The organism is Paenibacillus sp. ALE2 (genome assembly GCF_054113385.1).
This window is the reverse complement of the sequence record NZ_CM134213.1, coordinates 3,156,198-3,213,868: the sequence shown is the minus strand read 5'-3', so window position 1 is coordinate 3,213,868 and position 57,671 is coordinate 3,156,198. Positions and strand designations below refer to the sequence as shown.

General features: G+C 46.6%; 45 protein-coding genes and 1 pseudogene (2 of these 46 cut by a window edge). 15 read left to right on the top strand and 31 right to left on the bottom strand.

Annotated elements, in window-relative coordinates:
• From ACXHJ1_RS14025 to ACXHJ1_RS14000, 6 genes are all read right to left on the bottom strand, one after another.
• Positions 1 to 549, bottom strand: partial view of a response regulator gene (locus ACXHJ1_RS14025; protein ID WP_017426798.1) — the 5' portion only. 252 nt of this gene lie to the left of the window's left edge; 549 of the gene's 801 nt are visible here — the first part of the coding sequence; it begins with the start codon at positions 547 to 549; its stop codon lies off the left edge, out of view.
• 2 nt (positions 550 to 551) lie between these two features.
• A complete protein-coding gene (locus tag ACXHJ1_RS14020) occupies positions 552 to 2,312 on the bottom strand; it encodes a cache domain-containing sensor histidine kinase (RefSeq protein ID WP_167438608.1) in 1,761 nt (586 codons plus the stop codon).
• 274 nt (positions 2,313 to 2,586) lie between these two features.
• Complete coding sequence (locus tag ACXHJ1_RS14015) at positions 2,587 to 3,030, bottom strand: HEAT repeat domain-containing protein (RefSeq protein ID WP_016821892.1); 444 nt, start codon at positions 3,028 to 3,030, stop codon at positions 2,587 to 2,589.
• A 153-nt stretch (positions 3,031 to 3,183) separates the two neighbouring features.
• On the bottom strand, positions 3,184 to 3,525 hold the full coding sequence (locus tag ACXHJ1_RS14010; protein WP_016821893.1) for a cupin domain-containing protein: 342 nt from the start codon (positions 3,523 to 3,525) through the stop codon (positions 3,184 to 3,186).
• 74 nt (positions 3,526 to 3,599) lie between these two features.
• Positions 3,600 to 4,838, bottom strand: a complete 1,239-nt coding sequence (locus ACXHJ1_RS14005) for a PTS ascorbate transporter subunit IIC (RefSeq protein WP_457904792.1) — start codon at positions 4,836 to 4,838, stop codon at positions 3,600 to 3,602.
• 336 nt (positions 4,839 to 5,174) lie between these two features.
• On the bottom strand, positions 5,175 to 6,191 hold the full coding sequence (locus ACXHJ1_RS14000) for a substrate-binding domain-containing protein (RefSeq protein ID WP_016821895.1): 1,017 nt from the start codon (positions 6,189 to 6,191) through the stop codon (positions 5,175 to 5,177).
• 337 nt (positions 6,192 to 6,528) lie between these two features.
• Between ACXHJ1_RS14000 and ACXHJ1_RS13995 the strand changes: the two genes are divergently transcribed.
• Positions 6,529 to 7,722, top strand: coding sequence for a glycoside hydrolase family 5 protein (locus tag ACXHJ1_RS13995; protein ID WP_045244271.1), 1,194 nt, complete (start codon positions 6,529 to 6,531; stop codon positions 7,720 to 7,722).
• A 391-nt stretch (positions 7,723 to 8,113) separates the two neighbouring features.
• Here the strand turns inward: ACXHJ1_RS13995 and ACXHJ1_RS13990 are convergent, their stop codons facing one another.
• Positions 8,114 to 9,337, bottom strand: a complete 1,224-nt coding sequence (locus tag ACXHJ1_RS13990) for an aldehyde dehydrogenase family protein (protein WP_457904791.1) — start codon at positions 9,335 to 9,337, stop codon at positions 8,114 to 8,116.
• A gap of 193 nt (positions 9,338 to 9,530) precedes the next feature.
• Here ACXHJ1_RS13990 and ACXHJ1_RS13985 point away from each other — a divergent pair, with 193 nt between their 5' ends.
• Positions 9,531 to 10,193 (top strand): TetR/AcrR family transcriptional regulator, encoded by a 663-nt coding sequence (locus ACXHJ1_RS13985; RefSeq protein ID WP_290404889.1) that lies wholly within the window; start codon positions 9,531 to 9,533, stop codon positions 10,191 to 10,193.
• Positions 10,194 to 10,346: 153 nt separating this feature from the next.
• Here ACXHJ1_RS13985 and ACXHJ1_RS13980 read toward each other — a convergent pair whose 3' ends face one another.
• Together ACXHJ1_RS13980 and ACXHJ1_RS13975 are read right to left on the bottom strand one after the other, a co-directional pair.
• The gene (locus ACXHJ1_RS13980; protein ID WP_457904790.1) at positions 10,347 to 10,928 is read right to left on the bottom strand and encodes an NAD(P)H-dependent oxidoreductase; all 582 of its coding nucleotides are present in this window, start codon (positions 10,926 to 10,928) and stop codon (positions 10,347 to 10,349) included.
• A 74-nt stretch (positions 10,929 to 11,002) separates the two neighbouring features.
• Complete coding sequence (locus ACXHJ1_RS13975; RefSeq protein WP_457904789.1) at positions 11,003 to 11,587, bottom strand: TetR/AcrR family transcriptional regulator; 585 nt, start codon at positions 11,585 to 11,587, stop codon at positions 11,003 to 11,005.
• A gap of 305 nt (positions 11,588 to 11,892) precedes the next feature.
• On the opposite strand from ACXHJ1_RS13975, the pseudogene ACXHJ1_RS13970 reads away from it, so the two are divergent.
• Positions 11,893 to 12,503: pseudogene (locus ACXHJ1_RS13970) on the top strand (oxidoreductase).
• 39 nt (positions 12,504 to 12,542) lie between these two features.
• Here ACXHJ1_RS13970 and ACXHJ1_RS13965 read toward each other — a convergent pair.
• Entirely contained in the window at positions 12,543 to 13,130 is a 588-nt protein-coding gene (locus ACXHJ1_RS13965) for a DUF4183 domain-containing protein (protein WP_457904788.1), read from the bottom strand.
• Between the two features lie 444 nt (positions 13,131 to 13,574).
• Between ACXHJ1_RS13965 and ACXHJ1_RS13960 the strand changes: the two genes are divergently transcribed.
• Positions 13,575 to 13,988 carry a DUF4183 domain-containing protein gene (locus ACXHJ1_RS13960; protein WP_167438601.1) on the top strand — a complete coding sequence of 138 codons (414 nt, stop codon included), beginning with the start codon at positions 13,575 to 13,577 and terminating at the stop codon, positions 13,986 to 13,988.
• A 123-nt stretch (positions 13,989 to 14,111) separates the two neighbouring features.
• On the opposite strand, the gene ACXHJ1_RS13955 is transcribed toward ACXHJ1_RS13960, so the two are convergent.
• On the bottom strand, positions 14,112 to 14,849 hold the full coding sequence (locus tag ACXHJ1_RS13955) for a cyclase family protein (RefSeq protein WP_017426786.1): 738 nt from the start codon (positions 14,847 to 14,849) through the stop codon (positions 14,112 to 14,114).
• 399 nt (positions 14,850 to 15,248) lie between these two features.
• Between ACXHJ1_RS13955 and ACXHJ1_RS13950 the strand changes: the two genes are divergently transcribed.
• Positions 15,249 to 16,532, top strand: a complete 1,284-nt coding sequence (locus ACXHJ1_RS13950; RefSeq protein ID WP_457904787.1) for a pectate lyase family protein — start codon at positions 15,249 to 15,251, stop codon at positions 16,530 to 16,532.
• 146 nt (positions 16,533 to 16,678) lie between these two features.
• Here the strand turns inward: ACXHJ1_RS13950 and ACXHJ1_RS13945 are convergent, their stop codons facing one another.
• From ACXHJ1_RS13945 to ACXHJ1_RS13925, 5 genes are all read right to left on the bottom strand, one after another.
• The gene (locus tag ACXHJ1_RS13945; protein WP_016821906.1) at positions 16,679 to 17,746 is read right to left on the bottom strand and encodes an ABC transporter ATP-binding protein; all 1,068 of its coding nucleotides are present in this window, start codon (positions 17,744 to 17,746) and stop codon (positions 16,679 to 16,681) included.
• Between the two features lie 213 nt (positions 17,747 to 17,959).
• Positions 17,960 to 19,339, bottom strand: a complete 1,380-nt coding sequence (locus ACXHJ1_RS13940; protein WP_457904786.1) for a sensor histidine kinase — start codon at positions 19,337 to 19,339, stop codon at positions 17,960 to 17,962.
• A gap of 2 nt (positions 19,340 to 19,341) precedes the next feature.
• On the bottom strand, positions 19,342 to 20,052 hold the full coding sequence (locus ACXHJ1_RS13935; RefSeq protein WP_457904785.1) for a response regulator transcription factor: 711 nt from the start codon (positions 20,050 to 20,052) through the stop codon (positions 19,342 to 19,344).
• A gap of 181 nt (positions 20,053 to 20,233) precedes the next feature.
• Entirely contained in the window at positions 20,234 to 20,731 is a 498-nt protein-coding gene (locus tag ACXHJ1_RS13930) for a hypothetical protein (RefSeq protein WP_434659335.1), read from the bottom strand.
• 157 nt (positions 20,732 to 20,888) lie between these two features.
• Positions 20,889 to 27,671 carry a WIAG-tail domain gene (locus ACXHJ1_RS13925; protein WP_457904784.1) on the bottom strand — a complete coding sequence of 2,261 codons (6,783 nt, stop codon included), beginning with the start codon at positions 27,669 to 27,671 and terminating at the stop codon, positions 20,889 to 20,891.
• Between the two features lie 189 nt (positions 27,672 to 27,860).
• On the opposite strand from ACXHJ1_RS13925, the gene fabV reads away from it, so the two are divergent.
• Both fabV and ACXHJ1_RS13915 read left to right on the top strand, forming a co-directional pair.
• Complete coding sequence (fabV, locus tag ACXHJ1_RS13920; protein WP_107734621.1) at positions 27,861 to 29,048, top strand: enoyl-ACP reductase FabV; 1,188 nt, start codon at positions 27,861 to 27,863, stop codon at positions 29,046 to 29,048.
• Between the two features lie 298 nt (positions 29,049 to 29,346).
• The gene (locus ACXHJ1_RS13915; protein WP_017426780.1) at positions 29,347 to 29,499 is read left to right on the top strand and encodes a DUF1540 domain-containing protein; all 153 of its coding nucleotides are present in this window, start codon (positions 29,347 to 29,349) and stop codon (positions 29,497 to 29,499) included.
• Between the two features lie 73 nt (positions 29,500 to 29,572).
• Here the strand turns inward: ACXHJ1_RS13915 and ACXHJ1_RS13910 are convergent, their stop codons facing one another.
• Both ACXHJ1_RS13910 and ACXHJ1_RS13905 read right to left on the bottom strand, forming a co-directional pair.
• Positions 29,573 to 29,875, bottom strand: coding sequence for a hypothetical protein (locus ACXHJ1_RS13910; RefSeq protein WP_016818701.1), 303 nt, complete (start codon positions 29,873 to 29,875; stop codon positions 29,573 to 29,575).
• Positions 29,876 to 29,968: 93 nt separating this feature from the next.
• The gene (locus ACXHJ1_RS13905; RefSeq protein ID WP_016818700.1) at positions 29,969 to 30,340 is read right to left on the bottom strand and encodes a DUF4190 domain-containing protein; all 372 of its coding nucleotides are present in this window, start codon (positions 30,338 to 30,340) and stop codon (positions 29,969 to 29,971) included.
• Positions 30,341 to 30,561: 221 nt separating this feature from the next.
• Between ACXHJ1_RS13905 and ACXHJ1_RS13900 the strand changes: the two genes are divergently transcribed.
• Positions 30,562 to 31,149, top strand: coding sequence for a hypothetical protein (locus ACXHJ1_RS13900; protein WP_016818699.1), 588 nt, complete (start codon positions 30,562 to 30,564; stop codon positions 31,147 to 31,149).
• 8 nt (positions 31,150 to 31,157) lie between these two features.
• On the opposite strand, the gene lpdD is transcribed toward ACXHJ1_RS13900, so the two are convergent.
• The 5 genes from lpdD to ACXHJ1_RS13875 all read right to left on the bottom strand — a co-directional run bounded on the left by lpdD (position 31,158) and on the right by ACXHJ1_RS13875 (position 42,024).
• Positions 31,158 to 31,508, bottom strand: coding sequence for a prenylated flavin chaperone LpdD (gene lpdD / locus ACXHJ1_RS13895; RefSeq protein WP_025365561.1), 351 nt, complete (start codon positions 31,506 to 31,508; stop codon positions 31,158 to 31,160).
• 185 nt (positions 31,509 to 31,693) lie between these two features.
• Entirely contained in the window at positions 31,694 to 37,207 is a 5,514-nt protein-coding gene (locus tag ACXHJ1_RS13890) for a S8 family serine peptidase (protein ID WP_457904783.1), read from the bottom strand.
• 539 nt (positions 37,208 to 37,746) lie between these two features.
• Complete coding sequence (locus ACXHJ1_RS13885) at positions 37,747 to 39,354, bottom strand: S8 family serine peptidase (protein WP_457906182.1); 1,608 nt, start codon at positions 39,352 to 39,354, stop codon at positions 37,747 to 37,749.
• 532 nt (positions 39,355 to 39,886) lie between these two features.
• A complete protein-coding gene (locus tag ACXHJ1_RS13880) occupies positions 39,887 to 41,665 on the bottom strand; it encodes a SulP family inorganic anion transporter (protein WP_019688262.1) in 1,779 nt (592 codons plus the stop codon).
• Positions 41,666 to 41,694: 29 nt separating this feature from the next.
• Positions 41,695 to 42,024: an ArsR/SmtB family transcription factor gene (locus tag ACXHJ1_RS13875; RefSeq protein ID WP_457904782.1), complete on the bottom strand. Its 330-nt coding sequence runs from the start codon at positions 42,022 to 42,024 to the stop codon at positions 41,695 to 41,697.
• A gap of 554 nt (positions 42,025 to 42,578) precedes the next feature.
• On the opposite strand from ACXHJ1_RS13875, the gene ACXHJ1_RS13870 reads away from it, so the two are divergent.
• From ACXHJ1_RS13870 to ACXHJ1_RS13860, 3 genes are all read left to right on the top strand, one after another.
• On the top strand, positions 42,579 to 44,036 hold the full coding sequence (locus ACXHJ1_RS13870; RefSeq protein WP_457904781.1) for an RtcB family protein: 1,458 nt from the start codon (positions 42,579 to 42,581) through the stop codon (positions 44,034 to 44,036).
• The gene (locus ACXHJ1_RS13865) at positions 44,036 to 45,319 is read left to right on the top strand and encodes an AAA family ATPase (RefSeq protein WP_117289365.1); all 1,284 of its coding nucleotides are present in this window, start codon (positions 44,036 to 44,038) and stop codon (positions 45,317 to 45,319) included. Before ACXHJ1_RS13870 ends, ACXHJ1_RS13865 begins: the two co-directional genes overlap by 1 nt.
• Before the next feature lie 258 nt (positions 45,320 to 45,577).
• Positions 45,578 to 46,738, top strand: a complete 1,161-nt coding sequence (locus tag ACXHJ1_RS13860) for an MFS transporter (protein WP_457904780.1) — start codon at positions 45,578 to 45,580, stop codon at positions 46,736 to 46,738.
• 83 nt (positions 46,739 to 46,821) lie between these two features.
• On the opposite strand, the gene ACXHJ1_RS13855 is transcribed toward ACXHJ1_RS13860, so the two are convergent.
• The 3 genes from ACXHJ1_RS13855 to ACXHJ1_RS13845 are packed head-to-tail and all read right to left on the bottom strand — an operon-like array spanning position 46,822 to position 49,126.
• Entirely contained in the window at positions 46,822 to 47,574 is a 753-nt protein-coding gene (locus ACXHJ1_RS13855; RefSeq protein WP_025365567.1) for an amino acid ABC transporter ATP-binding protein, read from the bottom strand.
• A gap of 14 nt (positions 47,575 to 47,588) precedes the next feature.
• Positions 47,589 to 48,257 carry an amino acid ABC transporter permease gene (locus tag ACXHJ1_RS13850; RefSeq protein WP_016818689.1) on the bottom strand — a complete coding sequence of 223 codons (669 nt, stop codon included), beginning with the start codon at positions 48,255 to 48,257 and terminating at the stop codon, positions 47,589 to 47,591.
• 17 nt (positions 48,258 to 48,274) lie between these two features.
• On the bottom strand, positions 48,275 to 49,126 hold the full coding sequence (locus ACXHJ1_RS13845) for an amino acid ABC transporter substrate-binding protein (protein WP_019688267.1): 852 nt from the start codon (positions 49,124 to 49,126) through the stop codon (positions 48,275 to 48,277).
• A gap of 279 nt (positions 49,127 to 49,405) precedes the next feature.
• Between ACXHJ1_RS13845 and ACXHJ1_RS13840 the strand changes: the two genes are divergently transcribed.
• Positions 49,406 to 50,698: an MFS transporter gene (locus ACXHJ1_RS13840; RefSeq protein ID WP_025365568.1), complete on the top strand. Its 1,293-nt coding sequence runs from the start codon at positions 49,406 to 49,408 to the stop codon at positions 50,696 to 50,698.
• A 126-nt stretch (positions 50,699 to 50,824) separates the two neighbouring features.
• Here ACXHJ1_RS13840 and ACXHJ1_RS13835 read toward each other — a convergent pair whose 3' ends face one another.
• Complete coding sequence (locus ACXHJ1_RS13835) at positions 50,825 to 51,082, bottom strand: GlsB/YeaQ/YmgE family stress response membrane protein (protein WP_013372531.1); 258 nt, start codon at positions 51,080 to 51,082, stop codon at positions 50,825 to 50,827.
• 297 nt (positions 51,083 to 51,379) lie between these two features.
• Between ACXHJ1_RS13835 and ACXHJ1_RS13830 the strand changes: the two genes are divergently transcribed.
• Positions 51,380 to 51,643, top strand: coding sequence for a YkgJ family cysteine cluster protein (locus ACXHJ1_RS13830; protein WP_174822001.1), 264 nt, complete (start codon positions 51,380 to 51,382; stop codon positions 51,641 to 51,643).
• Between the two features lie 35 nt (positions 51,644 to 51,678).
• The gene (locus ACXHJ1_RS13825) at positions 51,679 to 52,635 is read left to right on the top strand and encodes an acetylxylan esterase (RefSeq protein ID WP_457904779.1); all 957 of its coding nucleotides are present in this window, start codon (positions 51,679 to 51,681) and stop codon (positions 52,633 to 52,635) included.
• Positions 52,636 to 52,776: 141 nt separating this feature from the next.
• On the opposite strand, the gene ACXHJ1_RS13820 is transcribed toward ACXHJ1_RS13825, so the two are convergent.
• Positions 52,777 to 53,100 (bottom strand): DUF3817 domain-containing protein, encoded by a 324-nt coding sequence (locus tag ACXHJ1_RS13820; RefSeq protein WP_019688270.1) that lies wholly within the window; start codon positions 53,098 to 53,100, stop codon positions 52,777 to 52,779.
• 153 nt (positions 53,101 to 53,253) lie between these two features.
• Between ACXHJ1_RS13820 and ACXHJ1_RS13815 the strand changes: the two genes are divergently transcribed.
• The gene (locus ACXHJ1_RS13815; protein ID WP_457904778.1) at positions 53,254 to 54,258 is read left to right on the top strand and encodes an LLM class flavin-dependent oxidoreductase; all 1,005 of its coding nucleotides are present in this window, start codon (positions 53,254 to 53,256) and stop codon (positions 54,256 to 54,258) included.
• A 278-nt stretch (positions 54,259 to 54,536) separates the two neighbouring features.
• Here ACXHJ1_RS13815 and ACXHJ1_RS13810 read toward each other — a convergent pair whose 3' ends face one another.
• From ACXHJ1_RS13810 to dhaK, 3 genes are all read right to left on the bottom strand, one after another.
• Positions 54,537 to 56,144 carry a cellulase family glycosylhydrolase gene (locus ACXHJ1_RS13810; protein WP_457904777.1) on the bottom strand — a complete coding sequence of 536 codons (1,608 nt, stop codon included), beginning with the start codon at positions 56,142 to 56,144 and terminating at the stop codon, positions 54,537 to 54,539.
• A 441-nt stretch (positions 56,145 to 56,585) separates the two neighbouring features.
• Entirely contained in the window at positions 56,586 to 56,837 is a 252-nt protein-coding gene (locus tag ACXHJ1_RS13805) for a hypothetical protein (protein WP_013372537.1), read from the bottom strand.
• A gap of 164 nt (positions 56,838 to 57,001) precedes the next feature.
• Positions 57,002 to 57,671: the 3' end of a dihydroxyacetone kinase subunit DhaK gene (dhaK, locus tag ACXHJ1_RS13800; RefSeq protein WP_457904776.1), read on the bottom strand. It continues 1,091 nt past the right edge of the window; 670 of the gene's 1,761 nt are visible here — the last part of the coding sequence; its start codon lies beyond the right edge, outside the window; its stop codon occupies positions 57,002 to 57,004.

Sequence of the window (57,671 nt, the reverse complement as noted above, 5' to 3'; positions counted from 1 at the left end):
ATGTGAATGCGCCGCAGTCTGTGCCATCGTAATGGGCTCGTGTAGATGCTCCGCCATATAGGCGAAGGCTTGCCGTACCGGATCGCTAAGCGTAGCCGTTTGGAGGTCAAGCTCCAGCAGAACAGGGTCAGCCAGCTTGTCTAGCTTCTTGTATCGCTGCCGTTCCTCTTCCAGCTGAAGTGCTTCATTTACCGCATTCAGTAGCTCCTGCTTATCAATCGGCTTGAGCAAGTAATTAACGGCTCCGAGACGAAGCGCCTGCTGGACATAATCAAATTCCGCATATCCCGAGATCACAATAATCGCCGGACGATATGACTCCCGTTCCAGAGAGCGAATTAAATCCAGCCCGCTGAATTCCGGCAAACGAACATCTGTAATGAGCAGATGAACCCTCTCCGCTTGCAGCATATGTAATGCCTCCAGGCCATTCCCCGATGTCATAATTCGGTATTTCCCGGAGGCCCACTGCTCCAGTGTCTGATGTATCCCCTGACGTGTTCTTTGTTCATCGTCCACAATAACAATGGTCTTGGATGAAAAACTCATTCCTACCGCCCCCCGTATTCATCAGGAATTTCAAAAGCGACCACAGTTCCTTCCTGCACAGCACTGTGGATCAGCACGCCGTCCGTTCGATAAGATGCGCTATCATAATAGAGAGCAAGCCTGCGCTGCACATTAACCAGTCCCATACCAGTTCCCTTGCTCTGACAAGCAGATCCCTCCATCAACGCTGTACGCACAGCTGCAAGTTCCTCCTGTGTCATTCCAGGTCCGTTATCTACAACCTCGATCTTAGTCCAGCCCAACCTCGCCGAAGGAGTGATTCGAATTTCAACACGGCCATTGCCGATGCGATTTTCGACACCATGTAAGATTGCATTTTCTAAAATGGGCTGGATCAGCAGCTTAGGAAGCGGAATTCTTGCTGCCTCTGGTGGCATATGAATTTGCCAGCTCAGGCGTTCGCCCAGGCGCATCTCCATCAGTTCCAGATAACGACGGACTTGTGCTATTTCTTCTCCAAGTGTCACCCAAGAGTCATGGTGAGCCGGTTCGATCACATAACGAAACAGCCGCGACATGGACACCATCAGCCCGGCAAGTTCTTCCTCTCCCTTCTCCTGTAGCGACCAGTTAAAAGCATCCAGCGTGTTAAAAAGAAAATGCGGGTTGATCTGCGCTTGCAGTGCTTTAAGCTCGGTCTGGCTTTGTAAAGCCTCCTTCTCGCAAATGACATGGATCAATTCATTGATATCGACAATCATCGTGTTGTACTCTGCATTTAATTCCCGTAGTTCAACCGCTGCTGCCGGTTCTGGATTCAGGGCCAATGCCCCTTCCCGTGAACGACGCATGGCCTGAATCAAGTGACCTATCGGTCTGGTAATCAATGTTGACAACATAAAAGACATGAACAGGAACAATACGGCACCAAGAGACGCCGAAATAATAAGTGTCGTCCGTAAAACCGTAATTCCGTCTGTGACGACGCTAACTGGAATGAGGATCAGCAGCGACCAGCCGGTCCGTTCCGATTGCTGAACTGCCTTCACATACTCGCGCTCTCCAATATGAACCGTCTGTGTCTTGCTGTGCAATACATCTAATAAATTAGTCTGATTCATAGGCTCACCCGATAGCAACTCGCCTCCACGATCTACAAGCAGCATGGTCTCATTTGCTTCTTCATTGGTCGCTGACGTACCATTTAGCCCAAAATAACTTCGGTCCATGCGGGTAATCAGATATCCTCCGCGTGAAAACCAGCGATCTACCAGGCTCACCTGCCGAATCGCCAGCAGCGACTGGGGATTTTCAGGATCTATGCCGATCCAGACCAGCCTGCCTTTCATCTCATTTGCTTCCCGAATGTCCGCCTGTCCGATACGGTCCTCCAGACTGCCTTCTCTAATTGGAAACAACATCTTCCCTTCGGCAGTATACAGCTCCAGCGAGCCAACGCTCGGCATATAGGCCTGATAGCTATGCATCACTTGCAGTAGCGATTGACGCTGTCCGAAAGTCACCTTGCCCCCATTGCGCTCCTCCAGCAAAATATGCTGAACAGATGGATGATTCGCCACTTGTTCCGTCAGGCTGTCCATCTGGCCGATTAATGCATCCAGTCTGCCACTTGCTTGTACTGCGGTCTGACCAATATGCCGCTCGGCGCTGTCTTTTAACAGGTCAGAGACATTGAGGTAAATGAACGCCCCCGCCACACTCATCATAATGAGCATCACCAATATAAAGCCGATAAAAATCTGATTACGCAATGTGTTTAATGGTTGGAACCTTGAACGCATAAGCCTTCTCCCCCTGAATCATTGCAGAAAAGTTGATAATGATAACGCTTTCTATTTTCTATTCTAGCGCATCGTTCCCCTTTGTTGGCATCTTTTTAGCAGAGATTAATGAAAACGACCAGCACTCTTTGGAATCATTACGTTTGAAAATAACACGTAATAACGATATATATTAAAAAAGCCTTAACAAAGATAACACCTTATCCTTGTTAAGACTTCGTTTGCATTACCAATAATAATCCTCAGCATTACATTCAATGACAGGGTTCAGACATTATCTTGTGGATAACGAAGCCCATTTTTGCTCCAGCCACTGATCAAATTCAGCACCCTTGTCGCCTTCATATGCGTCATAAATATCAACTCTCATCTTGTGCAGCTTCTCGCGAAAATCGTTATAGGTATGGTCGGCTGGCAGGCTTTTTTTAATCCGCACCAGAATCTTCGTCAGCCCCTTAACAAGCTCACCCTCTTTGCGCACAGGCGGCTGTACGTTTTCTCCCCATTCCTGAAGCTTGTGGTAAGCGGCTTCCTGAACAGCATATACCATATCATTATTCATTCGGTGCGTCAGCAAGTCAATTGTCTGCTGGTTCTTCCATGCACCCAGATCATTCACCGCAGCTAGACGCGCTTTCCAATCGGAGGTTCGGTTTGCAGCCACCTTAAGCTGCTCATATACTTCTGCAAATTCCTGCTGAGTTTCGTTGTTTTCCAAAATAATCTCATCCTTTTCTAAAAATCACTACACTGCTGTTTATCACGATTGCCGTTTGTTAAATATAACATACTTGCAGGTCTTCTTCTAAAAAAGATCAGAATGAAATGTAGTGGATTCCAATTTAATAAGAGCCGTGCTTAGTAAGGAGATTTATAAGAAGTCCGCACGTGCTGGTGTAAATGCATCTAGCAGAATTCCGTCATCCTCCAGCGGGATGCAGCCATGAAGAGTGTCAGATGGAAAATGAATGCTGTCTCCTTCTTTAACAATCTGCACATCCTTGGTTTCGCCATGATCGATCATGAACTTAAAGCTTCCCTTCAATACATAAGTGACCTGTTCATGGACATGCTTATGCAACAGGATCTCCCCAGTTTGAGCTTTAGCAAACATCACTTTGACATACATCAACTGGTCACTGTGGGCCAACACTTTCCGGGTCGTATTACTGTCTACTGTGTCCATTTGAATATCTTGATCGTAATAAAACATGAATCATTCCTCCTCATTTAGAACCCAATCTATTTAAGATGAGTTATTTTTAAAGATTCATAAATCGGTTTAGTTTAAAACCAGCGGAAAATAAGCCAAAGTAATCCGGAAAGGGTAGTAAAGTCGGGATCGGCGAATGTCACTCCTTCCGCACCCAAAAAAGAAAAGAGCGGTAAGGTGAGAGCCGGCAGCAGACAGAGCAAGAAGCCATTAAGACAACTGGAAATGACTGCTCCTCTAAAACCACCGCTAGAATTGCCAAATATCGCAGCTGCACCGCCAGCGAGAAAACAGGCCATGATCCCCGGTACAATAACAGGCAGTCCGATAAGCGGGAAAAGAAAGACGCAGGCAACACCTGTGAAAAAGCTGACCAAGAAGCCTACCAACGCGGAATTGGGTGATTTGTCGAACAGTACCAGAACATCTACCCCAGGGATTGCTCCAGGTGCAAACACTTGGGAGAAGCCTTTGAAAGCGGGTACAATTTCAGTCGTGAACAGCTTAACACCTGCTTTTGCGATATACAAGCCGGCAGCAAAAGTAGCTGATTGTTCGAGGATAAAGACGAGGTATTCTTTGCCATCAGATAATTTTCTGACATAATCAGAACCAGCAACCAGTCCAGATACCAACAAAAGCACCAGCATCGTCAAGGTCGTTGCCACATTGGGATCACGCAAAAAACTGATGCGGTCATTTATTTTTACATTTTCGGTGTCATGTTCACGATTGCCTAAAACTTTTCCTAGATAGGTACCGAGAATGTAAGAAGTCATGGAAGCATGAGCAATTGTATATTCATCCGATTTAATAATATTTTTGCTGGCATTCCGGAGCAGGTAAGGAAACACCGCCATGTAGCTCCCAATGACCAAAGAACCAACGATGATTGTAGTCAGCGAACTGAGACCCAGACCTTTCATAACGGCTGTAGCGGCAAAGCTCATGAACAGAATCAAGTGAAGAGACAAATAAATGTACTTGAACTTGGTCAGACGCGCAAGCACGATGTTAAGAATCATCGAAAAGAGTAAAATGAGTGCAGCATCCGCCCCGATCTGATCAATGGTCAGTGCCATGATAGCTTCATTACTTGGTACGACACCTTTAAGGTTGAACGCAAAAGAAAATATTTGGCTGAAGTTTGTGAGCACGCCTCCTAAAATTCCGCCGCCGACCTTGATCATGGTGAAGCCCATGAAAGAAAGGGTGGTTCCCGTTATGATCTCGGATACTTTCTTCCTCTGGAATACGAGACCGAGTAATGTCACAATCGCAATAATGATGGATGGCTCTCTGATAATGCTCATAAACATTTCCATAGTGATCTCCGACCTTCTTTTATATATTTTTCATTCTTACTAAATCGATTTAGTAATGCTTGAAAAAAATTTCCCTTCCGGGAATGTAAAAAGAAGTAGAACTGCCTTTTGTGAATTTTAGTACAAGTTAAATCATAAATTTCCGTTTAGGGTTCACTCCTCCCTTCTTTTAAGTTGCAGTCATCACTACACTCAGCAACATACATACATACATGAAAGGGTATTCATGACTCGAATCATAAGATCATTATAGCTCTTTATTTTCTTTTTACAATAGAATCCATAAAAACGTTTTCAAAAAGAAAAAATACTTATTCCAACTATTCAGTTTAACTTTTGGACAGATTCTCTGTGGTTAATGACCGGATTCAAACGGATGATTTCTGAGGGCTGCTCCTGCTCTTTTTGATCGATTTTATCGAGCAGTAGCCTCGCACTTCTTTTCCCCATTTCAAAACTCGGCTGGGAAACGGTAGTGATCGGCGGATTATAAAAAGATGCAAAGGATACATCATCTATCCCAATCAAGGAAAAATCGTTAGGTATGGTCAGATGATTATTTTTGGCATAGATCAGCACCTGCTCCAAAATCATGTCATTCGTAGCAAGGATTGCGGTAGGCGGGTTCTCCATATGAAATAGTTGTCTAATAAGATCAGGCATTTCATCCAGCCTGCCGCTTTTGATATAGTTTTCATGCACGGATATATCATGTTTGCCGAGTGTATTCCTATAGCCGGATAGCCGCTCACTTCGTGTAGTAATCGCTTTTTTGCCTAGAGGAAACGTGATGATGCCAATGTTTTTGTGACCATGCTCAATCAGCGCTTCAATCGCAAGCTCGCTAGCTTTTTCATTATTCAACAGCACCGTGTCTACGCTGATTTCATCGATTTTTCGGTCCACAAACACGAACGGATAGCCGCTTTTGACAAGGGAAACATATAATTTTTTGTTCTCTTCTGTAGGAAAAATAATAAGTCCATCCACTTGCCGAGCAATCATCGACTGGACGTACTTTTTCTCTTTGAGGGAATCATCATCGGTATTGCAGACAATGACCTGGACATTTTCCAGTTGGCATTCATCTTCAATCGCGCGCACAATCTCTGTTGTAAATCTCGACAAAATAGTTGAAGAAATAACCCCCACAATAAAAGTCTTCTTTTGCTTGAGACTGCGCGCCACCTCATTGGGAATATAACTGAGCTCCTCAATCGCTTGCTCAATCTTCTTCTTGGTGCTTTCACTCATATAGTTGTATCTTTTATTCAGAAACTGCGAAACTGTGCTCTTCGACACCCCTGCACGTTCTGCGACTTCTTTCATCGTTGTTACCATGATTCCCCCCCTTTCTATATTTGCGTATTAGGCATGTGCTCATTTTCACTATATCTGTACTCTGCAACCTGTATGTAATGTGAATTTCCTTTATTATATACCTTCTTTTACAGGAGGAAAATATAATAAATATGAGTTGAAACGTGCCTTCACCCCATACCCCTACCCCATAAATGCTGGACTCCTAACCTAAATATACCTTGTTGCAAATCTAATAATTTCGAACAAAATCTTAAAAATATACGAATTTTATGAACTTGTTTGATGGAAGATTTGAACATAAAATGAAAATGTAATCAGTTACAATACCATTTATATAAAGGAGGAAGCAAGAATCATGAAGAAAAAAGGGTTCAAAAAAACATTTTTCGTCATTGCCTCCCTCGTCATGGGCCTTACACTGTATGGGTACACTCCACCTTCGGCAGATGCAGCCAGCGTGAAAGGATATTATCACACCCAAGGAAACAAGATTGTAGATGAATCCGGGAAAGAGGCCACATTTAACGGTCTGAACTGGTTCGGCCTGGAAACCCCTAATTACACCTTGCATGGACTGTGGAGCCGCTCAATGGACGACATGCTGGATCAGGTGAAAAAGGAAGGCTATAATCTCATCCGTCTGCCTTACAGCAATCAGTTATTTGATTCCAGCTCCCGTGCTGACAGTATTGATTACTACAAAAATCCTGATCTGGTCGGATTGACTCCGATTCAAATTATGGACAAGCTGATCGAAAAAGCTGGACAACGCGGTATTCAGATTATCCTTGACCGTCACCGCCCAGGCTCAGGTGGACAATCCGAGCTATGGTATACCTCTCAGTATCCTGAGTCCCGCTGGATCAGCGACTGGAAGATGTTAGCTGAACGTTATAAAAACAATCCTACCGTCATCGGTGCAGATTTACACAACGAGCCACACGGTCAGGCAAGCTGGGGAACAGGCGATGTCTCCACAGACTGGCGTCTCGCGGCGCAGCGTGCAGGGAATGCCATTCTGTCCGTGAATCCAAATTGGCTGATTCTCGTAGAAGGTGTGGACCATAATGTACAAGGCAACAACAGCCAATATTGGTGGGGCGGCAACCTGACAGGTGTGGCTAATTATCCTGTCGTACTGGACGTGCCGAACCGTGTCGTATATTCACCACATGATTATGGTCCTGGTGTGTCTTCGCAGCCATGGTTCAACGACTCGACCTTCCCGTCCAACCTGCCAGCAATTTGGGATCAAACCTGGGGCTACATCAGTAAGCAAAACATAGCTCCAGTGCTGGTTGGTGAATTCGGCGGTCGCAATGTCGATTCGTCTTCCCCTGAGGGTAAATGGCAAAATGCACTCGTAGACTATATTGGTGCCAACAACCTGTACTTTACGTATTGGTCCCTGAATCCGAATAGCGGCGACACAGGCGGTCTGCTGCTGGATGACTGGGTTACCTGGAATCGTCCAAAGCAGGATATGCTGAGCCGGATTATGAAGCCTGTCGTTTTCGTAGTGGAGCAAGCTAAAGCAGCAGCCGAATAGTCACAGGACTTCAATCCGATTATTAAAAAAGCTAATTTCCCTCCTTCAGTCCAGTTTGTGCTGGAACTACGAAAAGGTGGAGAAACGGATGAAAACAGGGCAACGCTATCGAATAGAAACCCAGCACAATTTGTTTTTTTATCCCTATGCATTATTGGGGTCCTGCTGGTCTAGTGATCGGATTTGTTTTAATCGTTGCATCTATATTGTATAACGTGGATTGGAAAACACGAGCGATTCCAAACACTGCAATGCGAGCCAGTCACTCCCATTGCGGTGTTTTTTCTTTTTGAAGGTCAATCTAACCTTTTCGTTGCACTCGCCATTCGAGGATCAGCGAAGCGAGCTGATGCCGAGTTGTTAAGGGAAGAGGATCTAGCACTGTGTTTGATTATTTAGCCGAGTCATAGCCTGTTATGGTTTTCGTCTCCAAACATTCCTCCAGCCCATGTAATCCGTATTCTCTGCCGAGACCCGATTGCTTGAATCCCCCAAACGGTGCCTTCATTTCAAAACCTGCCCCGTTAATGAGTACAACACCAGCAGCAATTTGGGTTGCCACTTCATTGGCTTTCTCAATGTCCGAGGAACTCACGTAGGCACCGAGACCATAATCTGTATTGTTAGCCATTTCGATGGCTTCCTCTTCCGTCTCGTAAGTTAAAATGGATAAGACGGGACCGAAGATTTCTTCCTTGGCGATCGTCATGTCTTCTGTCACCTGAGCGAAAACCGTTGGTTTAACAAAATATCCTTGTTCCATCCCCTCTGGATGCCCCAGACCTCCGATGACCAGTTCAGCACCCTCATCAATACCAGACTGAATATATCGCTGAACTTGATTGTATTGCTTCTCTGTTATGATTGGGCCAAGTTCTGTGCCTTCTTCCCAGGGATTACTGACTTTGATGCGTTTCACAGTTTCTTTAGCTATCTGTTTCACTTCTTCCAGCCGTTGCTTGGGAACCAAAAGGCGGGTCCCTGCAACGCAAGCTTGCCCATTATTGTTATAACACTGTCTTACAGCGGTCGGAATTGCCGTGGAAAAATCAGCGTCATCTAAGATGATATTCGGCGATTTGCCGCCTAGTTCCAGCGTGACCCGCTTCATCGAATCTACAGCACCTCTCCGAATTTCTTTCCCTGTTCGAGTGGAACCAGTGAAGGTGATCATTGCAATATCCGGATTGCGGGTCAGTTCGAATCCAACCGTTTGGCCAAGACCATGAACTACATTAATAACACCAGTTGGAATATCAGCCTCATGGAAACATTCAGTGATCAGATGTGCCTGAATCGCGCTAAGTTCACTTGGCTTGATTACCACTGGACAGCCGGCAGCTATGGCAGAAGCAAGCTTTGCAGTAATCTGAGAGTAAGTTGCATTCCAGGGAGTAATAATTCCAATAACTCCAATTGGCTCTGCTACTACTTTCGCTTTCCCGATATACTTAACGAAATTGAATTCCTCAAGTGCTTCTTTCGTGTCCAAAAAATTCGTAGCCGCCAGTTTAACTCGGCCAATGGCAGCGGTCTTCGGAGCACCATATTCATTGATGTTAGCCTCCATCAGTACTTCTAATTTTCTCATAACTGCGTCATGTAGTCTTTGCATTAATTGTTCTCATTTAAATAACTCCTTTTGAATTCATTTAGGAGATGTCCCCTTCGTGCTCTTGCTAAAAAGAATGATAGCACACAACAAAAACAAAGTAAACAAAATACATATAAATTGTATATATTGTATAAATCGTTTATACCCTATTGGAAACGTGTATAATAGAAGGAACAGATAAGGGGGAGCGTAAATGTCAATGGAGAATCAGCAAGATAAAGCAAAAAACAAGCTGCTGAAAAAACTGATTCCGTCCCTCATGAAGGACGGGTTTCAACAAATGAGGATGGACGATATTGCTAAATTCATGGATGTTAGCAGAGCAACGATGTACAAGAATTTTTCTTCAAAAGAAGAAGTCATCGAAGGCGTCGTTCGCATTTTTGTTGACTATATAGAACAGCTAGAGGATCGTACCAATGAGGATGACGATCGATCATTCGGGGTTTGGTTTCAGCAATTGTTTGAACAATCGGTATCGTTAGTTGGCAAAATATCTGATGTGTTTCTGAAGGATTTACAAATGGTATTTCCAGAATTGTACGAAGTTTTGAAGACTACATTGGATAAAAGGGAACTGCAGACCCTTAAATTTTATCAAGATGGGAAGGAAAAAGGGGTTTTTAATCCGATTAATGAGAAGTTCATTTTACTTCAAGACGATATTTTGCTCCGGGAAATCATGAATGTGAAGTATTTGCTTTATAACCAAATAACCATTCAACAAGTCCTCAATGATTATTATTATTTAAAAAAAATTCAATTGTTCAAACCGGAAAAGATGTCCTTAGTGGACGACTCACGAATTCACCCCGTCATTGAACATTTTGTCGAGAAATTCAATCGTGCTTTATAAGTCAAGGGGCTGTCCCTAACTACTATGGCTTAACGGCCGCCACCATGAATGAAAATGAACTGGGCCTGTGAATCTGTATGTTCCATACTGGAACTGTAGGTCACAGGCCGTTGCTTTGGGTTAGGTCAAACACGCTGGTCCCAAACCGGCAACCTAGCTCATGCTTCGACCTAGTTGCTCGACCTTGCTCAGCCATTCGTTACGCTGTTGATCTGTCCTCTTATTCATAAGATCAATGGTCGTAGAACGCACTGGCTTGACACCGCATAAATGTAGTGTGGAATCCTTCATCATCCGATGCCCAGGCTGTCCCTGGAAAAATCGATAGTACCAGTACGGACCGTCCATCGTTGTAATGAGGCGGGCTGTTCTTCCTTTTAGAAGCTTGTCAGGCAGGGGTTTTCCTTTTTGATACTTAAACGCAAACCCCGGCATAAAGGTACGGTCAATGAATCCTTTCATTAATGCAGGCAAGCTGCCCCACCAGATTGGAAAGACAAAAACGAGATGTTCTGCCCATTTAATCGACTCCTGTGCTTGGATCAAATCAGGTTCCAATGGCAATTTATTACGATATCCACCTAATAGATTTGGATTAAAGTCCAACGCGGATAGCTGCAACAAACGAACCTCTGCTCCTGCAGCCTTCCCTCCTTTTACATAGGATTGAGCCAGCGCTTCACCATAACTGCCAGCGACCGGATTCCCTTGAATCACCAATATTTTTTTAGACATATAAGCCACTTCCTACCTTCATATTATGACTTTAGTTAGAAAACACTAACTTTATATTTAAAAAGAAAAGGTCTTTACTGACCTTTACTTAATAAAGCAGTTAAACGTCGTTTGACCTCTGCTGCCAATGGAGCCAGTTGCTGTGGAAGTTCCCCTTCCAGGCTGGACACGGACAAGCGTGTAATGGCTCCAATGATGAGCACACCGGATAGCTGAACATCCTGCTTCGGCAGTTCACCTTGTTGAATCCCCTGTTCGATGAATTCAGTCAACGCCTCCAGCGGCTGACGCACATTCTGGCTCTGGCTTGCTTCAACATACAGCTCATGATGCTGTGATAGTAGAAGCAATCCATACTGGTCCTCATCATGCATATTCAGCACTTCATCCACCAGTTGATGGAAACGGCTGACGAAGCTCCCACTCTGCTTGCGATAGAAGTCAATTAAGGTGGTGTAGCTATTACAATATTGCCCGAATACCTCCAAGGCCATTGCATCTTTACTCTTAAAATGCTTATAAATCGCGGCATCCGTCACACCGGCAGCCTCTCCAATTTCTTTGACTGAAATGCCGTCAATCCCTTTGGTTGCAAATAAGCACATCGCTGCCTGCAGAATATCTTTCTTTTTGCTGTCTACATGTGTTTTCTTGTTCATAAAATTATAGTAAGTTAATACTAACTAAAATGCAAGTCATGTTTATGCATGCTCATCCTGTCTATGTGCTTAATTTAAAATCCATCGTAATAAACCTAAAATACCATGTTTTTATAAGTGAATGTTCATGAATACGTTAAATGATACGTGTATTGCCTCATTTTATTCCTATAAAATACATATGTAACCGAAATAAGGTGGGCGTTAGAACCGTTAATAAAAAGGAGTGAACCCAATAGAGCTTACTGTTTCAACCACTTCAAATACGTGATGTAGAGCTAAATAATCGGATTATGATGTCTCCCATGGGTACCGTCTCAGCGGCAGAAGACGGAAAAGCAACCGGTTGGCATACGCTGCATTACGGCGCTTGGGCGCTAGGACAAGTGGGGCTAATCATGCTTGAAGTGCATGCAGTCACCCAGCAGGGAAAAGATTCGGGCAGCCCTGGCATATGGAACGACGAGCACATTTCCCCGCTGCAAAAGTGGTGCAAGCCATTCATGACCAAGGCTCTAAAGTCGGTCTGCAGCTTTGGCATGTCGGACGCAAGGGCTCGTTGCCTCAAGAAACAGCTGTATCCGCCTCTGGTTTGCCTCACCGCGAACGGGCGACCTCCGCACTATCTTTAGAAGAAATCCATAATCTTGTGCTTGCCTTCAGAGATGCCGCTGTACGGGTCTCGCAAGCTGGAATAGATGTCATTGAATTTCGTCAGACTGCTGGTATAGCTACCGCAGCCGTAGGCTTGATTACTCACGGTATTCAAGCCAAGGAAATTTTGCGTAATGGCCGGGCGGATCTGGTTGCGGTAGGCCGGGCACTGCTGCGTAATCCATTCTGGCCCAGACAGGCAGCCGAACAACTCGGTGTTCGTATTGAAGGACCTGCACCCTATAACCATTTTTGGTTTTAAAATAATGCCCATCACTTGAAGTATTTATCGCGAGCGATGTCATGCACTGTATCGCACACTAAATTGAACAATTTCCACAATAATAGGTGTGCCGGAGGAAATTGTCTCCCCTTCGCCGAGGTGAATCGTCAGCGATGAAGGTGTCAAACTGAACAACTTTCTTTCTTGTAACATCCCGTTAATATACAGATTAGCATAACTATTGCTTCCGACATGAAACCTCTGAGAAGCTCCCTGCACACCATCTACAGAAAATTGATCCGCCATAATCGTGACTGAAGATTCAATCGGATCAGGAGTAAAATAAAAATACCGCTCAGCCGTAGGGACAATTTCAATATTGGAGATGTCAGGTGCCGGACCGGTTGGACCCGTTATACCTTGGGCTCCAGTAGGACCGGTTACGCCCTGTGCTCCGGTTGGACCGGGTGCACCTGTTGCGCCTGTACTACCTTGAGCTCCAGCTGGACCGGGCACTCCCGGTGCTCCCTGTGTTCCTGCAGGACCCTGTATTCCTGGTATTCCCGCAGTTCCCGGCACTCCTGGTACTCCTGACGCTCCTGTCACCCCGGCTTCACCTGACAGACCTACTGAACCTGGCAGACCTTGCTTTCCTGTCTGCTCCATTCTCCTCCTCCGTTTGGCAGGAGTATTTCTGAAGCGCCGTCGTATAATAATTAGCTTTGGACGCTTTTGGGCATGCAGCCCCGTTTTTGTTTTACCTTTGAATGGATACCTGAGCTTACACTTCTTTCGTTTGTTGATCTTACAATGTACCGCTCTCTTTCCTTGCCTTCTTAGTGATGCATCGCGTCTCCTCATACCAGCCGTATACACCTCCTCCTCTCATGCTTATGTATTGTATGCACATCTCTCATTAGGGTCTTAGGCATTTGTAATATGCAGATTCCAAGTATTCGCTTTCATTTTTTGTGCAGTAAAATAGGGCCTTCTCCATTTACCCTATTATTATAGAAAGGTTCATATGCCGTTTCCGAATAGGTTGAAAAATCATTTATTGATTAAGAGCTACTTAGTGGCTCATACCAGTATAGAAAGGAGATGAGAACTATGCCAATCATAAAACCTGTGTACACAGCAGTAGCTACTGCTCCCGTAGCAACGGGTGGCGCCATAAGCACGACTGTAACCCCAGCCGTGACTCGTTTTTTTGCAACCATTACAGCCGGGATGATCGGAGCAACAACAACAACTATTCCTGCTGCTAGCTTCGTAGATGACGCCGATACTCCAGTTGTTGCTTTGCCAACATTAACGGCTACTGATTCTGCTAATTATTATATTAATGGAGTTATTCAGCAGAGCTCCTTATTCACCCTAACCACGGCAAGTCTGGTCATTGCCTCCGTAGATATTACACCAGGTGTCCCCGCTGTCATAGAAATATCTGATTTTAGCGGCACAACCTCTACCATCACCACTCAGCCTACCATCTCGGCCCCTACCGTAACGATTATCACATAAGGCGTTTCAATGATTTTAAACCAAGCCGGACTGAATGGTCATTCACGCTGTACACTACCCCGTATACGCTAGAAAAAGACCGATTCAGATGTCGATATCTGAATCGGTCTTTTAAGCTCAAGATTAAGGCAAAATAGCAAAGGAGCGCACCGGAAAACCGGGTGAATCCTGAATGCTCGGAACGATATTATAAATGATTGCGCCCGTCGGAGGCAGCTTGTCCAAATTTGTCAGCACCTCAACTTGATATCGATCCTGTTCCAATATGTAATATTCCCCTACCAGTTTGCCCGCTTTTCGATAAGCTACAGAGGAGTCCGTATCCAGTGTTTCATGCCCGATAGCAGCAACATTCCGTTCTTCTACCAAAAAGCGCAGCGCATCCAGCGACCAGCCTGGGCAGTGTGCATCTCCGGCATTGTCCTTGTTCGAGAAGGCATCTGGATTAGGCCAGCGCTTGCTCCAATCACTGCGAAAGGCGGCAAAGGACTGTTCGGCAATGCGTCCGTGCTCTTTTTCAAAATCCAGAATATCAGCGACCGTAAGCTCATAGTCGGAATTGGCTGCAACGGCTGCTGAACGGTCAATGACAACCAGCGGTAAAACCAGTTCCTTCAACGAAAGCTCATGTAAATAACGTTTCCCCTTCACAAAATGAACGGGAGCGTCAATATGAGTTCCATACTGCCCTGGAAAGCAGTATTGTTTTACAAAAAAGCCATCGTCGTGGGTAAACAGGGTATCCACCTGAACGTTATCGAAAACCGGAAAATGGGGAATTTCAGGATAAAAGGCATGGGACAAGTCCACCCACTCTTTTTGCTTCAACAACTTCAATACATTTGCTAAATCCTCTGCCATGATGCCGATTCCTCCTCAGCTTTATTACAAGCATTGTACCTGAGGATACTACAAAAATCCATAATTCTCCTGTCATTTTTCATCACATTTTGACTTGGAATCGTTAACATTATCAGAAAAACTATTTTATCTTTATTCACTGAAATAACTCCATATAATCATATATACAATTCCCATTTCCTATGATTGTTAACGTTTTCATTTATATATATGCATTTTGATTGGAAAAAGAAGGTCTCTATTGAATTATTTAAAAATTCGACAAAAATTTTAGTATGTAACTTTTATTATATTAACAAATACTGGTACACAAAGTATGATAGAACATGTAGAAACTACAGGAGCACCCGGGACTCCCTCGTTCGTCTACTCCATTTATCCAATATACGGAGGTATTTTATGAAAAAGAGATGTTCACTCGGAATCGCAGCCGTGTTATTGTTCGCTACTCTGGCTCCTATGGGTGCACCTGCTCATGCAGCAAGCGATATTGGCAAGGAGACACTTGGCAGCAAAAACGGTTGGGCCGCCTTTTCTACAGGTACGACAGGTGGAGCTACTGCTACTTCCTCCAATACTTTCACCGTAACGAACCGCAAACAACTTGTCGATGCGTTAGGCAAAAGCAGCAACACTACACCTAAAATTATTTATGTCAAAGGTACAATCAATGCCAATGTCGATGACAATAATAAAGCGCTAGGATTGAACGATTACAAAGACCCTAAGTATGATTTCAATGCGTATCTCAAGGCGTATGATCCGTCTACATGGGGTAAAAAGGTTCCTTCTGGTACATTGGAAGACGCACGTAAGGCATCACAGAAGAATCAAGCTAGTCGTATCGTTATTGAAATCCCATCCAATACAACGATTGTCGGTCTGGGCAACAATGCTATCATTAATGGTGCAAACTTCCAACTGAAAAAGGGTACAGACAACGTCATTATCCGTAATATTGAGTTTCAGGATGCCTACGATTATTTCCCGCAGTGGGACCCAACTGACGGCAGTACAGGCAACTGGAATTCAGAATATGACAGCATTACCATTAACGGAGCTACGCATGTATGGGTGGATCACAATACGTTCAATGACGGGGCTCACCCCGATAGTGGAAACGGCACCTTCTACGGTCAAGAATACCAACATCATGATGGACTGCTCGATGTGATTAACCAAGGTGATCTGGTTACCGTTTCATACAATCACTTTTACGATCATGACAAAACATCCATTATCGGCAACAGCGACAGCAAAACAGCAGATGAAGGGGCTTTACGTGTAACCCTGCATCACAATTATTATGAGAATACAGTACAACGCACACCACGCGTACGTTATGGACAAGTCCATCTCTATAACAATTACTATACAGGTGATGTAAAACGCTCTGAATACCCTACACTGTATATATGGGGCGCAGGCAAATCCTCCAAAATCTTTGCTGAAAACAATGTCATTGACGTTGCGGGACTGTCCGTAGCCAAAATTGTGACTGTTTTTGGTGGGACTGCCTTGTCAGATACTGGCACACTTCTGAATGGACAGGCCGTAAACGCAGGCTCCAGCGCGGGTCTTAGCTCCTCTGTAGGCTGGAAGCCATCCTTGAACGATAAAATTTCCCCATCCGCCAGCGTGAAGGCAGAGGTCACTTCCCAAGCCGGTTCCGGCAAGCTGTAAGCGCTACCGTATAATACAAATCACCACAGACTCATGCAACCTGTGGTGTTACACCAAAAAGGCTGTTTCCTCCGTAATATTATTCCATACGGAGGAAACAGCCTTTTTTTATTTATCATCTGTTTATTTATAAATTATATATTGCTTTAACTGCCGTATTGTTCAACTAAAACCGGCTTTTCAAATGCGTTATCCAGCTTGCGAAGTTTAGCCTTCACCGCTTCTGGTGGCTCAACTGCAGGTGCATCTGGATGAAGCAACCATGATTTCACAAAGTGTGTGTCAGACAATTGATAGAGCGGAGGCTCTTTCTCAAAGTCAATTTTCATGGCATAAGAACTGCGGGCTGCAAACGCATCCCCTACAGGTGGGTGAAGCAGATCCGGTGGTGTTCCCGGGATCGCAGCCAGCTTCTGACCATGGCTGTCCAAACTAGGCATAGAAGCAAGGAGTCCCCATGTATATGGATGTTTTGGATTATAGAAAATTTCATTAACCGTACCTGTTTCCACGATTTGCCCTGCATACATAACAGCAACGCGATCCGCCATCTTCGCCACAACACCGAGGTCATGAGTAATAAAGATGATAGAAGTATCAATCTTTTTCTGAAGATCCTTCATCAGTTCCAAAATTTGAGCTTGAATCGTTACGTCCAGCGCAGTCGTCGGCTCATCGGCAATCAGAAGTTTCGGATTAGCAGCCAATGCCATCGCAATGACGACACGTTGACGCATACCGCCACTAAATTCATGCGGATATTGGTTAAAACGCTGTTCAGGATGCGGAATACCTACCAGATTAAGTAATTCAATCCCCCGCTTGCGAGCAGCGTCCTTGGATATCTTTTCATGCTTGAAAAGCACTTCCGTGATCTGCTTACCGACTTTCATCGTCGGGTTAAGTGAAGTCATTGGGTCCTGAGAAATCAGGCCAATTTCCTTACCACGAATTTTTTGCATCTGCTTTTCCGTTTTATTAATCAGCTCTTGTCCGTCAAACATAATTTGACCCTTTTGATAAATGCCTGGAGGGGTCGGGATCAGCTTCATAACAGCTTGTGAGGTTACGCTTTTGCCTGAGCCGGATTCACCGACAATCGCCAGCGTCTCTCCTTTATTGACATGAAAGTTTACGCCACGAATGGCCTGCACTAGTCCCTGACGGGTCTTGAAAGATATCGTTAAGTCCTTCACTTCCAAAAGGCGGTTCATCTCATCACTCTTTCATTTATTATTCATCACTATTATTGACCACTATCTAAAAAAACGACGTTCATGAGTCAAGGTATATACGAATAATTTTACTCATTTTAGTACCTGCCAGTCAAGCAATATCTAAAATATCACCAAAAACCTTTCATGATATGTCATGTTAGTGGTATATATAAGCGAAAAAATGATCATTTTTAACCATTTTTGCCTCATTTATAACATGTGTTGAATGTAACTGAAGCGTGCACCACCTAATGGCGATCGTGTACAAAGTAGTTCTCCATTCAGTCGGGAGGCTATTTGACGGCAGATGGCCAATCCTAGTCCCGTGACGCCATTTGATCCTGTATAGAATCTTCCAAACACCTCGGCTGCTTCAGACTCGGTTAGTCCTCTCCCATCATCATCTACATGCATAACCCACACAACCTCTGCCGTTGCCCCTGTCTCCAAATGAATGACAACCTCCGTAGAGGTGTGTCGAACTGCATTTTGCAGCAAATTCAATATCATGCGAAATAATTGCTCAGCCGGAACGGCCACATGCAGACCCTCTCCCTCCACTCGAAGCGAGATAGAGCGTTCACTGGCCATCGGCATCAATAGATGAACAGCGTCCTCCGCCATACTTCTCAGATCAATCAGAGAGACAGGCCATTCCTCATTCAACGCCTCCAGCCTCGATAGCTGAAGCAACTTTTCCACCATATCAATTAATCGCTGGGATTGCACTTTAATGATGCTCAGTCCCTCGTCCTGGGATACTACTTGATCCTGAATGGCATATACATAACCTTGAATGGACATTAACGGTGTCCTTAGCTCGTGTGATACATTTTGCAGAAATTCAATTTGGCTGTGGTGGTGCTGCTGAATGCGGGCGGACATGGAATGAAAGGTGCCTATTAGTTCGCCAATTTCGCTTTTGTCCGCCTGCGGAAACTCACTATCCTGTGGCTGATTCGGCTCATAGTTGCCTACCGCCTCTTTCAATCGTTTGAGTGGACGCACCAGACGTGAAACAATCATCAGACCAATAACGAGAATCACCAGAAAACTCGCTACGATCGATAGTAACGTAGTCCTCATTAACGGTACATAGAGGGCTCTCAAAGAAGATAAGGGTGAGTATACAAAGATGCGGAAAGGTTGTCCGGGCAGTTCTTCATTCGTAAACAACACCTTTTTACCTTGAAGCACCGCAACGCCTTCATGTGTAGTTACCAGATCGTGGGCAGACGGATGAACCGATGCAAAAAATCCTTGACGGGTCAAAAGCAAATGCTCGATCTTTTTGCCTTCCATCCCAGAGACGCTGGAGTCGATGATGCGGTTATCCGTGCTTAAAATAAAGTAATCGGCAGATAAAAGCACACCCTTGATAACATAGTTAAATTCGGCATTATCCAGTCGATCGAAGCCTCCGTCACTCATAATATGGACGGCTTTGCGTGCCTGCTCATGAAGCTTGGATTTGGCCTGATTCACCAGAATGTCATCGATGAGCCTAATAAATAAGACCACCGTAATACAGACAGTAATCAGCATGGCAATGGACAGGGACAGCAGAATTTTGGCTCTCATCGTACGCATGGCTACATCTCCTGAACCGTTGCTTTATATCCAAATCCCCATACCGTGTTAATGACAAGCGTAGAGTGGTATTCTGCCAACTTTTTGCGAATACGTTTGACCAGATCATCTACGACTCTCACATCGCCTATAAAGTCATAGCTCCACACCTGCTGAATCAAATGTTCTCTGCCAAAAGGCCGTTCCAGATGATTCGCAAGAAACAGCAACAGGTCGAATTCACGTGAGGTCAAATTTAACGTTTGTCCGTCTACTGTAACTTTACGAAAGTCAGCAAAAATGCACAGATTGCCTGCATGGCAAAGATTTGTGCTCTCTGCTGCTTGCTTGTCACCGGATGCAGACGTGCCCGCCTTGCTCAGTCTCAGCATTGCTTTGACCCTTCCCACCAGCTCTCTTGGATTAAAGGGCTTGGTCAAAAAATCACTGCATCCCAATTCCAGCCCGTGGATACGGTCACTTTCCTCTCCGCGCGCGGAGATCATAATGATCGGCATTTCTGTAAACTCACGAAGCTGAGTCAATAGAGAAAGCCCGTCAATGCCCGGCATCATAATATCAAGCACGAGGCAATCTGGACGGTTTGTTCGGATATGCTCTACCAATGTTTTCCCACTGGAAAAGGAAGTTACCTCGTAGGACTCTTTTTTCAAATATTCAGATATTAATTGCAAAATGAACACATCGTCATCTACTACTACTATTTTTGTCATGGCCTTAACCCCTTGCCGTTGTTCTGGATGCTAGCATCCTTTCTTTAAGCTTAACAGAAGCCCAGCAGAATAGACAAAAGACGGGTATACCGTTCCCGGTCCCGTCTTTTCTTATCATGAATCGCTGCTGTATATGCCAGGTGAACTGAAAGCTAACTACACTTCTACCTTATTTTCTACCTTATTTCTTAGTTGTTACTACTTTAGCTGCTGCCTTTGGAGCTGTTTTTGCTGGGACTGCTTTTTTTACTGGAACTTTATGGGTTACTTTTTTAGCTACGACATGTTGTGCACGAGTTTTATGTGCTGCTACCTTGTGTTGAACAGCGTTATGTTTTTTCACATGATGTTTAACTGTGCGGTGTTTTGCTTTCACTGCTTTTGCTTTGTGGCTTGCCACTTTTTTCGCAACGGCTTTTTTGGCAGGAGCTTTTTTTGCTTTGGTTGTTGCTTTATGAGCTGTTGCAGCTTTTTTAACAGGTGCTTTCACCACAGGTGTTTTCGTTGCAGGCGCTTTTGACGGTGCTTTGCTAGCAGAAGTCGTAACCGCAGGAGTTTTGATGGCTGGTGCAGTGGTGGCTGGAGTTGTGGTTGCTGTAGCGGCGAATGCGCTGCTTGCTCCTCCCAGTACGCTTACTACGGTCAATACGGCTGCTGCATTTTTAGTCCATTTTTTCATGATTGAATCACCTCTCCTTTAAAGTATCTTTAGCTTATCAGGAGAATTCGGGATAATTGTGGAGCAAATATGTGAAAAGTATATGAAAAAGCGTGCAGCTCTGTATCTGGAAAATACATGAGTCTGCACGCTATAAGTGTTGCAACCATCATCTCCACTAACCGATGGCAATCCAGGAAATAATACCGTAGTTATGCGCGGTTTCACTCCACTTGGTTACAACGATCACCGCTCCATTAGTCGTTTGGGATTTCAGTGTTGCATGAAAGAGAGGATGGTTCGTCATCGCTACCAACGTGTAGTCCGGGTTCACAAATGGCTCCCCAAATACAATGGTTACTTCCGTCTCTCCTTCGCTTCCTTTTAAAAGAAACGGCGCTCTGCCAAACTGCTGTAATGCAGGCTGGTTCGCACAAGTACGAACCGGGGTGATGCTCAAATGCTCCGGTGTCACTGCATTCAGTTCCAGCTCACGTGAGCCAACGGAACCTTCTGCCAGATGATGACCTTCGATGCTCTGCTCTGCCACATGATGACTTTGTACCGCAGCAGCCTGTAGATGCTCTGGACCTACAGCTTCTGGGCTTAACACTTCACTGTTGACGACCTGATCCTGCAGATGGCCGCGGGATATACTGTTTGCCTGAAGTTTGTCGCCACTGATCCCTTCCTCCGGTAAAATCCCCGAGAGATGAATATCTGTGGATAATTGATCCAGTGTCACCGAGCCGGGCTTTATGTGGTGCGAATCAATGACTTCCTTTGCAATATGCTGACCTTCAATTGCCTCCTCAGCCACATGGCGGGACTCCACCGTTCCATCTGCGAGTTTGCCGGACGTCACTGCTCCATCCTGTATAGCTTGCTCTGACACCGCCTGCCAGCCGATATGCTGTGACTGAATAGCTCCTGCTTGCAAATGCTCAGATTGAACAGAATCCGGTGAAATGTGACGGGACTGCACAGCCCCCTCTGCCAGTGCTGACTCTTGAATCGCCCCATCGGACAAATGCTGGGAGTGCACGGCATGCTCTGTCAAATGTACGGAGCTTACGCTAGCTTCCGCCAGATTCGAAGCACGCACCGCGCGAAGCGCAAGCTTCTCAGCGTTCACGCTGCCTGCCTGGAGCGCGTGAACAGATACGCTCCCTGGCGCAATATGCTGGATCGTCACTGCCGAAGGCTGCAAGTGGGCTGAGGTGATAGATTCCGGCGCCAGATGGCTCGACTGGATAGTCTCTTCTGCCAAATGATGGGCTTGCACGGCTTCGTCCGTAATGTGCCATGGCTGTACGGAATGTGGAGATATTTTGGCAGCTGTCACAACCTCATCTGCCAGTTTGTCGGACGTAACGGACTCATCCTGTAAGGCATCGGTCGATATCGACTGGGACGCCAGATGCTCGCCCTGAATGGTTCCAGTGTGCAGATGGTGCGACTGGATCGATTCCGGGGCAATATGCACGGACTTCACTGCATCTTTTGCCAGCACTGTATCCTGGACTGCGCCAGTTGCCAAATGCAGGGTGTGTACCGACTGTGCAGACAAATGCGAAGGACCCACGCTGCCTTCCGCAAGATTCGCCCCTTGTACCGAGTGGACCGCCAACTTCTCCGAGGTGACGCTTTCCGCTTGTAGTGCACGACTAGACACACTATCCGAGGCCAGATGGCTCGCAAGCACAGTCGAAGACTGCAAGTGGGCTGAGGTGACGGACTCTGGAGCCAGATGGCTCGACTGAACGATTTCTTCTGCCAAATGATTGGCTTGCACGGCTTCATCCGTAATGTGCCATGGCTGTACGGAATGTGGAGATATTTTGGCAGCTGTCACGACCTCATCTGCCAATTTATCAGACGTAACGGACTCATCCTGTAAGGCATCAGTCGATATCGACTGAGATGCCAGATGCTCTCCCCGAATGGTTCCAGTGTGCAGATGGTGCGGCTGGATCGATTCCGGGGCAATATGCACGGATTTCACTGCCCCCTCGGCTAGCGCTGTATCCTGCACTGCGCCGACTGCCAAATGCTGGGTGTGCACCGACTGTGCAGACAGATGTGACGAGCCGACGCTACCTTCCGCAAGATTCGTTCCTTGCACCGAATGGGCTGCCAGCTTCTCTGAGGTGACGCTTTCCGCTTGTAGCGCACGACTAGACACGCTATCCGCAGCCAGATGGCTCGCAAGTACCGCGGAAGACTGCAAGTGGGCTGAGGTAACAGATTCCGGTGACAGATGGCTCGACTGGATGGTCTCTTGTGCCAAATGATTGGCTTGCACGGCTTCGTCCGCAATGTGCCACGGCTGTACCGATTGAGCCGACAGCTTGGCGGCAGTCACACCCTCATCCGCCAATTTATCAGACGTAACGGACTCATCCTGTAAGGCATCGGTCGATATCGACTGGGATGCCAGATGCTCGCTCTGAATGGTTCCAGTTTGCAGATGATGCGGCTGGATCGATTCCGGGACAATGTGTACCGACTTCACTGCCCCCTCGGCTAGCGCTGTATCCTGGACTGCGCCGACTGCCAAATGCTGAGTGTGTACCGACTGTGCGGACAAATGCGAAGGACCGACGCTATCTTCCGCAAGATTCGTCCCTTGCACCGAGCGCGCTGCCAGCTTTTCCGAAGTGACGCTTTCCGCTTGTAGCGCAAGACCAGATACACTTTCTGGTGCCAAATGGCTCGCAAGTATCACCGAAGACTGTAAGTGGGCTGAGGTGACAGATTCCGGCGCCAGATGGCTCGACTGAACGGCCTCTTCTGCCAAATGATTAGCTTGCACCGCTTCATCTGTAATGTGCCACGGCTGTACGGAGTGAGCCGACAGCTTGGCGGCAGTCACACCCTCATCCGCCAATTTATCAGACGTAACGGACTCATCCTGTAAAACATCAGTCGATATCGACTGGGATGCCAGATGCTCGCCCTGAATGCTTCCAGTGTGCAAATGGTGCGACTGGATCGATTCTGGAGCGATATGCACAGATTTTACTGCTCCCTCTGCCAACGCTCTATCCTGTACCGCTCCGGCTACCAGATGCCGGCTGTGTACGGACTGTGCCGACAAATGTGACGGGCCGATGCTGCCTTCCGCAAGATTCGTCCCTTGTACCGAGCGTGCTGCCAGCTTTTCTGAGGTGACGCTTTCCGCCTGTAGTGCACGACCGGATACACTATCTGGCGCCAAATGGCTCGTAAGCACTGAGGAAGCCTGCAAATGGCGAGAGGTAACGGATTCCGAGGCCAGATGGCTTGACTGGATGGCTTCTGTCGCCAAATGATTTCCTTGCACCGCTTCATCTGTAATGTGCCACGGCTGTACCGAGTTGACCGACAACTTGGCGGCAGTCACACCCTCATCCGCCAATTTATCAGACGTAACGGACGCATCCTGCAAAGCATCGGTCGATATGGCCTGGGATGCGATATGCTCGCCCTGAATGCTTCCAGTGTGCAGGTGATGCGGCTGGATGGACCCCGCGGTAATGTGTACCGACTTCACTGCTCCCTTTGCCAGCGTTGTATCCTGTACTGCACCTGTTGCCAGGTGCCGGGCGTGTACCGACTGTGCAGACAAATGTGACGGGCCGACGCTGTCTTCCGCAAGATTCGTTCCTTGCACTGAGTGGGCTGCCAACTTATCCGAGGTGACGCTTTCCGCTTGTAGCGCACGGCCGGACACACTATCCGGGGCCAGATGGCTCGTGAGCACTGACGAAGACTGCAAGTGGGCTGAGGTTACACTTTCCGGCGCTAGATGGTTCGACTGGATGGACTCTTCTGCCAAATGATTTCCTTGCACCGCTTCGTCTGTAATGTGCCACGACTGTACCGAGTGGGCCGACAGCTTGGCGGCAGTCACACCCTCATCCGCTAATTTATCAGACGTTACAGACGCATCCTGCAAAGCATCGGTCGATATGGCCTGGGGTGCGATATGCTCGCCCTGAATGGCTTCAGTGTGCAGATGGTGCGGCTGGATCGATTCCGGGGCAATGTGCACGGACTTCACCGCTCCCTCTGCCAGCACTCTATCCTGTACCGCTCCAGCTGCCAAATGCCGCGTGTGTACGGACTGCACAGATAGATGTGAAGGGCCGATACTGCCTTCTGCAAGGTTCATTCCTTGTACCGAGCGGGCTGCAAGCTTTTCTGAGGTAACACTTTCTGCTTGAAGCGCACGACCGGACACACTATCCGGGGCCAAATGTCTCGTAAGCACCGAGGAGGCCTGTAGGTGCACCGAAGTGACCGCTCCAGATGCCAGGTGGGTCGAGTCCACAACTGCCACAGCCAAGTGGTTGCTTTGTACAGCTTCATCCATAATATGCCCGGACTGCACTGCATGGGCTGACAGCTTAGTGGAGGTTACACTTTCCTCTGACAGTTTGGCAGAGGTAACCGCTTCATCCTGTATGGCCGGAGTCGCTATAGCTTGCAATGCAATATGTTCTCCCTGAATGATCCCGCTTTGCAAGTGCTCGGATTGGATGGATTCTGCTGCAAGATGCTCAGACTTCACAGCATTCTGGGCTAATATCGTGTCCTCTACTGCTCCTGCGGCCAAATGTCTGGTGTGTACGGCCTGTGCAGCCAAATGTCCGGGTCCCACGCTGTTTTCCGCCAGGTTGGAAGCCTGCACAGCACGAGCCGCTAACTTCTCGGAAGTGACGCTTTCCGACTGAAGGGCATGGCCGGACACACTATCCGGGGCGAGATGTTTGGTTTGGATCGAAGCAGACTGCAAATGGTTGGAGGTGACGGATTCCGGAGCAAGATGATTCGCCTCCACTGCCTCAACAGCCAGATGGTTGCTTAGCACTGCTTTATCTGTAATATGCCATGGCTGCACAGAACGAGCAGACAGCTTGGAGGAAGTGACACTGCCCTCAGCTAACTTAGGCGCAGTAATTGCCAAATCATTAATTTTATCCGTAGCCACACTTTCCGGCGATAGTTTCAACGAAGTAACGGCATGATCCTGCAAATGGTGGGAGTATACCGCACCGCTGGCCAAATGCGCGGTTTGAACAGCGCCTTCGCCTAGTATGTCTGCGGTAACGGACTGTTCCTGCAACGCCGCGGTTCCGACACTATCTTCCCCAAGATGCTTGCTCTGTACAGAGCTCTGGGCCAGATGAGTTGAGTCCACCGCTTGAGCCTGTAACGCCTTTCCGCCCACACTATTGTCGGCAAGGTGGTTTTCACGGATGACTCCCGTTGCAATGTGTACGTGGGTAACGGCTTGAGACGCAATTTTATTTCCGGTTACCGCCCCTGTGCTAATTTTAGTTTCTATAACCGCCTCGTCAGCGATTTTGTCAGACTTAATAGCGCTCGAAGCAATGTGATTTTCCTTGATAGCCTGATTCGCCACATGGTGATCCAGAACTGCACCCTTCCCTATTTTCTCGCTTGTCACAGCCCCGAAATGCAAATGTTGCTCCGTAACCGCCTCTGATGCGATATGATCCTTCCGAATAATTTCGGATTGAAGATGCACGGAAGAAACTGCCTCTGGAGAAATTTGGGGTCCTTGTATGGCTGCTGTTGCAATATGTCTGGTAAGTACCGCCTCATCGGCAATTTTGTGTGGGAGAATGCTCTGATCCGATATTTTGGATGAAGTGACGGATTGATCGACAATTTGCAATGAGCCTACAGACTGATCTGCCAGTTTATTGGACTGAATACTCCGATCCGCGATATGCCTTGCTGTCACTTGGCCCGTTCCAAGCTGCTCTTCCCCGATGGAGCCGGGACTGAGATGCTTTCTTTCAATCGCTCCTGCCTGAATGTGCGTACTGGTGACTGCCTCAGACTCCAGATGACGTCCGCTGACAACGCCTTCCTCCAATTGTTCTCGGCCTACAATACCGTTGGACAGCTGCTTGCGATTAATCGAACCCGGAGCTAGATGCCGGGCAAGAACGGCATGCTCGGTCAGGTGTGCGCTCTCAATGCTGCCTGCCTGGATTTTAGCTCCATCCACAGCCCCATCCCGCAGTTTGGAGGTGGTCACAGACTGATCACCCAGCTTGGAGCTATCAACAGCTTCATTCGCCAAATTGTTCGATTGAATCGTACCGCTGCGAATTTTATCTGAGGTGACCGACTGATCTTGAAGCATATCTGAAGACACGATCCATTGCTTGAAGTGACGACTCTCAATCGAGCCATTGGCAATATGATCGCCGCTAATAATTTTATCCGCCAGCTTTTCTGGAGTGATGCTGCCATCCCGAAGTTTTTCACCACTAATAGAGCGATCCTGCAATTTACTGCCTGCCACTGATGCGTCCGACAGATGCTCGACCGTAATGGAGTCGGGAGCAATCTTCGAAGCAGTCACAGCACCGTCAGCTATTTTAATGGTATGAACAGCATAATCTGCTAAAGATTCCGTTTGAATACTCTCTTGTTTCAGCTTGCTGGAATCTATGGAAGCGGGAGCGATCTTCTCACCCGTCACAGCGAGATCACTCAAATCGTCTGTATAGATGAAAGCATTGTTTACATGTGGAGCCTTCTTATTGTTCAAAATTTCTTCCACATCAATTGGATCTGGTTCTGGTTCTGGCTCTGGTTCAGGTTCCGGTTCCGGCTCCGGTTCTGGATCTAGTTCTAGCTCTGGTTCTAGCTCTGGCAGTGGAGGTTCTTCCATCAAAGCTGGAGTCTCCTCTACATCTGCAACCTCAATCTCTTTCTCTTGCAGAGCCTCGACTTCAGGCTCGACAACTGTCTGTAGCTCCGACTCCTCTGTAGTTGGGGGAGGCGGAGAAGCAACTTGATGAAGTCTTGCTTCTGTCTCCCTCTCCGCAGGCAGTGGCTTTGAGCGTTGTATCATACTTAACTCATTCATATCCGGGTCAATTACACGATAGAGCGGCTTTTTGTTTCTGTTGGTTTTGCGGCTCTTGTTCTTCAAGCAGCTCTCTCCCTTCTCATGTTTATCGTTACAGCATCATATGCAGACTCTTAGGCACTTGCCACCCTGTACAGGGATTCACTTTTGGGTAAAAAGGATACTTACTGAAATCCACGTTTGAAAAAAAATTGTTAAAAGTTAAAATAGTAAGGGTGAAGATTGCTACAAGAAGAGAGGAATTACAATAACATGATTATCAAACCAAGAACACGTGGCTTTATCTGCACCACTGCTCATCCGGTGGGCTGTGCCCAACATGTTCAGGAGCAAATTGACTATGTACTAGCCCGTCCTGCTATCCACGGACCTCGTAATGTGCTTGTGATCGGGGCATCTGCCGGATATGGGTTGGCTTCTCGAATTACGGCCGCTTTCGGTGCGCGTGCCAATACAATTGGTGTATATCGTCCTAGCAATGCTACGGCTACACGCACAGCATCAGCAGGCTGGTACAATTCTGCTGCATTTGAAAAAGCCGCTCAGGAAGCTGGGCTTAAATCTTTAAGCGTGACAGGAGACGCCTTCTCGGATGAAGTCAAAGCCAAAACGGTGGAAGCCATTCGTGAAGAACTGGGACAAGTCGATCTGGTGGTTTACAGTGTTGCTTCAGGTCGCCGTACCCATCCCCGCACAGGCGAAACGTCTAATTCCGTGCTCAAACCTATTGGTGAGCCCTATACGAATAAGACCGTTAACTTTCACACCGGTGAAGTCAGCAGCGTGACGCTCGAACCGGCTACAGAAGAAGAAGTACAGGGGACTGTAGAGGTTATGGGTGGTGAGGATTGGAAATTGTGGATTGACGCTTTGCGTGCAGGCGGTGTACTCGCTGATAACGCCACTACCTTCTCTTTTTCGTATATCGGTTCAGATATTACCCAAGCCATCTACAGAGAAGGCAGTATCGGAAGCGCAAAAGATCATCTGGAGGCGACAGCACGCCAACTGAACGACCAGCTGAAAACGACAGGTGGACGCGCCTTCGTCGCAGTCACCAAAGGACTCGTTACCCAATCCAGCTCGGCCATCCCTGTCGTTCCTCTGTATATTTCCGCTTTGTATAAGGTGATGAAGGAGAAAGGGCTGCATGAGGGGTGCATAGAACAGAGCTACCGCCTATTTGCCGAGCGTCTGTACGCCCCAGAAACTGCTGTAGATGAAGAGGGTCGTATTCGCATTGATGATTGGGAATTGCGCGAGGATGTGCAGGCAGAAGTTGCGAACATATGGGAGGAACTGACGACCCAAAATATCTATGAATTATCCGATCTTGAAGGATATCGTCGCGAATTTTTCCAGCTGTTCGGCTTTGAATTCGAAGGTGTAGACTATGATACTGATATTGATCCCATCGTAAATATTCCTAACGTGCGCTAAGTCTTTTAGTGCCGCCATTCGTTTAGAAAAACATAAAAAAAGCTGTCTCTGGCAGAAGAACATTTCGTTCTGCATAGGGACAGCTTTTGTTTTTTAATTAAAAGGAACACTTGTGTCTGTTTTAATCTACAACATGGCGCAAACATTGCAATTTTAAAATTGTTTTGATATTGTACAAGTAGGCATAGCAAAATCCCTCTTCTTACCAAGAGGGTACACACAGCTGGACAAGTCCTACCTTGACTGACTGTGATTGTATTTGCTCAGCCCATCACATTCCTATAAGGAGGTGAACAATATGGCAAAAGACGTTCTGTGCGAAGTCAACTCATGCACGTACTGGGCTCAGGATAATAAATGCAGCGCAAGCTCCATTTATATCGTAAGCAACAAGCCTGCGAACACTCACACGTCCGAAGAAACAGACTGCAAAACCTTTGAAGCAAAGTAGACCTTAGTTTTCAAGCCAAACCATAGCTTTATCATGAAGGAGCCCCTGCCAGGGTTCCTTCTTTCTTATGATTCTAACAAGAATGATAATTATTATCAAGTTCTTTTTGAGCTATATTATAGAAAATACTACCCGCTCCTATACATTCACTTCCTTGAAGTTTTTCGACTTCGCTTAAGACAAAAAAAGAAGCGTCACCCTGAACGAGTCGCTTCTTGTGCTTGACCTTTTGTAATTGTTCCTGCTTGGTCGGCTTCATTCGCGTGTGCTGTGAAATCTCGCCATAATGATCATTCGTTTTGCGGCTCTGTGCCGCGCAATAGATCCCGGCGCGTTTCGCCTTGCTTAACGCTTTTTGTGTTTGAGTACGTGCCATACAGCTTCACTCTCCTTGATTGGACTCCCTCTATCATAGCATCCAATAGGCAAATCGTGAATGGTTGGTCTGACTCAAGCATTCTTTAATTCATTAAATGTCTGAAAAAATATCCGAGTCGCCACTGGAAGCCGCCACAACAAAAACAATAACCAAGAAAATGATAATCAATGCATAAATTAGTGTGCCGATAATACTACATACCAGTCCAGCAATAGCCATGCCTCTGCCTTGCTCACCATGACGATTAATTTCCTTCAGGGAAAGACTGGACAAAATAATACCTACAATTCCGATGATCAACCCAAGATAGGGAATGACAACAGATAAAATCCCGAGCACCATCGACGCAACAGCTTTACTATTTGTAGGTGGAACTACTGGGGGCTGGTTAAATGGGGCGTTATAATCGTTCGGCTCCTGAAAGGGATCGGAAGATCGAGGCTCCTTGTACAAGTCACTCATCTGTTTAATTCAACTCCAATAATTATAATAACAATATATAAGTTCTAGGGTACCACAATCTTACAAATGAGGACAGTACTTATTTCAATTTTTCAAATTAGAACGTTAACAAGTAGCAGCATAGCATCTTAGCACTTTTTGAGATAACCGGGCATACAGTATTGTACCTATTACAGATAAATTGCGCTCCATGAGAGCATCCTGCCAAGGAGGACGGAGCTATGTTATATCGTGGAACATCCCGCAGAAAGGGCTCGCCTCACCAACGTTTACATGCAGAGACACTTCGGAAAATATCCGCCGCCATGCTGCCATTTTACAAAGCTATTGCAACCCGACGTGCTTTTGCCGTCCAATGGTCACGAGCTGTCGTTCAGGGTAATTTGGATCGGATGAAATCCCTTCTCTGCTCAGTAGCGCCATTTGCCGCCAAGCAAGGCTTAGGCACAAATGGGATCGGCTACTTTGTTTCCTTTTTAGCTCAGCCACCAATGCTTTATTATACGAACGGTACGACGATTCCACCTGGGATGGTGCAGTTTACATTTGAACCGAAGGTTCATCGCGCCATTGCCAAAGCCGTTTTTCCGCTGTATCGCGAATTGGCACGCAATGAATGCTTTGCTTCTGCCTTAGCCAAAGCGATCAACAGGCAAGACCAGCGTGCAGTTCAGGTAATGATCCGTAGTTTAATTCCATCCTCTGCGCTAAAATCTGTAGACATTGAGGATAATGGATTTGCATTGCTCTTTAAGTATCCCTTTAGTAAATATCCCTATCGCAATCTACTCTTTCAGGAGTTCACTTAAAAAGGTCGCTACAAGCGTACTTGCTTAAGTTCTTCAATGAGCTCTTTTCCCATTTGTATAGCCATGTCTGTCAACACTCGGATTTCGTCCTTGGTTGCATGATCCAAATGCGTCCCGCAGCAAATGGCGAAGTTACCCGCAAACTCTTTACGCAAGCGAACTGCAATTTCTTCAGTAATATAAAATTCCTTGTGGTTTTGCAATTGCACGGTTTGAATCGGCTCAAGCCTAGCCCCTGCTGTAATCGTCCCCAAGTGAGGCTGATCACCGCCTGATATGAGCACAACGATATCTTCTCCCATAAAATAGGCATCGAGTACAAGACGGATACGTCCGCTTTCTTTTTCCAAATGAATCATATGATCCTCTCCTGCTAAAAAATATTATTGTGAAACGATTCACTTTATAGAGTACTATTCATTGTATCGCTTCCTAAACTGTTGGACAAATTAAAAAAGGCCCACAGCAGCCTCTATTAACAGTGGCTTGCTGTGGGCCTGCATTGCATTCTAAAAAATCTTCTATCCCCTGCTCTTACTTGCTGTTAACGGATCGTGATGGTGTGCACTGCCTTACCGTTTGCGCCGTCATTATCCGTCACTGTTAGTTCCACGGTATACGTTCCGGCTGTGGTGAATTTATGCTTCACTTTCGAACCAACCGCCGTATCGCCATCGCCAAAATTCCAACTGTAGCTGACGATCTCACCATCTGCATCACGGGAGGCTTTGGCGTTAAATTGTACATTTTTGTTCTTCTTGGCTGAGTCATTCGCCTGGATAATAGCTACCGGCTTTTCATTCGATGTAGGTGGATTCGGACCAGGCCCCTCTCCTCCACCATGGGTTACATACAATCTTCCCGGCGCCTCCGTTTCCACTTCATTCCCCGCCGCATCCCTTACCCGGATCACGATGACTCCGCCTTCCAGGTTCAGAGAAGATGAAGTGAGATAAATACCTTCATAGTGACCTGATGAAGTTTCATTTAATGGAATTTCATTACGGGCCAAAGTGGACAGGTTAAAGGGCAACTCCACATGGAAGGATGCCTCCAAACCAGATGCACTGTCAAAAGATACCCGTATCGGCTGCCCTGGAGTGATACGTACATCCTCAGCAGGACTAATATTTTCAAGTTTTGGCAGCGCTGTATCGACATACACCGAGCGTGTAACACTCGTTTCGTTTTCGGCAAGATCTTTGGCCGTTACCGTAATTTGGTTTTCACCTTCGTTGATAAGCAAACGTTTGTTAAAGCTGCCGTCGCTTCCGAATTCAGCAGGCTCGCCGTTAATCGTCAATTCACTAAGGAACTCGTCATACACCGTACCGGTTACACTGACCACACCTGCGTTCGTACGTGCTCCCTCACCAGGCGAAGTCAGGATCAGACCCGGTTTAGTCTGATCGAGCGTTACAACCACCGGCTCGGAACGATCCGTTACTTTGCCGTATACCGCCGCTTGAACACTTAGCGGATTAGCACCTGGCTGAAGATCGACCGACAAACTGAATTGACGATCCTTCACTTTCGTTGTGCCAGCCAGCTCTTTGCCGTTAAAGAGCTGAATATCAGCTCCTTCTGCCGGAGAAGTTCCTGTTACGGTAATCGTATCCTCCTGCGTATACGTTGCCTTCGTAGGAGTTGTAATCGTTGGAGCGTTGACCGGATATCTGACGATCGCCCGGATCATGTAGTTCCCTTCCTCTTCAGGGGATTGGCTCCATGTGCCGCTTACACCTTGCCAGCTGCGAAGCGCATTGGGGCTGTTTTCATCTGTAGCAAGGCCCGGCGACTGTGTGCCTACCGCAGACTGTGTATATACAATATAGAAATCGCCTTGAACCGTCACCGGCTCTGGAAGCTGTACCGTCGTCCATTGTGTCTCATCCCGTACAGCTGTTCCGTCGAATGGACCAGCCAATAGACGTCCAGGTGCTCCTGCTGCACCGGAGGCGTCATAGACAGAATATTGGAATGCTGTTCCTCCCGGATTCGGGAAAGCAGAGTTCCAGAACAACAGTGATGCTCCTGTCACCTGTGCCACTTCCGACTCAGGTGTCATTCTCACTGCCCATGAATTGCCTGCCGCGTTAAAGGCTCTGGCATTTTCTCCTGTACCGTCATCATAGGCGATGCCTCCTTGAAAACCGATGAAAGGCTTCAACGTGACATTCGCTTCTACACTGCCGTTTGGAGGAGCCGTAACGGAAATACTGTCACTATAGTAATTTTCGGCTGCGATGGACAATGTGTATGTTCCTTCCAGCACGTCCAGCGTAAATTCTCCAGCCTCATTCGTCTCTGCAGGAGCAATACGTGCATCCTCCAGCACCAATACTTTCGCTTTTTGGATCGGTTCACCAGATTGCTTGTCGGTGATGACCCCGTGAATCGTACCGTGTGGGACAGCCTGGAGACTAAAGTTTGCTCTGATGACTTTGTTATTTTCAATCGTAACTGCTTTCGTCTGAGGCACGTAACCGTAGGCTTCGGCCTTCAGCGTATAGTCACCCGCTACATGAGTGAAGCTGTATTTGCCCGTGGTTGGGTCTGTTTTCACCGAACGTCCGGTTTCCAGTACCGTAACCGTAGCACTAGCTGGAAGACTGTCGAGACCGACACGTCCACGATCCACTGATGCTTCTGCCGGCTTCACTTTTTCCTGAAATTCACTCTTTTCAGTGCTTGTAATTTTGTACAGTGGGAATTGTTCTTCTGCTTTTTCCAGCTTGATATTGGACTCAGGTACGATATCCTTGGTCACTGTCGAAGCTGGAACACCTAGCACACGGAAATCGTCAATATACCAGCCATTCTTGTTCACACTGTTATCCGATTTCAAGCGGAAGCGAACTTGAATCTCATTGCCGGTATAGCTGTCCAGATTGTAATAAACAGGTGCCCATTTTTTACCACTTGTATTATGCGAGAACTTACCCAGCTCACTCCACGTGTCGCCATTGTTTTTGGACACTTCTACATATCCGTAATCATAGCCGCCTTCAATTTCAAACCAGTGGTTGAAGGTCAGTGTTGCGTTGCGTATACCATTCAAATTAATTTTTGGAGAAACCAGTGAAAAATCAGCACCGTTCTCATAGTTGCTATCGAGATCGGTGGCCCACACATTCGGTTTGGACACTGCGCTTTCCGGTCCTACTTCCTTAGGAATGCCGCGTTCCCACTCATCCTTGGTCCCGGAATGAGTCCAACCATTGTCTGAACTGCCATCAAAATGATCGCTATACAGCGTATCCGGCACGTCCACTCTTAGTGAAGCCTCGTTCGACTTGACACCTTCGTTACCGCTATAATCCTCGGCCGCCACTGCATAATGATAGGTCGCACCACCGACAGTGATCGTATCCGTGTAGGTCAGCCCAGAGGTTGTACCGATGGAAGTATAATTTTTACCGGACTGGGTTGAACGATACACCTTGTACTGCTTCACATCTTCATCAGAGGAAGCACCCCAGGCGAGTGTAACGTTGCCCACAGTATCTGCTTCAGCAGTCAAATGACCAGGGGCAGCAGGTGCAACGCTGTCTGGTTCCTGAATGGAGAGATCGTCAATATACCAGCCATCTTTCACGATTGTATTGTCACTAGTAAAGTTGAACAGGAGGTATACCTTTTGACCCGCAAACGCTCGCAAATCAAGATATTGTGTTTTCCAGCCATTGCTGGTGCCAGTAAACGATAATACCTGCTCAAACGCATTCTGATTGTTTGTGGTCGCTACATACACTTTGCCGAAATCAGAATTGTTTTCAAGATCGTACCAATGCTTGAAGCTGACCAGTGCCCCTTTGGAACTCTCAGTCAGATCAATTGGAGGGGCCACAAAATAACTGTTGGAGTTGGTCTGGTATTGGACTTCGAGATTGGTCGCGATGACCTTTGTACCCGAATGTGCGCCTTTAGGGCCGCTTGTCGGGGTTCCCCATTTCCAAACACTACCCTGACCCCCGATATTAATACCGGCAATGTCTTTTTCAAAGTCTTGTGTGTAGCCTGGTTTAACACCTTTGGAGACATTCACCTTATATACTTCCGTTTCAAAACCATTATTACCGAAATCATTTACACGGATATAGTATTCCAAACCTTTGCTATCCACCAAAAAGGTCGGAATGGACGCTTGATATGTACCATCTTTGCTGTCTCCAGAGGTCCGCTCCAACGGAATGTATACATAGTTTGACGAACCCGCTGTTTTGGCAAAGGCCTCAACGGCTGTTACGCCGACATCGTCCGTTACATGTGCAGTCAAAGGGATATCAATACCCTCAAATGCAGCTGCAGGCGGTGTATGCTCAAGAACAGGCGCTTCCAGATCGTCGCCACCCGTTACGACTTTACCGGATACAGAGCCCAGACCCTGCATGACAGATCCGACTGCATCAAGTGCATTAATGACGCCATGTCCATACCCATTGTTTGGCGAAGTAGGATATGTACTATCTGTCCGAGGGGTAGCTGTGTTTTCCAGAATTTCCTCCAGCTGATCCACGGTAAGAGAATGATTCGCTTGCAGCAATAAAGCAGCAAGACCCGCTACATGAGGACCCGCCATAGAAGTACCGTTATATCCACCTTTATAACCGCCACCGGCTACAGATGATCGGATATTTACTCCCGGTGCGGAGACTTCGGGCTTGATCTCACCGTAAGGTGAGGGTCCCAGCAATGAAAAGCTTCCCAGTTTATCATTGATATCGGTTGCCCCCGTGGCAAAGGATTCTGGGTAGTTGGCCGGATTGGCTACCGATCCAGGTCCGCCCGGATTGGAGAGTGAGGTATTCCCTGCGGAGAATTCGGGGAAGATTTGAGCATCCCGCCAGGCCTGAACTACAGGCCGGAACCATTCATCAAGACCCGGTCCGCCTCCCCACGAGTTGTTCACTACGTCTGGAGCAAGCTCGGGATGAAGATTACCTTGGGCATCTTTTGGCGCAAGCAGCCATTGACCGCCGTCCAGTATAATCGCATCCGTCGTTTCCGGATTAAAAATCCGCACCGCAATCCACTTCGCACCGGGGGCAACGCCCACTCGGTTCGTTCCATTTTCCTCGGAGCCAACCATCGTGCCCATCGTATGCGTACCATGGGAATCGTCTTCTTGATCGACCGGAAGCGCCGCATGACTATGCGGATCATACCAGCTCAATTCTGGATTCACGACATTGCCTGCCGCATCCAGACCACGCCATTTGCGATGCAGGGCCGGATGCGTGTAGTCAACGCCTGTATCGAGGTTGGCGACCACGATTCCGGTTCCGTCGATTCCTTTTTCCCACACTTGTGGTGCGTTAATATGGGATATGTTCCATTCCACTGTGGACGGGTCCACAGCGTTCTTGCCTGTATTACCGGGCAATGCCGATGTTTTGCCATCGCCCTTTTCCGGTTCTACAGCTTTCTGGGCTGTGTCAGACTTTGCCGTTCCTGCTGTTGCTGCCGTTGCGGTTCCAGCCGCTTGGGTGCCTGTGTCCTCTGGCTGCTTATCAACCGTTACCTTTTGCAGATAACGTGTTTCATTCGGTACAATTTTATCGACCTCAGGCAGCTTCGAGATATGATCCAGCACCTCCTTGGTGCTCGTGACAGCCAAAGCATTGACTATAAAATAGCTTTTATATTCCTTTACTCCGCCGCTCTCCGATTCCTTATCCAAATAACTTTCAAGCCCGTATTGGGTTCTGGAAGCCGTTTCACGTAGAGAGCTGATCACATGGCTGCGCACAGCCATTTTGGCAGCGGAAGGTGTTATTTTCTCAAGTGAAGCCTTTTGAAGAGCATTTTTGGAAACCTTGTTCGTATCTACCTGTTCTTTTAATTTGACCAAATAGGTAACATAGTTGTTCTCCTCAAACTGTTTGGTCAGCTTCGCGGATACCTTCGCGGTCGTGACCTTGTGCGAGGCTGATTTCAGCTCCAGCTTGGAGCCATCCGGGGTGTTTTTCGCCAAAGCGGGTTGAACAAATGAAAAGGCCATAAGCAAAGAGAGTCCAATAGATAACGGTTTCTTGAAACGTCTAGGTTTAATCAATTACTTCTCCACTCCTTTTACTAGGTTTAATGATTCTGGAATAACCTGTACAAGAGTCAGACCTCATGCCTTGCACATCAAACACGCGAGTTGCGCAATACGATGTGTTAGCCACCACCTCCTTCATAGATTATAAGAGGCTCAAAAAGATATTTGGCTGTTCATAGATGGCAGTACTTCATAGGTGAGTTTACAATCCCAATAGAGAAGCGATGAAATTCAGTAGATACCTAGGAGAAAAAGCAGAAGCATTTCGAAGGAAAAAAACATGTTATATCATTACATTTTATATTAAAAATTGATATAAAATCATATATTATGGATAGTATAAAGTTATCAAAACAGATATACAAGTCATTTTTTTGCAATTTTCTTGAAATTCTATGACTTTTATATTCATTTATGTAGGAAAACCCCTTTTTAGCAGCTACGCCATAGTGCAACACACGGTTAGCAGGTGCATGCATCCTTGTACGAGCCGCCCAAAGGGATTTTCGGGGATCTTTCTTAAACCTGTATGATTATGATTATGATTATTTTTAGTTAAGTACGGAGTTCACCGCAGCAAGCGCATCGATCAGACCATTTCCATAGCCGTTGTTGGGTGAAGTCGGATACTGACTGTCTGTCAGCGGTGTTGCGGTTTTCGAAATAACATCCTCCAATTGATCCACAGTTAATGATGGTTTAGCCTGAAGCAGCAATGCCGCTAATCCAGCCGTATGCGGACCTGCCATAGAGGTACCGTTCCAGCCTCCCTCATAAACTCCTCCCGGTACAGAGGAACGAATGTTTACACCAGGAGCCGAAATTTCTGGCTTCACTTCGCTATAAGGAGAAGGACCACGCAACGAGAAGCTTGCCAGCTTGTTATTGATATCCGTGGCTCCTGTGGCATAGGCTTCTGGCAAGTTAGCCGGATTGGCCACAGACCCAGGTCCGCCGGGATTCGATAGTGTTGTATTGCCTGCGGAGAACTCAGGAAAAATTTGTGCCGCTCTCCACGCCTTGGTCACTGGGCGATACCATTCGTCCAGGCCAGGTCCACCGCCCCAAGAATTATTCACCACATCCGGTGCAAGCTCAGGGTGCTTTTTGCCGTTTTTATCTACAGGTGCAAGAATCCACTGCCCACCATCCAGCAAGATGGAATCTGTGGTATCTGGATTGAATACTCGTACAGCAATCCACTTGGCCCCTGGAGCAACACCGATTTGATTCGTACCGTTGCTGTCTGAGCCAACGCTTGTCCCCATCGTATGTGTACCATGTCCATGGGAATCTGTTGGCAGCGATGCTCCATTAACCGCATCATACCAGCTCAGCTCTGGATTGACGACTTGACCGGAAGCATTCAGCCCGCGCCATTTTCTTTTCAATGCCGGGTGAGTATATTCAACACCTGTATCCAAATTAGCAATGACAATGCCTTTGCCATCAATACCTTTGGCCCACACCTGTGGTGCTTTAATCTTAGAAATATTCCACTCCACACGACTTGGCGTTACTGCATCTTTATACACGGATTCTTGCACCGATTTTTGTGCATTTTCTTCTGTCACAGCCGGGTCAACAGCAGTTTGATCTGCCACTGCTTGGCCTGCTGTTGATTGCTCCCCTATCGGCTGGGGATCCTTATCGATTTCTACCTTTTGCAACTCGCGCTTTTCATCTGGTAAAATTTTGTCGATCTCAGGTAGGGTGGCGAGATTATCCATGACCTCTTTGGTACTGGTTACCGCAAATGCGTTTACGATAAAGTAACTCTTGTATTTTTTGACGTTTCCGTTATTGACTTCCTTCTTTAAGTATTCTTCCACGGATTGTTGAGTTTTTTCTGCGGTATCCATGAGAGAGTTTACAACCGTTGTACGTACAGATAGCTTAGCAGCAGCGGGGGAAATTTGCTCGGCAGAAGCCTTCTGAAAAGCGTGCTTGGCAACAGACTCCGTATCTACCTGATCTTTTAATTTAACCAGATAGGTGACATACTCGCTGGCGCTGAATTGCTGGTTCAGCTTGGCTGAAACCTTGGCGGAAATCGACGATGCTCCTGCTGAGGAGGTTGTGCTGGAATCTGCATACACCGGAGAAATCAGAGAAAAAGCAAGAATAGCGGTAAAACCGACCGACAGTGTCTTTTTGATATTTTTCGACTTAATTAATACTTTTCACCTCCCTTTACTTGGTTTTTTTTGATTCTCAAAGACAACCTTCCGACAGCAGCGTCAAAAGCTCACAAATAGCCTCTGGTACTCACCTCCTTTAAAAATATAGATTCTGGGGTGAAATCCATAGGTCATATTCTAAGGTGAATAACCTTTGGTGCAGACCGCAAGGAACGACATTCAATTCAGAACTGTGGACAAGTCTGGAAGAAAGTAAGTGAAAAAAATGAAGAAAAGGGTAGGGTAAGATACTAGAAGTGATCGAGGAGGTTGATAAGCATATTATTAAAATACAATTTAAAACAAAAGAATGAATCATTTGGTATCTTTTGAATCTAGTATAGTGTCATAAAAACTGATATTCAAGCATTTTTTTGAATTTTATTCCTTTTTTTCTTGAAGAAGTGAAAAACCTCTTCTATAATCCGCAACCAAATGCACCGAGAAAACTCGCATTTGTTTCGAAAATAAAAGAGGTTTTTCGGCATTCAGCAGCATAAGTAGAAGAGCGCTATCTGCCGCTATTTACAGGTATGGGAACCGAAACGGCTTCTGGAAAGGAAGATTTGGTTTCCTGGGTTCTGCGACACAGGCTCGTACATTCTCGAAAAGCCATCTGCCTGCATCCCCTGCATCGCTCCTGATTCACCATTGCAAGAGCTGCCGTAAGGGCCTCTCCTGTATGTTCGAAAAAATGATTTTGTCCGATCATGTCGTAACATCCGGTTTTCCGCAGTAACTCCAGCGGTTGGGGCTGGAGTCCGGACACAAGCACTGTCCCACCAGACTTCCGGTACTTGTGAATTAATGCGGTAAAGTTAGCTTCTCCCGTCATATCCATAAAAGGGACCTTTCCCATTCGCAACAACAAAATCCCTTGCAGGTGGCCAGTCTGTCCCCCTACACCTGAGTTCTCCAACGTCGAAGCTGCACCGAAAAATAGGGGGCCTTCCACATTGTAAATAGCCACCTGTGGGCAATCATGCTGCTCTGTGACCATATGTGCGCCTACTTTTTCATGCTTCACAGAAGGGTCAGGAAGCACCTTATCGACTGAAAGTGTACTGCTCATACGTTTGACGAACAATACAACTGCCAGAATCAGACCTACCTCCACAGCCGTTGTCAACGTCGTAAAGACCGTCAGCAAAAAGGTGACGACCAGCACAATAGAATCCGCTGTCCGTGTTTTGAGAATGTGCGCAAAATGCTTGCGCTCACTCATATTCCAGGCGACTACCATCAATACCGGTGCCATACTAGCCAACGGAATATTAGATGCATAAGGTGCAAAAAGCACCAGAATGAGGAGCACCACGATCCCATGCACAATACCTGACATAGGAGAAACCGCGTTGTTGCGGATATTGGTGGCCGTACGGGCAATGGCACCTGTCGCAGGAATGCCGCCAAACAGTGGTGTCAGCAAATTAGCAATCCCTTGTCCAACCAATTCGCGATTGCTGTTATGCCGGGTTCCCGTCATCCCGTCAGCTACTACCGCTGAAAGCAGCGATTCAATAGCCCCCAACATCGCTATAACAAGTGCTGGCGGCAACAGCTTCACGATCAATTCCCACGTCATCACAGGAATATGCAGCTCAGGCAATGATGCCGGAATTGCGCCATAAGCAGAGCCAATCGTAGCCACCTGCCCTGGAAAAAGCAAAGCTGCCACCAACGTTGACAAGAGCAGGCCGACCAGTGATCCAGGTATCTTGGGCCATTTTTTAGGCACTAGAATAAGCGCAGCAAGACAGATACAAGCTGTCAGGATACTATACACATTGAGTGAAGGAAGTCGATGGACGAGCTCTGCCATCGAAGGCAGAAAAGTTTCATGTCGCTCTACCCCACGCAAACCGAGAAAGTTAGCAATCTGACCACTGAAGATCGTCACGGCAATCCCGGCTGTAAAGCCAATGGTTACGGGCTTGGGAATGAACTTGATCAATGCCCCCAGCCTTAAAACACCCATTAAAATGAGTATGATGCCTGCCATAAACCCTGCTATAAGCAAATTCTCATAGCCGTATTGCATGACAATAGCCAGCAAAATTGGAATAAACGCACCTGTAGGTCCTCCGATCTGAAATTTGGACCCACCCAGCAGTGAAATCAAAATCCCCGCTACAATGGTTGTGTACAGACCATATTCCGGCTTTACCCCCGATGCAATGGCGAACGCCATACCGAGCGGGATGGCCACAATCGCTACAATGCTTCCAGAAATTAGATCCTTTCGTAAAGCCCCTGCGTTATAGCCTTCGAACCTTCCTATCCACTTCATTCCTGTAACCCTTCTTTTCTGTAGTAGCATTACTTCTCGTTACGTATTCCCTCCAGCAACGAGATAGCTTCGACTAAATGATTGTCAAAAATCTGCCGCGCCACTGCTAGCAGCTCCGTTAAGAGCGGATCACGTAGTGAATACACGACCGTTGTGCCTTCCTTGAAGCTGTTCACCAAATTTTTAGCCCGTAAGACAGCCAATTGCTGCGATACGGCAGAACCTTCGGAACCGAGCGTAGTCTGCAACTCGTTCACATTCCGTTCCCCTTCACTCAGCACCTCCAAAATGCGGATGCGCAGAGGGTGAGCCAATGCTTTGAAAAAGTCAGCCTTAAACTTCTGGAGATCTCCTTCCATGCCTGCGCCGTCCTCCTCACAGATTGTTTTCATAACGATCAACAATATCTGAATATTTGAATATTCAGTACAATAACAGTTTTGGGTCAATTGAACTATGATGTTACTCACACTTCACCATGCGTATAGTCACATTTTTCCACACTTTTATCTTTCAGGGTTGACAGCTTCCACAGGTTTCCATTAAAATAACAATTAACTTTAAGAAAAGGGGGCCGACAGACATGACCAAGCTTTACACGATAATGACAATCAGTCAGCATGATACAATCACATATTCGAAATTTCGTCTCATCGGCCCCGTTCGGGCGACATGATGGGTATGTCACGCTGTCTGACGGCGTGATGAACCAGGCTTTTTTATTTTTATATGCTATTGAAAGAACAGGTTATTTATGTTTTTATGATGTACTGTATGATGTACTGATCATAAAATGTAATGACACTTTCGGTGCACGAAGCCGTAGACGACAAGTCTGCGGCTTTTTTGTTTTTTTCGAATCTTTTTATAGGATGTTATAAATTTACATGAAGAAGGGAACTACCCATTTATTATGAATATACGACCTACGACCAACTCATCTTTTCATGAAGGACCATACAGCCACCTGATGAAGCTTCCGGCAGGGGATCTGACCGTGTACGCTTCGCAGCAACTCTTCTCCTCACTGGATTACAAAGTGTTCGAGATGGCTAATAACAATTTACAAATTCCAGGTATCCGCTATATGGGATATACACCAGATGTACATGTAGGCGTCGGAACCTGCATCGGTACAACTGCGGTATGGGGAATGGAAGACGGCTATGTATCTCCCTCCATCGTTGGCAGCGATATTGGCTGCGGCATGCGCGTACACCTGACCAATCTGCACAAGGATGCTTTGAAGGAAATCAAGCTGCGCCGCAAGCTGGTTAAGACAATCGACAAATACTTGCCGATGGAAGCCCACCAACGCGGACATTATTCGGATATACGACTGGAGCATATTGTACATAAGGGTTTGCATGGCTTACCTAATAAATATATTCCAGATAGCTACACTCCTAAGAAATCCACCTCACTGACTCATGTAGAGCACAGTAAGTTCTCCTTTGACGAGGAAGTGCTGAATCTCGTCGAAGACCGTACTTGGCACCGGGCTCATCGGCAGCTCGGCACGTTGGGTGGAGGCAATCATTTTGTCGAAGTTCAGGCGATTGAAATTGCGGAAGAAAATAGAGAAGTCGCTGAAGCTTGGGGGATGTTCGACGGTCAGGTGGCTGTGATGATTCATTCCGGATCACGTGCTTGGGGTGGAGCAGTCAGCCAGTCCAGTTCATCTGCCATCGCCAAAGCGATGAGCCGTCTCGGTCTCGGCACCTCCGACCCGAGACTCGTATTTGCACCGCTGGATCATCCCGAGGCAGCACATTATGTGGATATGATGTATTCAGCGCTGAATTATGCTGTGGTGAACCGACATCTGATTGCATACTCCGTGCGAGAAGCCTTCCGCGATGTCTTTGGTACAAAGTGCGAGTTGCGTACGCTGTACGATCTGATGCACAATTATGCTTGGGAGGAGTCCCATCCGGATCATGGCAGCGTGTTTGTACATCGTAAAGGTGCAACGCGCGCGCTTCCAGCAGGACACCCTGACAATCCGCGGCCTTATGAGGCGACTGGGCATCCGGCCCTGATCCCCGGCTCAATGGGGACTGCCTCTTATATTATGGTAGGTTTACCGGGCGGTCAGGATAACTTTCACTCCATTTGTCATGGAGCGGGCCGTATTCGCTCGCGTTCTGCGACCAAGCGGCTTGTAAGTGTAGACGATTTTGCAGGTGCCCTGGGTGTAGGGACAGACGACGAAATTGTGGTCAACCAGGCATCTCTGGAAAGTATTATCGACGAATCTCCACAAGCCTACAAAAATGTAGATGATATTATTGAAAGTGTTACCGGGGCAGGACTCGCAGCCGTTGTAGCCAAATGTAGACCGCTGGCCGCCCTGAAAGGAGCAAAATAATGTTGAGTATAGACATCCCAGCTATTTATGAATTTGACGAACGAACAGATGGACGCATTACCGGTTATGCCGCATATGCCCGTCTGATCGACGGTATTAGTGAAGCACTCTATAACCGCTATGGCGTAAAATATGAGCTGTATGCCAGTGATGATCCCAATATTGAATATTGGGATCTGCTGGAGGAGGATATTCGTTCAGGCAGCCCTGATCTGGAGCATGTGGCACGGGTCTTCGATCGTTTGGAGGAACGCACCATTCAATATGACGATGACGGGCCAACGCCTGAATATGGTGTGCATCTGTCGATGCGCAATAATGTATTTGCCTATCCCAAGTGGGGGATCGCACTGGCACGAGTTCCCTTTTTCCGTGAAAATGGCGTATACAATGAAGATTACGTATTTGCCACAGGCGATCAGGAGCTGCAAAGCTTCCTCGCAGGCGTACGCGGTCGTGAACGCAAGCAAAATATGAAGCGTGTCACCGTCTTTACCGATACAAGCCGTGGACTCTCTCGGCAAGCAGAACCGATAACCCGCGCAATTACACGGGATGACGTGATTTTGAAGGCAGAAATCAAGCGGGATATCTTCCGATCACTTGATCAGTTTTTTGAAGCAGATCGTACCTTCTATCAGACTTATAACATTCCTTACAAGCGTGGGATTCTGCTATACGGCCATCCGGGCAACGGTAAAACAACTCTAGTGAAATCAATTGCCAGCAGTGTACCGGGTCCGGCTGCTTACTGGCAAATTACAGAATATACAACCAGCGAATCGGTCAAAGAGGTGTTCGAGGCAGCTACTCGCCTGGCTCCGATGGTGCTGGTCATTGAGGACATTGATTCTATGCCTCAGGAGGTTCGTTCCTTTTTCCTGAATACGCTCGACGGCGCTACATCCAAGGAGGGCATCTTCCTGATCGGAACGACCAATTATCCCGAGAAAATCGATCCGGGTCTGATGAACCGGGCGGGCCGCTTCGATCGAGCTTATGAAATCAGTTTGCCTGATGAAGCGCTGCGACTGGCGTATCTTAAACTGCGTAACTTCCTTGTTTTTGCAGGTGAGACAGGTACACAGAAGGCGGCAGCGATGACGGACGGCTTCTCCCTGGCTCAGCTCGGAGAACTGTATGTCAGTACCGCTCTGGAATGGCATGAGCAAGGAAAAGCCGATATTGAGCTGATTATTAAAGGCATGCGAGGCGAGCTTGATAAAAGCCGCAAGCAGGACTGGCTAAAAAATGTCTCCGAAGGAAGAGTTGGGTTTTTCTAATCCATCCTTTTATTGCCTCATTATGAAATTTATGTTACGATGATAAACAATAAAGTACCGAAAGGGTGACCTTAAGCCAATGATCTACTAATCCTATTTCCAAAGAAAAAACGTAATCTTACGAATTTTCTGGATAGGATTAGTGTAGGCTTTTGGGTATTAACGATAAGAGCATTGCTTCTTTGACGGGAGCAGTGTATCTTCTTGTTCGTATGTCTGCCTCCTATCCAGAACTAATGGATAAGGAGGTTTTTTTGTATGAAAAGAATACTCGTAATTCTCATGATTAATATATTCATTGTTATGGTCGGCGTTGGTTTGATTACCCCTATTCTTCCGGAATTGATCATTGAATTTGGTGCCAGTGGGCGAGCCATCGGTTTATTGGTGGCGGCCTATGGCATAACGCAATTCCTGCTCTCGCCCATGACTGGGCAGCTGTCTGATCGATACGGGAGAAAAGTTTTTATCGTCGTAGGTGTTATTATTTTTGCTGTAGCTAAATTTATGTTTGCTATTGGGGATGAGCTGTGGATGCTGTACACCTCAAGACTTCTGGAAGGAGTTGCAGCAGCCCTGATTATTCCGCCCATGCTGGCATATGTAGCTGATATTACAACAACCGAAGAACGTGCCAAAGGAAATAGCCTGCTAGCGGCAGCGATGTCATTTGGATTTGTCATTGGTCCAGGACTTGGCGGCCTTCTTGCAGGATATGGAACGAGAGTGCCGCTGTATACAGCAACAGGTGCAGCTATGATTGCAGTTATTTTTTCAATCGTTTATTTACCTGAAAGCTTATCGAAAGAACAAATGAAGGCAGCACGGGCAACAACTCATCGAAGGGAATCTATTTTCAAACAATATGCAAGATCATTAAAGTCAAAATATGCGATGTTCTTTGTCATTGTCCTGGTGATGACTTTTGGACTCGCTAACTTTGAATCCGTTCTTGGCTTATATGTAACGGATCGCTTCCAATTCTCACCGCAACATATTTCAATCCTTCTAACGGCAGGTGCTGTGATCGGCGTCGGTATGCAGGCATTGGTTGTTGCTAAAATGATCAAGCAGTTTGGTGAAAAAAGGTTGATCAAAGGCTCGCTTCTCTTCACCTCTGCCGCTTATATTTTACTTCTCTTCGCCAAAGACTTTTGGAGTATCTTTCTTGTGACTTCCCTTATTTTCTTTGCCACAGCTATGCTTCGTCCAGCTCTTAATACACAATTGTCGAAGATGGCAGGAAATGAGCAAGGATATGTAGCTGGTATGAACAATTCCTATATGAGTGTCGGGAATATTCTAGGTCCCACTCTAGCGGGATTTTTATTTGATGTGAATATGTTCGCTCCATTCCTAATAGGCTGTTGTATTCTTTTGATTACCTTTCTGATTACATTAAAAATTAAAGTGAAATAAAAGAGAACCACTGATGCATAAAAGGCAGCTACTGGCCTGGGCGTTATTTTTAACCCCCGGCTGCAGCTGCCTTTCTATTCAGTTTATTCCGTTTCCCCACTCAGTCGATTCAAAAACTGGATGGCCCGTGGACTGGTCGGCTGCTCCAGCACCTGATGTGGCGTACCCTGCTCAATGATTACGCCCTGATCCATCAGGATTACATGATCCGCAACCTCTGCCGCAAATTTCATTTCATGGGTGACAATAACCATCGTCATTCCTTCGGCAGCCAATTGCTTTATAACCTTGAGCACCTCACCTACCAACTCGGGATCAAGAGCAGAGGTGGGCTCGTCGAACAAAAGCACCTCAGGTTCGACCGCCATTGCCCGGGCAATACCGACCCGTTGTTGCTGTCCTCCCGACAATTGATGCGGATAGGATTCTGCTTTATCAGCCAGTCCCACCTTCTTCAGCAGCTCCAATGCACGTTTGCGCGCTTCGTCCTTGCTTTTTTTCTGAACCGTGACTTGCCCCTCCATCACATTTTGTATCGCAGTCATATGCGGGAAGAGGTTGTAGGATTGAAATACCATCCCTGTCCGCTTACGCAGCGCCAAAATGTTTTCTTGTCGAGGCTTCGTTCCTTTCGCAAAATTCAGGGCAATATCACCTACCTGAATTTCTCCCTGATCGGGAACTTCCAGCAAATTCAAGCAGCGTAAAAGCGTTGTTTTACCAGAACCGGAAGGACCGATAATCACAAGCACTTTCCCCTTATCGAGCGTCACGTCAATCCCCTTAAGCACTTCCAGCGAGCCGAACGACTTGTGTATATTCCGAATTTGGATCACCGGTACAATCTCCTTTATCTAATGGAAAAACGGCTGAGACGCTTTTCCAAATCATTTTGCAGCACAGTCAATATCGTGCTAAATAGCAGGTAAATAACTCCAGCCTCGGTATATACTAATAGCGGTTCGTAGGTGGTAGCTACAATCTGATTAGCCGTTCTGAACATTTCCACATAGGTGATGGTGGCAGCCAGTGAGGTATCCTTTACCAAGCTGATGAATGAGTTGGCAAGCGGGGGTACGGATACACGGGAAGCTTGAGGAAGCACGATCCGCCGCAGCACTTGCCAGCGTGTCATCCCCAAGGAATATCCCGCCTCCCATTGACCCTCTTGAATGGAAATAATAGCGGCACGCATAATTTCAGAGCTATAGGCCCCCACGCTAAGCGTAAAGCCGATCACTGAAGCAATAAACGGGTCCAGTGTAATACCAACAGAAGGTAAACCGTAGAAAATAATATACAATTGCACCAGCAATGGAGTTCCTCGAATCACCCATACATAGAAGCCGAAGATCAGCTTGAGTATTCTCCATTTGGACAACCGGGCGAGTGCAGTGATTAGCGCCAGCACAAGTCCCAGAGCAAATGAGATCAGTGTGAGCGGAATCGTAAAAGAAACCCCTGCTTTTAGCAGAGGCAATAATGAATCCATAATAATTTGTATTTGGCGATCATCCATTGTACAGACATCCTTTATTATTTGGACACATCGGCTCCAAAATATTTTTCAGAAATTTTCAGATACGTACCGTCAGCCTTCATATCAGCCAACGCTTTGTTGACTTCCTTGATCAAATCTTCGCTCCCTTTATTAAATACTGCTGCGCTGTGTGAAGCATCCGAAGATTCGTCCACCTTTTTGATTGGAGCATCAGGCTTTTGCTTTTTCAGATCCAGATAGGATAATCCGTCGTTGACGGTCGCATCTACACGTTTGGAAGTGAGGAGGTCAATAGCTTGATTGAATCCTTCGGTTGCTACAATTTCCGCCCCGTTGCTTTTTGCGATTTGAGTCAGGTTGCTAGTCAGGGATTGCCCTGCCTTTTTACCTTTTAAATCAGCAAATTTTTGGATGTCCGTATTATCATCACTCACGATCAGAACCGCCTTGGAGACAATGTACGGATCGGAGAAATCATATTTTTGCTTACGCTCATCTGTAATGGACACTTCATTGAATACTGCGTCAAACCGCTTGGAGTTCAAGCCTGCAAATATTCCGTCCCATTGTGTCTCGATAAATTCCGGTTGCACACCCAGCCGCTTACTTACTTCGGTTGCAATATCGACGTCAAAGCCTGTCAATTTGCCAGCAGCATCATGGTACGTAAACGGAGCATAGGTACCTTCCGTACCAATTCTCAGCTTGCCACTCGCTTTTACAGATTCAAGGGTAGCTGCAGCCGTTGTATCTGCTTTTCCATTATTAGAACCGTTCCCTCCGGTAGATGCATCATTCGTGCTAGTGCCTTTATCATTGTTGCCGCAAGCCGAAACCAGCAATGCCATCACGATGAGTACAATCGGTAAAAAACTAAATTTTTTCATGTTATCCACACTCTTTCCCTTTTTCTTGATAACCTAGCACAGGCTGGTCATTGAATAGTACATCATTCATTTTCGCACGTCAATGCTTTTATCCAATAATCCCTATCCAAAAGGTAAGTTATATTTTTTTATCATCTAATTCTATTCTAGGTTGACTCCATCATAGGCTGGCTATTCATCTTCACTGCCCTCGCAGCAACTTTTTGTGTACCATTACATAAGAGATTTCGTATAATAGGTTTTAATATACAGATTAGAAATATTTACCGGAGTGTGATCATGGATACCCAAAATACAACTTTATCCCCTGAAGGAAGGCACTCGGCCTGGGCTACCTTTACTTCACCTTTAAAACAATCCAAAGCGTTCACCCTCTTATGGCTTGGACATTGGATCGCGATGTTAGGAAGCTCCGTCACGACAGTCATTTTGCCACTGGTTATCTATTCTCTGACAGGCTCCACCACCATCATGGGATTGGCGATGACGGTTTATATGCTGCCAAATGTACTTATTCTTCCTTTCGCAGGAATGATCGTGGACAGAATCGACCGAATTCGCCTCCTTCTGTTCACGAATGTCGCCCGCTTTGGTCTGATGTTCGTTGCTTCGGTGCTGATGTTTACGGACGGGATGAAGTTGCCGTTCCTATTCGTTGGGCTTGCGTTGTACGGATTGATGGATGGTATCTTTAATCCGGCTTATTCAGCCTTACGTGCACAAGTGTTTACACCGGACATCCGCAATGCTGCCAATGCGCTAAGTCAAATCAGCATACAAGCTGTTCGTCTACTCGGTCCTCCGCTAGGAGGCTTTATTGTATCCTTTTCCTCTCCCGGTGTCGGCTTTGGACTGGATTCTATCGCTTACCTGGTATCATTTGCCTGTTTTTGGATGCTAAGTGCTCATTTGGCTTCCATCATCGGCAAACGCCAGACCGGTTCAGAACAGGAAGATCAGGGTGGACAACATTTTCTCAAGGATTTTATAGCAGGCTTTGCTATTCTTAAAAGCCATCCTTGGCTATGGATTACGATACTCGCCTTTTCTTTCATTAATATCTGTTATTCAGGTATTATCGCTGTGCTCATCCCATGGCTGTTCAAGGTGCATCATGGCTATAATCCAGTCGTATACGGCATCGCAATGGCAAGTAGTGGCATTGGTGCCATGTTGGGAGCCTTTGTGTATGGATCGCGCAAGCATTGGAAACACCGCGGTCTGCTCGCTTACTTAGGAGCTTTTGTCAGCGGTCTTGCCTTACTGCTGTTGTCCATAGTCACCTGGATGCCAGGATTGATTATGAGCATGATGCTCGAAGGATTTGGTATTATGATTTTTGCGATCATCTGGGAGACAAGCCTGCAGGAATTAGTTCCCGCTGAATCCTTTGGACGTGTAGCCAGTCTGGATTTGATGTTTTCCTTCGCACTGCTTCCTGTCGGCTATCTGGCCGTAGGTGCCGTGGCGGACAAGCTTGGCGGTATCCTCACCATTGGTATGTTTGCAACCATCGGCATGTGTATCGTGCTGGGCGTGCTAATTGTTCCTCATATCAGACGATTTCAATAGAAACTATGTAACTTTATCTCAAAAAAAAGCTGCTCCCACAGGTTCATTTGTGAACCTTGCGGAAGCAGCTTTTTTCCATTTTAACTCGCGCCCCATCGGGACGGGTCTATTCAATAATTCGTAAAGTTAGCCTCTGCTCCGTCCAACGGAACGGAAGATCAAGCTCACAATCACGACTAGCACAATCGCACCAATTAATGCAGGAACGATGTAGAACGATCCGATTTCAGGACCCCAGTCTCCCAGAATCAAGCTACCCAACCATCCACCGATAAAACCAGCGATGATGTTACCAATCACACCACCCGGAACATCACGACCTGCGATAATTCCTGCCAACCAACCAATAATACCACCAACAATCAATGCCCATAACCAACTCATTTTGCGTCACCTCGTTTTAGTTTTTATCGTTGTGTTCTATTATTAACCACTCGAACTCCTTTTGAACACACAGAGACCAAATGGTTAATATTACCACTCAATGGTACGCTGATTTGGGGGCTTGATACCATCCTACGTGCCTCCCAGATTATTTATGCTCTTTGTGTGAAAAGTGTGTCTCCTATCCGTTTATCCTTGTATTCCTGCTTTTTTTGTGCCATCCTCACATTATGGCTTCACTGAAGTCACTTCATGCATAGGTTACAAAAATAACAGATTATTAAGGAGTGACCCCCTCTGGAGTGTCGAGTAGGATGTGCTGCATGTTGCATTGCCATTACGATTTCTTCCCCTATTCCCGGCATGCCAGACGGAAAACCCGCTGGTGTTCCTTGCCCTCAACTCACGCCTGATTACCGCTGCCAATTATTTGGAAAACCTGAGCGTCCTGCTGTATGCAGTGGCTTTCATGCGGATAAGGATACATGCGGAGACACTAATGAAAGAGCATTTGAACTGCTGAGCGAGCTGGAGAAATCCACTTTACCGAGTAATGCCTAAGAGAACTCATTCTATATGAAGGAGAATTTTTGATTATGAATGTTATTGAAAAAAGAATTGCCGAATTGAAGCAGTACGTTCCCGATCTTACCACCCCTAAAGATATGAATTTATTTTGGGACAAAACACTGAAAGAAGTTCACGCCAAACCTGTACGTGCATTCAAAACGCCCGTAGAAACACCGTATCCTCATATGATGGCCTATCGGGTCACTTTTGAGGGGATCGATGATACGCCTCTGCATGCCTGGTATGTACGTCCCCGATTTGCAGGAGATCAGAAGCTGCCATGCATCGTTCTGTTTCATGGCTACACAGGCGGAAAGGGCTATCCTGAAGATTATTCATCTTGGCTAATGCTTGGTTTTGCTGTATTGGCGGTAGATGTTCGTGGTCAGGGAGGAGAAACGGGGGACCGTCGGAATGACCCTCACGGAACCGTTAAAGGCTGGGTCACGAAAGGAATATTGGACAAGGATACCTGCTACTACAAAACGATTACAACCGATGCCCTTAGAGCCGTAGACTGGGCGGCGGAGCAAGCCGACGTCGATTCGGCTAAAATCGCAATCAGTGGCGCCAGCCAGGGCGGTGGACTTGCATTAATGGTGGCTGCGCTCAGCGATAAAGTTGCTACGACGGTAGCGGATATTCCTAATATGTGTCATATGGATTTTGGCATGATGAATTCTACCAGTTCACTGACAGAAGCTGCCGAATTCGCAAACCGCTTCCCCGAGCATTTGGAGCAGGTACTACATACATTGAGTTATTTTGACGTGATGAATCTAGCTCATCGCATTCGTATCCCTGTCATGGTATCTGTAGGGTTGAAGGATACAGTGTGTATGCCAGAGACGATTTTCGCTGCTTACAACCGCATTGAATCACCAAAGACGATTGAAATTTATCCGTTCACGGGACATTGGGTTGAAGGTTTCCACAGACGCAAGACGGCTGAATTTTTACTTCAAACCTTAGCATTACATTGAGTTAACGGTTTCCTCCGGTGCATAAAAAAAGAACACCACGCATCCATCTGCGCAATGTTCTTTCTACTGCATCGGAGCCAATCTCGCTTCCATAGACAAGCTCCTACCGCACTTCACAGCGAAGCACCTCTCCTGTAAAGTTTACGATGCAGTTCTCTGTTCTGCTGTCGAATCCCCTGTCCATTTTCGCACCCAAACAAAATCCATAATCATTAGACCAAACGGAATGAAGGATGCAAACATAATGAAAAGAGGCCGCCGTAAAGACCAATGCAATGCGGTTTTTCCATAGATCAAAGCGACGAGGAGCAACAGAAAGCTCACCCGGTATATGTTACCAATCACCATAACCGCCTGGGTCATGCCCGCAGCTTGCAGCGGCTGGTGGGTGAATAGTATCGCCAAATACGCTATAGCTTGAATCCAGAGCATGAGCCGGACACGCCCTAAAGGTGTTCTTAACACAAATGTAATCCCCTCTCCATGAGCAGAGATGTTCTCTCATCCCTTATGCATCCTTTATTATAACGAAAAGATGCCCAAACTCCAACCTATCCAGTTTTGAATTTTGACCAAATGGGTTGTGTTTGATACAGTTGTGTAAGAGGTGATTGTAAAATGCTTAAACTGGGTATACTGGACCAGTCTCATATTCCTGAAGGCGGTTCTGCTCAAGATGCATTGTCTAATACAACAGATTTAGCGCGTGAAGCTGATCAACTGGGGTATAGCCGTTATTGGGTATCCGAGCATCATGCGTCCAAAACACTAGCACACTCCAGTCCCGAGGTATTGATTGCTCATTTGGCTGCTCACACATCGCGGATTCGTGTGGGTTCAGGCGGCATTATGCTGCCACACTATAGCGCCTATAAAGTAGCTGAAAACTTCCGGTTACTGGAGGCGCTCCACCCTGGACGCATTGACTTGGGAATAGGACGTGCTCCAGGCGGCTTGCCGCTGGCTACTCGCGCATTGCAGGAAGGGAAATACCAAGCTGTCGAACAATATCCACAGCAGATTCTAGATTTAATCGACTACTTCCATGATTCGGTGCCTGACAATCATCGGTTTGCTGGCCTTCATGCCTCCCCGATGATATCAACCGTTCCTGAATTATGGTTGCTTGGCTCCAGCGGGGAGAGCGCCAGATTGGCCGCGATGATGGGTGCCTCCTACGCCTTTGCCCAATTTTTCGGTACTCCGGGCGGCGTAGAAGCTACCGCGCGTTACCACGAGCAATTCATGCCTTCGATTTTAGGATATAAGCCTCACTCCATGGCGGCAGTTACGGTAGCCTGCGCTGAAACTGAAGAGGAAGCTGAGCAGCTGGCATCCAGTGCTAGTTTGTATTTCCTTTTACTCATGCAGGGTAAAGAAATGAATTCTCTTCCATCGGTGAAAACAGCCATGTCCTATCCCTATACAGAATTTGATCGTGAACGGCTGCGCCAGTCTGCAGCATGGCGTGTTGTTGGTACTCCTGAGCAGTGCAAGGAACAGCTGCTAAGACTGGCTGAGCAGTATCGTACCGATGAATTACTGGTCGTTTCTTCCATTCATGACTTCAATAAACGTGTTCAGTCCTACCGTCTGCTGGCCAAAGCTTTTAATTTGGTATAAACACAGATGAACAGAGGCTGATTTTCATTAACATTAAAACCCCCGCCTGCCTATAAAGGCAACAGCGGGGGTTTGTTGTAATATAGATACCACAAAAGTCGAATGTCATATGGTACTTTAGTAGTATATCCATTGGAACTGAAGTATAAGTTGTTTACTTCTAAAGTTCCATCATCCATATACCAAAGGCGCATACGCTATACTTTATTTCTTCAAAAGAGTGCAACCAAAAGTCCCATCTCTTTACTCATTCCAGCCAAGTTTGTCATGGCTGAATTCTAGGGTTCTATACCCCATACCAGCTTACCTTGCTGATATACGGTGCCATGGTCCCAGTCTGCGAATGCTGTTTGGGTAGCACCATAGGAGTAATCGTTGGTCTCATCAAAATTGCTCCAATTTGCAGCATGAATACGGGATTGAATTTCCCCAGTTTCGCCGCCGGGCTGAATCGTTCCTGCTCCATCTGTGAAAGAAATTTCTACATATTTATCTGCCTTGGCCTTCAGCTTTGGCAATGTTACAAAAGTCGCTTTTACCTTTTCGTTGCCAATCTTGGCCCAGTCTACAAAAAACTGCTGAGCTTGTTTGCTCTCATCTGTATAATAGTAGCGAATTTTCAGATCACTCAGCTTCACAGCTGTTTTACCCGTATTTTTGATATTAAATTGAGGTCGGATCGCATTATCCTTGGCGTTCGTGTCATCGGTGCGATATTGAAGCACAATCCCTTCATTATCACCGCCTGGTGTACTTCCACTGTGATCACCACCGTTGTTTCCACCATCGTTACTACCGCCATTGTTGCCGTTTCCGCCGGTATTTCCGCCGTTGCTTCCTCCTCCACCATAACTGCTGGAGCCTTCCAGAATTGCCTGTTTTACGAATTTGCCGGAAGCTGTTAATTGTGAATCAGGCCATCCACCCTTGCGATCAGCACCAGGCAGCAGCGCAGCCGAGGTCTCATTTTTGTCAGCAAGCGACCAATTGGCCCAACTGATTTTACGGTTAGCCAGAAAGTCAGTCCATACTTTGGATTCATTCAGGAAAGGGCCACCGTTACCCGAAGCGTCGCTTGTCCCCCACTCGGTAGCAAAAATGCCTACACCCTTGTTCAGTGCATAATCAACCCGATCGCGCAAATATTGTCCATGTGTTCCCGCATAGAAATGCACGGTATACATTGTATTTTTGTCTGGAAGTGGATGGTCTGCTGCATCATGTACATCCTGACTCCAGGTACCTGTTCCTACAATAATAATATTATCCGGGTCCTTAGCTCGAATAACCTGAGATACCTCGGATGCATAAGGTCGAATTTGATTGTTCCAGTTCACATTCCCATTCGGCTCATTAGCAAGTTCATAGATTACGTTAGGCAAATGACCATACTTAGTGGAAAATTCATTAAAGAAAGCTTTGGCTTCATTTTTATGAATGTTCGGATCGCCATCTGAGAGAATGTGCCAGTCAATAATGACGTACAGACCCAATTTCTGTGCTGCCTCAATGGCTTCCTTCACTTTATTTTTCAATGAAGGATTGGCAATATAACCGTTTTCTTCAGTGTACAACGCAACTCGAAACACGGAAATGCCCCAATCGTCCCGCAACCATTTCATAGTGTCCTGATTCACCAGATCTCCAAACCATTGGACGCCATGAGAACTAATGCCCTTGAGCTGTACAGGCTGTCCATTTTTATCCACCAGTTTACCGCTCTTTACTGAAAGTTGTCCGTAACGTTCCACAGGGGTCGTCCCGGCCGCCTCTGCTGTTGACGTATTCCAGTTAAACCCATTCGTTAACGTTAATAGCAACACTGCTGTTAGCAGTACTGCTACTTTTTTTGCGATCCTTGGCAGGATCCATTGCCTGTTCATCATTTACACATTCCTTCCTTTTAATAAAGTAGATGAGACTTATCAGTACGTTGTTCTCCGCTTTTTCGCCCCTTCCTTCATACAATAAAAGGATCAGGTCCAACATTCGATGTCACTTACCTGTATATGGATGTTACTACTATTATAGTTAGTTACATGTTACATTTCGACTTTATGCTAGAAAATGAATAAGAAGTCACGGTTTTGGGATATGTACCCCTTAGTTGGCTACTGTAGAGTACTGAAGGGACAAAAGTCTCATTTAGCTATTGAAAAATTTGGCCAATTTTGGCTGGTTAACAGGTTAAAAAGAGTCTTAATTGCAACTCTTTAACTTAAAAAAAGACTGCTTCCCGATGCCTAGGCTCGGTACAGCAGTCTTATCATGATCTTGTATATGATCGGATAATGTTAACAATATCGTCTTAACGTATGATGTCCTTATTACCCCTTAGCGGCAGCTTGAGGTTCTTGGGTTGCCTGATCTTCGTTCATATCGCCGCCATCCGTCGCTTGATCTGTCAGTACAGTCTCAGATGAGTTACCCATTACCTTGTCTATAAGTTGTAGCCAAGGTTCTTCACTGCCTCCACAACTCTCAATATCACCGAGCAGGGACTCTAGCGTGGTTCCTTCTTCTGGCAAATCAATAACTAAACTGTCTTCGTCAACTTGGATGGTGCAGCAGGTTTTCATTGTAAATCCCTCGCTTAATTCTTATTTGAGCATGCAAGTATGCTTGCTCAGATGGGATGAACTCCCACGGATCCAGGGATAAGCCTTTTGAATCCGTCTGAAATTATAAACCTAATGCATCCCAATTGCAATGAACAAACCTTGAATTTTTAAGAATTAGCGAATTAGTTCAAACATTCAGCAAGCTCCGTAAAAATCACTCCAAGCGCATAAGCCCCCGCGTCTGGATAACCAAGGCTTCTCTCTCCGACCGCTCCGGCACGTCCCATACGCGCCACGATGTTTTCTGTCTTTTTGGCCCCTAGGACAGCGGCTTGAGCACCTCGCACAAAGGATTCCTTCACGTCAACATTTGATTTCGCGCTCTCTACCCAGCTATCCGCACATGGCACTAATGCATCAATAAGCGTTTTATCACCCACGACGGCTCCTCTACCGAAAGAACGTTCACCTGTCGATTGTATGCCTTGCACCGCAGCCTGCATCATATCTGCGAATTCGGCAATGGTCAGTTCGCTTCGTTCACCCGCAGATCGTGCTGCCGCGCGAAATGCTGAGCCCCAGATCGGACCCGAAGCCCCACCGCAGTATTCCATGATGACGAGCGAGCATGAATGGAGAAAGCTTCCCATCGTCAAGGAATCTTGGTTTAGGATGTCGCTCCATTCCCGTTTCAGCTGACGGAACCCCTTGGCAACACTCATGCCAAAGTCGCCATCGCCTGCATGAGAATCAAGATCGCAAAAAGGCACCTCATTCTTGATGATAACCTCACTCATTTTGTCAACCAGGTATATCAGATTGTTCAACGTAATCTTGTTATCCTCAATAACT

Coding starts and splice junctions, on each gene's coding strand:
- ACXHJ1_RS13965 (WP_457904788.1), bottom strand. CDS start 13,130: ATGGAGCAGACAGGAAAGCAAGGTCTGCCAGGTTCAGTAGGTCTGTCA.
- ACXHJ1_RS13835 (WP_013372531.1), bottom strand. CDS start 51,082: ATGAGTTGGTTATGGGCATTGATTGTTGGTGGTATTATTGGTTGGTTG.
- ACXHJ1_RS13955 (WP_017426786.1), bottom strand. CDS start 14,849: ATGGCAGAGGATTTAGCAAATGTATTGAAGTTGTTGAAGCAAAAAGAG.
- ACXHJ1_RS13850 (WP_016818689.1), bottom strand. CDS start 48,257: ATGGATGATCGCCAAATACAAATTATTATGGATTCATTATTGCCTCTG.
- ACXHJ1_RS13860 (WP_457904780.1), top strand. CDS start 45,578: ATGAAAAGAATACTCGTAATTCTCATGATTAATATATTCATTGTTATG.
- ACXHJ1_RS13875 (WP_457904782.1), bottom strand. CDS start 42,024: ATGGAAGGAGATCTCCAGAAGTTTAAGGCTGACTTTTTCAAAGCATTG.
- ACXHJ1_RS13995 (WP_045244271.1), top strand. CDS start 6,529: ATGAAGAAAAAAGGGTTCAAAAAAACATTTTTCGTCATTGCCTCCCTC.
- ACXHJ1_RS13845 (WP_019688267.1), bottom strand. CDS start 49,126: ATGAAAAAATTTAGTTTTTTACCGATTGTACTCATCGTGATGGCATTG.
- ACXHJ1_RS13985 (WP_290404889.1), top strand. CDS start 9,531: ATGTCAATGGAGAATCAGCAAGATAAAGCAAAAAACAAGCTGCTGAAA.
- ACXHJ1_RS13900 (WP_016818699.1), top strand. CDS start 30,562: ATGTTATATCGTGGAACATCCCGCAGAAAGGGCTCGCCTCACCAACGT.
- fabV (WP_107734621.1), top strand. CDS start 27,861: ATGATTATCAAACCAAGAACACGTGGCTTTATCTGCACCACTGCTCAT.
- ACXHJ1_RS13950 (WP_457904787.1), top strand. CDS start 15,249: ATGAAAAAGAGATGTTCACTCGGAATCGCAGCCGTGTTATTGTTCGCT.
- ACXHJ1_RS13810 (WP_457904777.1), bottom strand. CDS start 56,144: ATGATGAACAGGCAATGGATCCTGCCAAGGATCGCAAAAAAAGTAGCA.
- ACXHJ1_RS13960 (WP_167438601.1), top strand. CDS start 13,575: ATGCCAATCATAAAACCTGTGTACACAGCAGTAGCTACTGCTCCCGTA.
- ACXHJ1_RS14020 (WP_167438608.1), bottom strand. CDS start 2,312: ATGCGTTCAAGGTTCCAACCATTAAACACATTGCGTAATCAGATTTTT.
- ACXHJ1_RS13910 (WP_016818701.1), bottom strand. CDS start 29,875: ATGGCACGTACTCAAACACAAAAAGCGTTAAGCAAGGCGAAACGCGCC.
- ACXHJ1_RS13880 (WP_019688262.1), bottom strand. CDS start 41,665: ATGAAGTGGATAGGAAGGTTCGAAGGCTATAACGCAGGGGCTTTACGA.
- ACXHJ1_RS13935 (WP_457904785.1), bottom strand. CDS start 20,052: ATGACAAAAATAGTAGTAGTAGATGACGATGTGTTCATTTTGCAATTA.
- ACXHJ1_RS13825 (WP_457904779.1), top strand. CDS start 51,679: ATGAATGTTATTGAAAAAAGAATTGCCGAATTGAAGCAGTACGTTCCC.
- lpdD (WP_025365561.1), bottom strand. CDS start 31,508: ATGATTCATTTGGAAAAAGAAAGCGGACGTATCCGTCTTGTACTCGAT.
- ACXHJ1_RS13980 (WP_457904790.1), bottom strand. CDS start 10,928: ATGTCTAAAAAAATATTGGTGATTCAAGGGAATCCGGTCGCTGGCAGT.
- ACXHJ1_RS13915 (WP_017426780.1), top strand. CDS start 29,347: ATGGCAAAAGACGTTCTGTGCGAAGTCAACTCATGCACGTACTGGGCT.
- ACXHJ1_RS13815 (WP_457904778.1), top strand. CDS start 53,254: ATGCTTAAACTGGGTATACTGGACCAGTCTCATATTCCTGAAGGCGGT.
- ACXHJ1_RS13805 (WP_013372537.1), bottom strand. CDS start 56,837: ATGAAAACCTGCTGCACCATCCAAGTTGACGAAGACAGTTTAGTTATT.
- ACXHJ1_RS13840 (WP_025365568.1), top strand. CDS start 49,406: ATGGATACCCAAAATACAACTTTATCCCCTGAAGGAAGGCACTCGGCC.
- ACXHJ1_RS13975 (WP_457904789.1), bottom strand. CDS start 11,587: ATGAACAAGAAAACACATGTAGACAGCAAAAAGAAAGATATTCTGCAG.
- ACXHJ1_RS14010 (WP_016821893.1), bottom strand. CDS start 3,525: ATGTTTTATTACGATCAAGATATTCAAATGGACACAGTAGACAGTAAT.
- ACXHJ1_RS13865 (WP_117289365.1), top strand. CDS start 44,036: ATGTTGAGTATAGACATCCCAGCTATTTATGAATTTGACGAACGAACA.
- ACXHJ1_RS13870 (WP_457904781.1), top strand. CDS start 42,579: ATGAATATACGACCTACGACCAACTCATCTTTTCATGAAGGACCATAC.
- ACXHJ1_RS13945 (WP_016821906.1), bottom strand. CDS start 17,746: ATGAACCGCCTTTTGGAAGTGAAGGACTTAACGATATCTTTCAAGACC.
- ACXHJ1_RS13990 (WP_457904791.1), bottom strand. CDS start 9,337: ATGCAAAGACTACATGACGCAGTTATGAGAAAATTAGAAGTACTGATG.
- ACXHJ1_RS14005 (WP_457904792.1), bottom strand. CDS start 4,838: ATGAGCATTATCAGAGAGCCATCCATCATTATTGCGATTGTGACATTA.
- ACXHJ1_RS13930 (WP_434659335.1), bottom strand. CDS start 20,731: ATGAAAAAATGGACTAAAAATGCAGCAGCCGTATTGACCGTAGTAAGC.
- ACXHJ1_RS14000 (WP_016821895.1), bottom strand. CDS start 6,191: ATGGTAACAACGATGAAAGAAGTCGCAGAACGTGCAGGGGTGTCGAAG.
- ACXHJ1_RS13905 (WP_016818700.1), bottom strand. CDS start 30,340: ATGAGTGACTTGTACAAGGAGCCTCGATCTTCCGATCCCTTTCAGGAG.
- ACXHJ1_RS13940 (WP_457904786.1), bottom strand. CDS start 19,339: ATGCGTACGATGAGAGCCAAAATTCTGCTGTCCCTGTCCATTGCCATG.